This window comes from Dyella subtropica, assembly GCF_026283965.1.
Lineage (GTDB): Bacteria > Pseudomonadota > Gammaproteobacteria > Xanthomonadales > Rhodanobacteraceae > Dyella_D > Dyella_D subtropica.
Genome location: NZ_JAPDPD010000001.1, coordinates 230,465 through 288,135 on the forward strand (window position 1 = coordinate 230,465; position 57,671 = coordinate 288,135).

At 61.3% G+C, this 57,671-nt stretch carries 47 protein-coding genes, 1 tRNA gene and 2 pseudogenes (2 of these 50 running past the window's edge); 23 read left to right on the top strand and 27 right to left on the bottom strand.

Annotation, left to right across the window (positions count from 1 at the left end; translation table 11 throughout):
• Positions 1-534: the start of an MFS transporter gene (locus tag OUZ45_RS00960; RefSeq protein WP_266168000.1), read on the bottom strand. It extends 699 nt beyond the left edge of the window; 534 of the gene's 1,233 nt are visible here — the first part of the coding sequence; the start codon lies at positions 532-534; its stop codon lies off the left edge, out of view.
• A 124-nt stretch (positions 535-658) separates the two neighbouring features.
• Here OUZ45_RS00960 and OUZ45_RS00965 point away from each other — a divergent pair, with 124 nt between their 5' ends.
• Positions 659-1,465 carry an AraC family transcriptional regulator gene (locus OUZ45_RS00965; protein ID WP_266168001.1) on the top strand — a complete coding sequence of 269 codons (807 nt, stop codon included), beginning with the start codon at positions 659-661 and terminating at the stop codon, positions 1,463-1,465.
• A 24-nt stretch (positions 1,466-1,489) separates the two neighbouring features.
• Here OUZ45_RS00965 and OUZ45_RS00970 read toward each other — a convergent pair whose 3' ends face one another.
• Positions 1,490-1,843 (bottom strand): L-rhamnose mutarotase, encoded by a 354-nt coding sequence (locus OUZ45_RS00970; RefSeq protein WP_266168002.1) that lies wholly within the window; start codon positions 1,841-1,843, stop codon positions 1,490-1,492.
• Between the two features lie 2 nt (positions 1,844-1,845).
• The gene (gene fucP, locus OUZ45_RS00975) at positions 1,846-3,147 is read right to left on the bottom strand and encodes an L-fucose:H+ symporter permease (protein ID WP_266168335.1); all 1,302 of its coding nucleotides are present in this window, start codon (positions 3,145-3,147) and stop codon (positions 1,846-1,848) included.
• A 192-nt stretch (positions 3,148-3,339) separates the two neighbouring features.
• Here fucP and OUZ45_RS00980 point away from each other — a divergent pair, with 192 nt between their 5' ends.
• Positions 3,340-4,116, top strand: a complete 777-nt coding sequence (locus tag OUZ45_RS00980; protein WP_266168003.1) for an IclR family transcriptional regulator — start codon at positions 3,340-3,342, stop codon at positions 4,114-4,116.
• Between the two features lie 33 nt (positions 4,117-4,149).
• On the opposite strand, the gene fusA is transcribed toward OUZ45_RS00980, so the two are convergent.
• The 4 genes from fusA to OUZ45_RS01000 form a co-directional block, all read right to left on the bottom strand.
• Positions 4,150-6,279, bottom strand: a complete 2,130-nt coding sequence (fusA, locus tag OUZ45_RS00985; RefSeq protein WP_266168004.1) for an elongation factor G — start codon at positions 6,277-6,279, stop codon at positions 4,150-4,152.
• A 523-nt stretch (positions 6,280-6,802) separates the two neighbouring features.
• Complete coding sequence (locus tag OUZ45_RS00990) at positions 6,803-7,432, bottom strand: response regulator transcription factor (RefSeq protein WP_266168005.1); 630 nt, start codon at positions 7,430-7,432, stop codon at positions 6,803-6,805.
• Positions 7,433-7,531: 99 nt separating this feature from the next.
• Positions 7,532-8,170: a response regulator gene (locus OUZ45_RS00995; RefSeq protein WP_266168006.1), complete on the bottom strand. Its 639-nt coding sequence runs from the start codon at positions 8,168-8,170 to the stop codon at positions 7,532-7,534.
• A 208-nt stretch (positions 8,171-8,378) separates the two neighbouring features.
• Positions 8,379-10,382 carry a PAS domain-containing sensor histidine kinase gene (locus OUZ45_RS01000; RefSeq protein WP_266168007.1) on the bottom strand — a complete coding sequence of 668 codons (2,004 nt, stop codon included), beginning with the start codon at positions 10,380-10,382 and terminating at the stop codon, positions 8,379-8,381.
• 531 nt (positions 10,383-10,913) lie between these two features.
• On the opposite strand from OUZ45_RS01000, the gene OUZ45_RS01005 reads away from it, so the two are divergent.
• The 14 genes from OUZ45_RS01005 to OUZ45_RS01070 all read left to right on the top strand — a co-directional run bounded on the left by OUZ45_RS01005 (position 10,914) and on the right by OUZ45_RS01070 (position 25,647).
• A tRNA-Thr gene (locus tag OUZ45_RS01005) sits at positions 10,914-10,989 on the top strand.
• Between the two features lie 272 nt (positions 10,990-11,261).
• Positions 11,262-12,281: a hypothetical protein gene (locus OUZ45_RS01010; protein WP_266168008.1), complete on the top strand. Its 1,020-nt coding sequence runs from the start codon at positions 11,262-11,264 to the stop codon at positions 12,279-12,281.
• 325 nt (positions 12,282-12,606) lie between these two features.
• Positions 12,607-15,585 carry a TrlF family AAA-like ATPase gene (locus OUZ45_RS01015; protein WP_266168010.1) on the top strand — a complete coding sequence of 993 codons (2,979 nt, stop codon included), beginning with the start codon at positions 12,607-12,609 and terminating at the stop codon, positions 15,583-15,585.
• Positions 15,586-15,600: 15 nt separating this feature from the next.
• A complete protein-coding gene (locus OUZ45_RS01020) occupies positions 15,601-16,050 on the top strand; it encodes a hypothetical protein (protein ID WP_266168012.1) in 450 nt (149 codons plus the stop codon).
• A gap of 767 nt (positions 16,051-16,817) precedes the next feature.
• Positions 16,818-17,801, top strand: coding sequence for a replication initiator protein A (locus OUZ45_RS01025; RefSeq protein WP_266168014.1), 984 nt, complete (start codon positions 16,818-16,820; stop codon positions 17,799-17,801).
• A gap of 284 nt (positions 17,802-18,085) precedes the next feature.
• Complete coding sequence (locus OUZ45_RS01030; protein ID WP_266168015.1) at positions 18,086-18,355, top strand: type II toxin-antitoxin system ParD family antitoxin; 270 nt, start codon at positions 18,086-18,088, stop codon at positions 18,353-18,355.
• Between the two features lie 689 nt (positions 18,356-19,044).
• The gene (locus OUZ45_RS01035) at positions 19,045-19,473 is read left to right on the top strand and encodes a hypothetical protein (protein WP_266168016.1); all 429 of its coding nucleotides are present in this window, start codon (positions 19,045-19,047) and stop codon (positions 19,471-19,473) included.
• A 323-nt stretch (positions 19,474-19,796) separates the two neighbouring features.
• A complete protein-coding gene (locus OUZ45_RS01040) occupies positions 19,797-19,982 on the top strand; it encodes a hypothetical protein (protein WP_266168017.1) in 186 nt (61 codons plus the stop codon).
• A 406-nt stretch (positions 19,983-20,388) separates the two neighbouring features.
• Complete coding sequence (trbL, locus tag OUZ45_RS01045; protein ID WP_266168018.1) at positions 20,389-22,044, top strand: P-type conjugative transfer protein TrbL; 1,656 nt, start codon at positions 20,389-20,391, stop codon at positions 22,042-22,044.
• Between the two features lie 68 nt (positions 22,045-22,112).
• Positions 22,113-22,247 (top strand): hypothetical protein, encoded by a 135-nt coding sequence (locus tag OUZ45_RS01050; RefSeq protein WP_266168019.1) that lies wholly within the window; start codon positions 22,113-22,115, stop codon positions 22,245-22,247.
• Positions 22,248-22,644: 397 nt separating this feature from the next.
• Positions 22,645-23,247 carry a hypothetical protein gene (locus OUZ45_RS01055; protein WP_266168021.1) on the top strand — a complete coding sequence of 201 codons (603 nt, stop codon included), beginning with the start codon at positions 22,645-22,647 and terminating at the stop codon, positions 23,245-23,247.
• 260 nt (positions 23,248-23,507) lie between these two features.
• Complete coding sequence (locus tag OUZ45_RS01060) at positions 23,508-23,642, top strand: hypothetical protein (protein ID WP_255557973.1); 135 nt, start codon at positions 23,508-23,510, stop codon at positions 23,640-23,642.
• A gap of 115 nt (positions 23,643-23,757) precedes the next feature.
• A complete protein-coding gene (locus OUZ45_RS01065) occupies positions 23,758-24,501 on the top strand; it encodes a hypothetical protein (protein WP_266168022.1) in 744 nt (247 codons plus the stop codon).
• Between the two features lie 150 nt (positions 24,502-24,651).
• A complete protein-coding gene (locus OUZ45_RS01070) occupies positions 24,652-25,647 on the top strand; it encodes a hypothetical protein (RefSeq protein WP_266168023.1) in 996 nt (331 codons plus the stop codon).
• Between the two features lie 45 nt (positions 25,648-25,692).
• On the opposite strand, the gene OUZ45_RS01075 is transcribed toward OUZ45_RS01070, so the two are convergent.
• The 7 genes from OUZ45_RS01075 to murJ all read right to left on the bottom strand — a co-directional run bounded on the left by OUZ45_RS01075 (position 25,693) and on the right by murJ (position 34,418).
• The gene (locus OUZ45_RS01075) at positions 25,693-25,893 is read right to left on the bottom strand and encodes a hypothetical protein (protein WP_266168024.1); all 201 of its coding nucleotides are present in this window, start codon (positions 25,891-25,893) and stop codon (positions 25,693-25,695) included.
• A gap of 28 nt (positions 25,894-25,921) precedes the next feature.
• Positions 25,922-27,034: a site-specific integrase gene (locus tag OUZ45_RS01080; RefSeq protein ID WP_266168025.1), complete on the bottom strand. Its 1,113-nt coding sequence runs from the start codon at positions 27,032-27,034 to the stop codon at positions 25,922-25,924.
• Positions 27,035-27,235: 201 nt separating this feature from the next.
• Positions 27,236-28,198, bottom strand: a complete 963-nt coding sequence (gene ispH / locus OUZ45_RS01085) for a 4-hydroxy-3-methylbut-2-enyl diphosphate reductase (RefSeq protein ID WP_266168026.1) — start codon at positions 28,196-28,198, stop codon at positions 27,236-27,238.
• Between the two features lie 73 nt (positions 28,199-28,271).
• A complete protein-coding gene (gene lspA, locus OUZ45_RS01090; RefSeq protein WP_266168027.1) occupies positions 28,272-28,772 on the bottom strand; it encodes a signal peptidase II in 501 nt (166 codons plus the stop codon).
• Between the two features lie 61 nt (positions 28,773-28,833).
• Positions 28,834-31,695: an isoleucine--tRNA ligase gene (gene ileS, locus OUZ45_RS01095; RefSeq protein WP_266168336.1), complete on the bottom strand. Its 2,862-nt coding sequence runs from the start codon at positions 31,693-31,695 to the stop codon at positions 28,834-28,836.
• Positions 31,696-31,810: 115 nt separating this feature from the next.
• The gene (locus OUZ45_RS01100; protein WP_266168028.1) at positions 31,811-32,764 is read right to left on the bottom strand and encodes a bifunctional riboflavin kinase/FAD synthetase; all 954 of its coding nucleotides are present in this window, start codon (positions 32,762-32,764) and stop codon (positions 31,811-31,813) included.
• A gap of 46 nt (positions 32,765-32,810) precedes the next feature.
• Positions 32,811-34,418: a murein biosynthesis integral membrane protein MurJ gene (gene murJ, locus OUZ45_RS01105; protein ID WP_266168029.1), complete on the bottom strand. Its 1,608-nt coding sequence runs from the start codon at positions 34,416-34,418 to the stop codon at positions 32,811-32,813.
• A gap of 268 nt (positions 34,419-34,686) precedes the next feature.
• On the opposite strand from murJ, the gene rpsT reads away from it, so the two are divergent.
• Entirely contained in the window at positions 34,687-34,950 is a 264-nt protein-coding gene (gene rpsT / locus OUZ45_RS01110) for a 30S ribosomal protein S20 (RefSeq protein ID WP_266168030.1), read from the top strand.
• Positions 34,951-35,236: 286 nt separating this feature from the next.
• Here rpsT and OUZ45_RS01115 read toward each other — a convergent pair.
• From OUZ45_RS01115 to OUZ45_RS01145, 7 genes and pseudogenes are all read right to left on the bottom strand, one after another.
• Positions 35,237-38,629 (bottom strand): annotated as a pseudogene (locus OUZ45_RS01115) (ATP-binding protein); the annotation flags it as partial.
• Between the two features lie 232 nt (positions 38,630-38,861).
• Entirely contained in the window at positions 38,862-39,536 is a 675-nt protein-coding gene (locus OUZ45_RS01120) for a DUF4194 domain-containing protein (RefSeq protein WP_266168031.1), read from the bottom strand.
• Positions 39,523-40,992, bottom strand: a complete 1,470-nt coding sequence (locus OUZ45_RS01125) for a DUF3375 domain-containing protein (RefSeq protein ID WP_266168032.1) — start codon at positions 40,990-40,992, stop codon at positions 39,523-39,525. Before OUZ45_RS01125 ends, OUZ45_RS01120 begins: the two co-directional genes overlap by 14 nt.
• 49 nt (positions 40,993-41,041) lie before the next feature.
• Positions 41,042-42,121 carry an Obg family GTPase CgtA gene (cgtA, locus tag OUZ45_RS01130; protein ID WP_266168033.1) on the bottom strand — a complete coding sequence of 360 codons (1,080 nt, stop codon included), beginning with the start codon at positions 42,119-42,121 and terminating at the stop codon, positions 41,042-41,044.
• A gap of 109 nt (positions 42,122-42,230) precedes the next feature.
• The gene (gene rpmA, locus OUZ45_RS01135) at positions 42,231-42,488 is read right to left on the bottom strand and encodes a 50S ribosomal protein L27 (RefSeq protein ID WP_019465502.1); all 258 of its coding nucleotides are present in this window, start codon (positions 42,486-42,488) and stop codon (positions 42,231-42,233) included.
• Positions 42,489-42,508: 20 nt separating this feature from the next.
• Positions 42,509-42,823 carry a 50S ribosomal protein L21 gene (gene rplU, locus OUZ45_RS01140; RefSeq protein WP_266168034.1) on the bottom strand — a complete coding sequence of 105 codons (315 nt, stop codon included), beginning with the start codon at positions 42,821-42,823 and terminating at the stop codon, positions 42,509-42,511.
• 117 nt (positions 42,824-42,940) lie between these two features.
• A complete protein-coding gene (locus OUZ45_RS01145) occupies positions 42,941-43,690 on the bottom strand; it encodes a DUF2059 domain-containing protein (RefSeq protein WP_266168035.1) in 750 nt (249 codons plus the stop codon).
• A gap of 156 nt (positions 43,691-43,846) precedes the next feature.
• On the opposite strand from OUZ45_RS01145, the gene uvrA reads away from it, so the two are divergent.
• The 5 genes from uvrA (at position 43,847) to OUZ45_RS01170 (ending at position 50,740) form a co-directional block, all read left to right on the top strand.
• The gene (uvrA, locus tag OUZ45_RS01150; RefSeq protein ID WP_266168036.1) at positions 43,847-46,738 is read left to right on the top strand and encodes an excinuclease ABC subunit UvrA; all 2,892 of its coding nucleotides are present in this window, start codon (positions 43,847-43,849) and stop codon (positions 46,736-46,738) included.
• On the top strand, positions 46,735-47,229 hold the full coding sequence (locus tag OUZ45_RS01155) for an acyl-CoA thioesterase (RefSeq protein WP_425601653.1): 495 nt from the start codon (positions 46,735-46,737) through the stop codon (positions 47,227-47,229). The genes uvrA and OUZ45_RS01155 overlap by 4 nt, the downstream gene beginning before the upstream one ends.
• A 54-nt stretch (positions 47,230-47,283) precedes the next feature.
• A complete protein-coding gene (locus OUZ45_RS01160; protein ID WP_266168037.1) occupies positions 47,284-48,297 on the top strand; it encodes an asparaginase in 1,014 nt (337 codons plus the stop codon).
• A 136-nt stretch (positions 48,298-48,433) separates the two neighbouring features.
• Complete coding sequence (locus OUZ45_RS01165; RefSeq protein ID WP_266168038.1) at positions 48,434-49,897, top strand: DUF4139 domain-containing protein; 1,464 nt, start codon at positions 48,434-48,436, stop codon at positions 49,895-49,897.
• Positions 49,898-49,987: 90 nt separating this feature from the next.
• Positions 49,988-50,740, top strand: coding sequence for an enoyl-CoA hydratase/isomerase family protein (locus tag OUZ45_RS01170; protein WP_266168039.1), 753 nt, complete (start codon positions 49,988-49,990; stop codon positions 50,738-50,740).
• A 55-nt stretch (positions 50,741-50,795) separates the two neighbouring features.
• Here the strand turns inward: OUZ45_RS01170 and OUZ45_RS01175 are convergent, their stop codons facing one another.
• From OUZ45_RS01175 to bamJ, 3 genes and pseudogenes are all read right to left on the bottom strand, one after another.
• Complete coding sequence (locus OUZ45_RS01175; protein WP_266168040.1) at positions 50,796-51,656, bottom strand: sulfurtransferase; 861 nt, start codon at positions 51,654-51,656, stop codon at positions 50,796-50,798.
• Positions 51,653-52,446: pseudogene (locus OUZ45_RS01180) on the bottom strand (NUDIX hydrolase). Before OUZ45_RS01180 ends, OUZ45_RS01175 begins: the two are co-directional and overlap by 4 nt.
• Before the next feature lie 48 nt (positions 52,447-52,494).
• Positions 52,495-53,214, bottom strand: a complete 720-nt coding sequence (gene bamJ, locus OUZ45_RS01190) for a BamJ family beta-barrel-assembly machinery protein (RefSeq protein ID WP_266168043.1) — start codon at positions 53,212-53,214, stop codon at positions 52,495-52,497.
• 159 nt (positions 53,215-53,373) lie between these two features.
• Here bamJ and OUZ45_RS01195 point away from each other — a divergent pair, with 159 nt between their 5' ends.
• Positions 53,374-54,156 carry an enoyl-CoA hydratase-related protein gene (locus tag OUZ45_RS01195; RefSeq protein WP_266168044.1) on the top strand — a complete coding sequence of 261 codons (783 nt, stop codon included), beginning with the start codon at positions 53,374-53,376 and terminating at the stop codon, positions 54,154-54,156.
• A 97-nt stretch (positions 54,157-54,253) separates the two neighbouring features.
• Here OUZ45_RS01195 and OUZ45_RS01200 read toward each other — a convergent pair whose 3' ends face one another.
• The 3 genes from OUZ45_RS01200 to OUZ45_RS01210 form a co-directional block, all read right to left on the bottom strand.
• A complete protein-coding gene (locus tag OUZ45_RS01200; protein ID WP_266168045.1) occupies positions 54,254-55,168 on the bottom strand; it encodes a DUF1684 domain-containing protein in 915 nt (304 codons plus the stop codon).
• A 69-nt stretch (positions 55,169-55,237) separates the two neighbouring features.
• A complete protein-coding gene (mutL, locus tag OUZ45_RS01205; protein WP_266168046.1) occupies positions 55,238-57,067 on the bottom strand; it encodes a DNA mismatch repair endonuclease MutL in 1,830 nt (609 codons plus the stop codon).
• An 86-nt stretch (positions 57,068-57,153) separates the two neighbouring features.
• On the bottom strand, positions 57,154-57,671 hold the 3' end of the coding sequence (locus OUZ45_RS01210) for an N-acetylmuramoyl-L-alanine amidase (RefSeq protein ID WP_266168047.1). It continues 1,072 nt past the right edge of the window; only the last 518 of its 1,590 coding nucleotides appear in the window; its start codon lies off the right edge, out of view; it ends in the stop codon at positions 57,154-57,156.

A 57,671-nucleotide genomic window follows, 5' to 3' on the forward strand; every position in this document is an offset into this window, starting at 1 on the left:
GCCCCGTCCGTTCGGCACGATGATCCAGGCTGCCAGCAACGGCCCCAGCGAAGCGCCCGTGTTGCCGCCCACCTGGAACAACGACTGCGCCATGCCATGCCGGCCACCCGATGCCATGCGCGCTACGCGTGACGATTCGGGATGGAACACCGAGGAACCCGTGCCGACCAGTGCAGCGGCCAGCAGCAGCACCGGAAAGTTCGGCGCCGTCGCCAGCAACAACAGCCCACACAATGTGAAACCCATACCGATGGGCAAGGAGTAAGGCATCGGCTTGCGATCGGTGACCATGCCCACCACCGGCTGCAACAGCGAGGCGGTGATCTGGTAAGTCAGTGTGATCAGACCGACCTGCGCGAAGTTCAGATGAAAGCTGGCACTGAGGATCGGGTAGATCGCCAGAATCAGCGACTGAATCATGTCGTTCAGCAGATGCGAAAAGCTGATCGCACCCAGGATGCCGAACTCCGTAACGTGCTCCTGCCGGCTGGACGACGAAGGCGACAACGAGACTTCTTCAACGCGGGTTTGCATGGGGTACCTGAGGGGACGAGGAAGCGAATCCGTGGCCATTGCCACGACAAGGTAGGCACCTTAAATTGATGCCTGTCGGCCCGTATGCGCCACTGGGTCAATCATTATTGAATTTGGGCCAAACATGCGCCAAACCCAGGTCACTCAGTACGAAGACACGCCCCGCGACGTCGTCGCCACCGGCAACGAGTTCCCCGCACACTTCGTCCTGCCTGCCCACGCCCACAAGCGCAACCAGTTGCTGTATGCCGCCAAGGGTGTGGTCAAGGTGATCACGCCCGAGGGCAGCTGGGTGGTGCCTCCCCGCCGGGCACTGTGGATTCCTATCGGCGTGATGCACGAAGTACACATGGATGGTGCGGTAAGCACACGCAGCGCTTATATCCGGCGCGAAGCCGCCGAAGCGGCAAACCTCTCCACGCATTGCCAGGTCATTTCCGTATCGCCCCTGCTTCACGAACTGCTGCAGGAAGCCGTCGACCTCCCCGCCGAGTACGAACTCGACGGACGCGACGGACGCGTGATGGCATTGCTGCTCGATGAAATCCGCGCCATGCCCACACTCGCCCTCAACACACCACTGCCGAGCGAGCCGCGACTGCGCCGCCTATGCCGCGCAATGCTCGACGCGCCCGCCCTGGAAATCGACATCGATGCCATGGCCGACAAAGCCGGCATGAGCCGGCGCAGCTTCACCCGCATCTTCCGCTACGAAACCGGCATGAGCTTCGCCGCCTGGCGCCAACAGGCCTGTCTGCTGGCAGCGCTCACCCGCCTCGGTCGTGGAGAGTCCATCACGCAGGTGGCGATCGAGTTGGGGTATGGAAGTACCAGCGCGTTTACGGCAGCGTTCCGGCGAGTGCTCGGTGCGCCACCGAGTCGCTACCTCGCAGGGGATCAGCACATCCGGGAGAAAACTGCGCCGATTTGAATTGAACAGGCTCTAACACAAGCCTCAGCGCGGCTTGCATTCCGCCAGCGAGAAGATCCGGCTCATCGGCATCCATTTCTGCCCGGGCTTGGCCCACGGCAGCGGCTGCTGGAAGGTGTTCATGAGCGCCTCCCAAGCCTGCACGCGTGGGTTGGCGGCATCGGCGGCCTGTTTGGCCGCACCGTCAAAATCGTCCGGCACATCCATCATCAGCACCAATCGATTGCCGGTGCGGAAAATGTCCATGCCAGTGACGCCAGCAGTGTGTATCGAGGCAACGATTTCCGGCCAGATATGTTCGGGTTGATGCCAGCGCTCGTATTCGGCGATCGAGACGGGATCGTCCTTCAGGTCCAGAGCGAAGTACAGGCGAGGCATGCTCAGTGCCCCACGGCGGCGTTAGCCTGCTGGCGATGGGCGAATAGCCATATCACGGCGAAGCTCAGTGCCGGCACCACCATGGCCTTGGCGATACCGGCTGCGTCGGACACGGCGCCCATCGCAGCAGTGAGCACTGCGCCGCCGATGATGGTCATCACGAGCATCGCGGAGCCGAGTTTGCGCTCGTCGTCGCCACGCCCCTCCACGCCAAGCGCGAAGATGGTGGGATACATCACCGACATGAAGAAGCTACACGCCACCAGCGCGCAGGCACCTGCGTTGCCGGGAAGCAGGATGGCGAACCCGGTGAGTGCGATGTTGATCGCGGAGAACGTCGCCAGGAGACGTCGCGGTGCGAAGTACTTCATCAGCGCACCGCCCGCGAAGCGTCCGCACATGAAGCACACCAGCGATGCCGTCAGGAAGTTGGCTGCCGCCTTGGCGGGCGTACCCGGCATGGCGGCCTGCACGTAGCGAATCAGGTAACTCCAAACACCGACCTGCGCGCCTACGTAGAAGAACTGCGCCAGCAAGGCCCAGGTGAAGCGACGGTCACGCAGCAAGCGCTTCAATACGCCGTCGCTCGCCGCCGGGGTCGCGTCGTCCACAACGTGCGCCGACGGAAAGCGCGTCAGCAGGATCAGCAGCCCCCAGCTCAGCACCACCACGCCGATCACCAGGTAAGGCAGCTGCACCGCGCCGGTCTCCTGCGCCAGGTAGGCAGCCCTGCCCGCTTCGCTCATCGCGGCCAGTTGCGCAGAAGAATGCTCGACGTCCGAGAAGATGAAATGCTGCCCGACCAGGATGCCGGTTATCGATCCGAGTGGATTGAAAGCCTGGGCAAGGTTGAGTCGCTGGGTCGCCGTCTCGCGCGGCCCCAACAGGGTGACAAAGGGATTGGCCGACGTCTCGAGAAAAGCCAAACCACTGGCGATTACGAACAACGCGAACAGAAAGAACCCATACGTACGCAGCTCCGCCGCCGGCCAGAACAACAGCGCACCGATACCGTAGAGCGCAAGCCCAAACACCACCGCACTCTTGTAACCGAAGCGCCGCATATACATGCCCGCCGGCATCGCCACCAGGAAGTACCCAAGATAGAACGCGCTCTGCACCAGTCCAGCGCGAAAATCGTTGAGGACGAAAGCCTTCTTGAACTGGGCGATCAAGACGTCGTTGAGGTTGTTGGCGATACCCCACAGAAAGAACAGGCTGACGATAAGCACCAGGGGAAATACCGACTGCCGAGCCACCTGACCTGCCCGCATCGACACGGGCAACTCGTGCTCTGTTGTCATATTCAAATCACGGCTCCTGGTAGCACGTCGGGCATGGGACAAGGCTCATCCGGATGTGCAAATATGAACAGCATATTCACCCGCAGCACAAGCCGCATCGCAGCATCGGCGCTGCCTGCCCTCCGGAAGGCGCGTGGCGCTGCGCGTTTCACTTAAGGCAAGCTTGAACTTCAACTGGGACCCACTGAGACCATGCCCAAGACACCACCGAAGTACCGTGCCCCCGCACTGGACAAAGGCCTGGACATCCTTGAGCTGCTCGCCGCCTCGGACACACCGCTCACCATCGCCGAAGTCTCTGAAGGCGTAGGCCGATCTCGCGGGGAAATCTTCCGCATGTTGCAGGTGCTGGAAGAGCGCGACTACATCACACGCAGCGAGGGCGACACGGGATACCTGATCACGTCCCGGCTGTTTCGGCTTGGCATGGAGCAGCCGCCGCTCAAGAGCGCGGTCGAGGCTGCCTTGCCGGTGATGCATCGCCTGGCCAGCACGGTGGAGCAGTCATGCCATCTGGTGGTGCCTTCCCGCGAGCAGATCGTGGTGATCGCCCGCATCGATCCACCCAGCGAGATCGGCCTGGTGGTGCGTATCGGACATCGTCGCCCGATGTCTCAGGCGACTTCGGGCCACGTGCTGTTGGCGTTCCAGAGCGACGAAGTCCGCAACCTCTGGCTGGATATGATCGCCAGCCATGAATCCGATCTCGACCGCAAAAAACTTCTGAAGCTGGTGAGTCAGGTGCATGCCCGCGGCTATGCCAGCGCGCCCAGCCATATCGTCGATGGCGTCACCGACGTTTCCGCACCGGTGATGCAGCACGGCCACGCGGTCTGCGCGCTCACCATCCCCTTCATCGAGCGTCGAGCGTCACCGATCACGATGAAACACACGCTGGCAGAACTGCGGCAGGCAGCGAGCGACATCTCCGACTCGCTCCAGTACGGCGCCCCCGTGCGCAAGGACTGACCCCGCGTTACAGCGCGGGGCCAGTCCATCGCATTACTTCGCTTCTTTTTCCATCAGCTTGTCGACCAGGTTAGCCGGCACTTCCTCGTAATGGTCGAACTCCATGGTGAAGGTGCCGCGGCCGCGGGTGGCCGAGCGCAGGAAGTTGATGTAGCCGAACATTTCGGCCAGCGGCACGAAGCCCTGAACAAAGGCCTGCGCACCCTTCTGACCCTGATCGCTGACCGTGCCGCGACGGCGGTTGATGTCGCCGATCACGTCGCCCAGATAATCGGCCTCCGTCACCACTTCCAACCGCATGACCGGCTCCAGCAGCTTGGGCTTGCTCATGCGGTGCGCTTCGCGGAAGCACTGGCGGCTGGCGATTTCGAAGGCCAGCGCGGAGGAGTCCACGTCGTGGAATTTGCCGTCGACCAGGCGCGCCTTGAAGTCCAGCACTTCGTAGCCTGCCACCTGCCCTTCGCGCGACTCCACCATCACGGCGTGCTCCACCGCCGGTATGTATTCGCGCGGCACGCGACCACCAACGATTTCGTCAGAGAACACCACGCCGCTACCCGACTCGCCTGGCTCGAAGATCATCGACACTTCGGCGAACTGACCCGAACCGCCGGACTGCTTCTTGTGCGTGTAGGTGTGCTCGACCCGGTTGCCGAAGGCCTCACGGAAGCTGACCTTGGGCTTGCCCATGTTGGCGTCGACACCCAGCTCGGTGCGCATGCGATCGATGGTCACTTCCAGATGCAGCTCGCCCATGCCTTTAAGCACGGTCTGCCCGGTTTCCTTGTCCACTTCCATACGCAACGACGGATCGGCCTTCACCATTTTGTAGAGCGCGGTGGAAAGCTTGTCGACGTCGTGACGGCTCTTTGGCTCCACCGACACGCTGATCACCGGGTCGGGGAAGCGCATGCGTTCAAGCAGCGCCGGATGCGCCGGGTCGGAGAGTGAATCGCCAGTCTCGGTCTCCTTCATCGACACGAACGCGCAGATGTCGCCGGCACGCACCTCTTCGATGTCCTTGGTGGCGTTGGCCTGCACTTCCACGATGCGGCCCACGCGCTCTTTCCTGCCTCGCGTGACGTTGAGCAAGGTGTCGCCCTTCTTGATCACGCCCGAATAGATACGGCAGAACGTGAGCGTGCCGAACTGATCGTTGATGACCTTGAACGCCAGTGCGCGGGCCGGCGCCTCGTCCACCACGCCCTGATTGCCCACCACGTGACCGTCTTCGTCCACCATCGCGATACCGCCGTTCTCACCCGGGAACGGCAGGTAGTCGATCACGCCGTCCAGCAGCTGCTGCACGCCCTTGTTGCGATAGGACGAGCCGCAGAATACCGGCATCAGCTTGCCGGATACGCAGCCCTTGCGGATGCACTTCTTGAGTGTCTCCGGGTCGAACTCGCCGGTATCGATCAGCTTCTCAAAGGCGGCATCGTCCAGCGCCAGCGCGCGCTCGAGGGTTTCCTCGCGCAGCTTGGCCAGATTGGCCACCCACTCCTGATCCGCCGTGGTGGAGAAATTCACCCGGCTGGCGATGTCGGCCAGCGGCACGACGTCCCACGCGCTGTCTTTGTCGTCGCCCTTCCAGAGGTAGCCGACACCAGCGATCAGATCGGCCATGCCGACGAACTCATCACTGCTACCCAGCGGCACCTGGCACAGCAGCGCGTTGGCGCCCAGACGCTCGCGGATTCCCTTCACGCAATGCGCGAAGTTGGCGCCGATGCGGTCCATCTTGTTGACGTAGCACAGGCGTGGCACGTTGTACTGGTCGGCCAGGCGCCAGTTGGTTTCGGTCTGCGGCTCCACACCGGCCACGCCGTCGAACACCACCACGGCGCCATCGAGCACGCGCAAGCTGCGATTCACCTCGATGGTGAAGTCGACGTGCCCAGGGGTATCGATCAGATTGACCTGGTGGCCCTTCCACTCGGTCGACACGGCCGCCGACTGGATGGTGATGCCACGCTTGCGTTCCTGCTCCAGGTAGTCCGTGGTGGTGGAGCCCTTGCCTTCCTTGGTGTCGTGGACGTCCACGATCTGATGCTTTTTGCCGGTGTAGTAAAGAATGCGCTCGGTGGTCGTGGTCTTGCCCGCATCGATGTGGGCAATGATGCCGATGTTGCGGTAGAGCGAAAGCGGTTTCTGACGCGCCATGAGCTGGTTCCGAAGAAGCGTGAGTGAGGGGCTCCATGATTGGGGCGGCACTCGGAAAAATCTAGCCGGAGATCGCTCAGAGACACGGGGCCTGGAGACTCTGACGGCCCACTGACGCTCGTCGGTGGCACGCACGGCAGATAAGCCTCCCGTGCTTCATCAGTGATGCGCAGCGTGGCAGCAAATACCGAGCCGACCGAAGGGCTCGCTGTCACATCGCCGTCAAGTACGAATGACTCGTTGGCACGCGTCAAACCGCGAGTTTCTCGCGGCCCAGCTAGCGATGCCGCAATTTCCTTCGAATCCACCCACCCCGCCTCTGTTGAAGCGCAAACGGTGACGCCTCTGCGTCCAGCGGATGGCCTATGACCGACGCACTGCATATACGCTGCGCGCCGGAGATTCGTTGCGAAGGGCGCTTATGCGAACTGCCGGTCGTTCGGCGTGCGTCGTCTTCCGGCGGGCAGGAACTGCTTTTCCATACCGTTTGGATGGCGGCCCCATGCCCGCCGAACGGCCGCACTCAGGTAATGATCCGGTTGCTACGGGCCAGTTCGATCAAGTCGCGGATATTGGCCAGGCCGAGCTTGTCCATCACGTTTCGTTTGTGCGCGCTAACGGTCTTGTTGCTGATCATCATGTGATGCGCAATGTCGATATTGGACATACCCAGGGCCAGGCAGCGAAATACTTCGAACTCACGCTTGCCCAACCTGCTGAGCGGGCCATCCTGCCCCGCCACGATCGCGCTGGAGGCTGCCGCCATGACATCTTTGCCGAAATAGATTTTGCCGCGCACCGCCAACTGCGCTGCAGTGACAATATCGTCCATGGCAGCGCTCTTATGTACGAAACCGTCCGCCCCGGCGCGAAAGGCACGCACTCCGGCGACCACTTCATCTGCCGCAGAAATCATCAGGATGGCTATCGATTCGCCGCTTTGTCTCAGGCGGTGAATCACTTCGACACCGCCCAGCAGCGGAATATCAAGATCAATGACCAAAAGATCCGGGCGCAAGTCCCGCGCCGCGGCCAGCCCCGAGGAGCCATTGATGCATTCGGCAAGTACTTGGAACTCACCAGATCTTTCGAGCAAGGAGCGAACTACCTCATTGATCATGGGGTGATCATCTACGACTACGGCGGTAAACATGACGCATGTATCCATATGGTGACGTCGAAAGCCAGCGTTTCCCCTGTCACAAGCGCAGCTGGCGCCTTTAGGGCAAAAGAAACGATGCGCAAGGGCCGCTTAGTAACCGACCTCCATCGCATAGGCATAAATTTCCATGTCGGAGCGGAGGCCGAGCTTCTTCATGGCATCGGTTTTCTGCTTGCTGACCGTCTTAACGCTGCGATCCAGCTTGCGTGCGATCTCGGTCACGCTCATACCTGCAACGAGCAGTCGGATCACCTCGCCTTCGCGATCGGTCAACTTGGTCACGGAGTGATTACCGAAGCGCGCCAGCCGCCCTTCGAAGGTTGCACTCACAAAGACATGCCCCATCATGGCGAGACGCACAGCGGTATGAACTTCCGCCAAGGCTGTGGTCTTGTCCACGATGGCCTTCACACCGGTGACCATTAAAGCCTGCAGCAGACCAACATTCCTGAGCATGGTCAGCACGACGATCGGAAGGTTGGGATGCGCCGAGCGCAGGCGCTCAATCAAGCGGATGCCATCTGGCGAACTATCGCTAGGCATGACGTAGTCGGTAACCACGACATCGCACTCGACTCGCTCCACCAGCGAGAGCAACTCCACCGGGCAGGAGGCTTCGCCAACTACCTGGATATCGCTGCCGTGGAGGAGGGCCATAATGCCCTTGCGGATGATGGGATGGTCATCGGCAAGAATGATTCGGATAGTCTGGTCAGCCTGTGCGTTCATGGAAGCAATCTCTTTTCGGTGCGCTTGAAGGAGCCCGGCGTGCATGACGACAGCGAAGCTGCGTGATGATCGGTGGGAGTGTGGTGCGGACCGAACGTCGCCGGCCTCGCTCGCTCGGGCAAGAGTCGAATTCTCTACTCCGCACCAAGCATCGTTCCATACGAATGTTCTGATAATTCTGTCGACACGCCGGAAACGCGGGTGATATTCAATGTGCCTGCTTCAGCGCTACCGTGAATCCACTCAAATACGATTCCAGCTCTCTCGCGTGAACCAGCACATCCGACGCTTGCGTATCTGACTCAATCGACGATGCCACTTCGGCCAACTGATTGGCTCCGAAAAAAGCCGCCATACCGCGTAGGGAGTGCGCAACTTCACGCAACTTGTCCGTGTCCAGCACCGTCAGCGCCTCGTTCAATTTACCCAGCTCAGCCTCGGCCAGATGGGTATAGTTCTTCAGTACAGCAGTGACGTCGTCGCCATAGACCCTGGCCAGACTGGCCTGCACTTGAGCGATGTCGGAGGTGGCGTCACCGGTTCGGGCGATATCGTCAGGGCATGCCGGCAACTGAACCGAAGTGCCGGTAATCCAGCGATGCAACGTGTCGGCGAGCGTACCCAGTCGCAGAGGCTTGGCCATCACGTCATCCATGCCCGACGCCAAGCAGTTATTCACCTGCTCCGCCATGACGCTGGCTGTCAACGCAATAATGGGAAGGCGGCTGTCGGTCTCACCAGCACGTATGCGCTGCGTCAATTCGAAGCCGTCCATCTTCGGCATGTAGCAATCCGTGATGAGCAAGGCGTACTGCTTGTTCGCAAGGGCAGCAAGAGCCGCCTCGCCGTCATTCACCAGATCGCAAGGCCATCCGAGAGCCGCCAACTGGTGCCGTAGGACGTCACGGACGAGAGAATGATCTTCGGCCACCAGAATCCATGGTCGGTCGGCATTTACTTGCCCGATCGCCTCGGTTGCGGAATGGCGTTCCGCCACTGCAAATCGTCCACGCACGATGGCGCGGCTACCTCCCTCTGGCTCGCTTTCCACACGGAGGGATAAATCCATCAGTCCGCACAGACGGTGTGCGACCGCCAACCAAAGCTCCTCGCTATCGCAGTCCTGACCATTCGATGACGTGCACTGCGCGATTGGATCAAACCGACTTGTCCAATGTGCCGCAGCGATGCCGACGTTCGTATTGGAAACGCTGATTTCGATGTCCTGCCACTCTTCCGCCTCGTCAAGCACTCGCCCATCGACATGCACGCGACCCTCGGGAGTGAACTTGATCGTTTGGCGAATCAGACTGGCAAGAACCTGCCGCAGACGCACGTCATCGCCGCTCAAGCTTTTGGCCACCCGACGCTCGACGCGTACATCGATCTGCAGTCCTTTGCTGGATGCCTGCGACAGAAGCATCGATGCGGTGGCGTCAATGGCAAGGCGCAGGTCGAAAGGCAGCCAGACGATCGACAACTTGCCCGTTTCGATCTTCGAGAGATCCAGAATGTCGTCGATGATCCGCAGCAGGGACCGGGAAGATTCACCGGCCGTTTGCAGCAGGGTGCGCTGGCGCTCACTCAGCCCCGAATGATCGAGAAGCTCCAACGTTCCGAGCATCCCATTCATTGGCGTGCGTATCTCATGGCTCATCATCGCCAGAAAATTCGCGCCGGTTGTCGTGGACTCTGCCTTTTCGCGCCGCTCGATCGTGTCGACAAGCACGCCAAGCAAGGCGCCATGACCATCAGACAGCTCCAGCGGCTCCAGGCGCGCGTGGTAACAACGCCGGTCGCCTCCCGCAACGGGAAGGATCAGTTCACGCTGTTCAGCAACATGGCTACGCAGCACCCGCAGATCCGCCCGGTGAACCTGATCGCAATCGATGTCGATGTGTCGGGTTTGTAGCAGGCTGCGTCCCAGCAGCTGCATCCGTTGAACACCGAATTGAATTTCGTAGGAGTGATTGACGGCAAGATAGGCACCCTGCGCGTCCTTGCAAAAGATCGGATACGGAACTGCATCCAACATGGCTTGATGGAACTCGCATCGCGTTTGCAGCTGCGACGCAAGCGCGCGCAAGGCTCGCCAACGGCTACGTACGATCCACGTCGCCGCCATCGCTGCGAGCAGCAGGGCAACCAAGCCCGCATAGGTCGGCACCTGCCAATCGAAGCCGTTGCTGCTGGCATCGATCGACTCCGCCATTCTGGCTTCGTGCCATAGGTTCGAACTATCCGCGGCGAGAACATGCCCTGTTATAGAACTAGCGGCAACCTGACCGTGCGCACTGCCCAGGCAGCCGAGCAACAGACCCAGCCCTATCCGCCGCCTGGGCCATGAGGTGAGTCGACCCGACCCAGAAGCCACGATACCCATGCCATCACCCCGCGTTCTCGGTCGATTTGACCCCACCAGAGGGGCCGCATCAGCCGGCGGGGTACGTGCCCGCACACTGATGACTTGTCACGCCAACGGCGCGGCCTCCTGGGTGGCGGTGGGATGTCCAACAGTCCTACGCACGCCGTATCCCCAGGCGGACGCATTTTCGGATTGGATATGTCCGGCTAACTATGGGACTGGTCCGAAAGGCAATTAGATATTTCTGCAGATTTGCAGCACCCACTCCTAGATGACATCGACCGACCAAGCCCTAGCCCAACCAGTCCACAAGCATCCGCCCGGATACCGCCGCACCTTGCGCCGAAAGCAGCCGACACGTAGAATCCGCGGCTCTTTGCCGGAATAGCTCAGTTGGTAGAGCGGCGCATTCGTAATGCGTAGGTCGCAGGTTCGACTCCTGTTTCCGGCACCAGTTTTACCAATTAAAACAGCGCATTACACGTTGCAGTGTGATGCGCTGTTTTGCTTTGGATGGAAGGATTTCGCAGTCGCGTTGTGACAAATTTGTGCCACGTCACGCCTTGCTCCGTTCTTGCCATGCCCTGATGTGCAATCCATTGCCACAACGGGCCTCCGGAGCACCATCGGCGTGCCAAGTCAGGAACTGGTCGAGTGGAACTGGTACCCCTGGCAGCGGATCAACTTAAGGTACCTCAGCCGATAAGCGGGTTTGGAATCACCGACATGACGGCCCACTACCTCTACCGGCACGACACTCTCCCCTCGCTCCGAAGACAGGCAGGTGACCCGTGGCTCCGCGCGCGGCGACTGCGGAAGCAGCCAGCAACCTTTCCGCACTGGCAGTTGGGCGAGGCGCTGGCGCAGGCCAGGCCCGGCGACGGCGTCTTCCAGTTGTCAATGTGGCGGTCGCTCCAAGGGGCGCTGCCCGATCTCATATTGCAGCACTTGCTCGCCAGGCAGCCTAATAACACGATCGGCGCGCCACTGATGCTGCAGCGGATTCGCGCTGATCATCCGATGTTCCTGGCCTACCAGCGCGGCGATGACGAACACCTGCCGGGCAAGGCGTGGCTGTTCTGGAACACGGCACCATGCAGCGATGCACAGGACTGGTCGACTGACGGCGTTCACCATGACGATATCGAGGTGTTCCATCCGGGCGGGCACTGGGCGCCATTCGACCAAGTGGTCACGACGCACGACGCCCCGTTGACGCCAGCACCAGGCTGGACCCGATTGCCGCTTGAACCCGCCTACGCCGGCGAACCAGACCGGGTGGTCGACGTACGCTGGGTGGACCACCCGTCGCTGGGCCGCTGCGTATTCGCCCGTATCCCCGTGTGGAGCCCCGGGGTATGGCCAGCTGACTGGTACACCCTGCAACTCCTAGGGCGGACGCTCTTGATCGCATTTCCTGAGCTCATTCTCTCAGGCCAGGCGATCGTTGCGCTTGAGCGAACCGGCTACACCATGACCTACGACATCACCATTTCTAGGACAGCGGCAACCCGCGCATCGTGGTTCGCGCGCGTCTTTCGCGGAGCCACCGACCAACCCGCCTCAGCGACGTTCCGGGATGCCGAACTCCTGTCACAGGAGAAAGCCAGTGTCACGAGCGTCTACGCGGCGGCAGGTCTCGACTGCGCATCGCTCAGCACGTCGGCTTTCGTGTACGGCCGCGAAGCCATGGCAACTCTCGAGGCGGAAGCCGCGGCGGAACTCGCTCGAATGGAGAACGCCTAGCCCATGCTCCTTGACCCATTAATCATCAAGGTGATTGGGCACTGCTCCGCTGCGCACCTCTATACCGCACAGAAATATCGGGACATCAGGCCAGGGGGCGGCTGCACACTGTTCACCGATCACCGCATTTACCCCCCTTGACCCGAGCGCTGCCACTTTCGCGGCAAGTTCTTGCTCAGCATTTTTCAGCCAACCGCATGGGGTTCCCGATAGGCTCGCGCTGGGGACGCCCAAAGACGACAAGGAAGGCTGTGTGACCATTGCCTCCAAAGGCCGTAGGTTCACATACCATAGCTAAGCAGTTAGGCCAACGGACGGGGGATAAATGATCAGTCGTGGTTCGGAATGGCACCGATGGGAGCCGCATATCCATGCGCCCGGCACAGTCCTCAACAACCAGTTTGGCGCCACCGATCCATGGGGTGCCTACCTAACGACACTTGAAGGTTCAACACCAACAATCGAGGCGATCGCAGTCACCGACTACTATGTCACGGACAGCTACGAAGAAGTTCTTAAGCACAAGGCCGCTGGCCGACTTCCCAATGTACGCCTGCTCTTCCCCAACATAGAGCTACGTCTAGACGTTGCGGCAAAATCTGGCTTTGTCAACATTCACCTGTTGGTCAGTCCAGAAGATCCCGATCACATCGCAGAAGTCACGCGCATCCTCAAGCGCCTGCAGTTTCACGCTTATAACGACCGATTCGACTGCACGCGCGACGAATTGATCAAAATCGGAAAGCGCGCCGATCCGGCGATCGTCGATGACGGCGCAGCCCTTAGGCATGGTGCAACGCAATTCAAAGTTAATTTTGACCAATTGCGTAAAGTCATTTATGAAAGCGAATGGGCAAAGGAAAACATCCTTATCGCCGTCGCTGGCGGAGCCGGGGATGGCACTTCAGGCTTGAGGCAGGCCGCTGACGCCACCATGCGTCAGGAGATTGAGAAGTTCGCCCATATCATCTTTTCGAGCAGCCCTGCCCAGCGGGAGTTCTGGCTCGGCCAGCGACCCGGCGTATCCGTCGAAGAGCTGCGCGCCCGATATGACGGCTGCAAGCCCTGCCTTCACGGCAGCGATTCCCATGACCAAAAGTCAGTTGGACAGCCCGTCGGTATGCGGTTTTCTTGGATCAAGGGCGCTCTGGAATTCGATGCCCTCCGCCAGGCGTGCATCGATCCCGAGGGCCGCGCATATATCGGCGAGGAGCCCCCTCAGTCGGCGATGCCATCACAAGTCATCTCGCACGTAAAGATGACTGATGCAGAATGGGCGACCACGACCGACATCCCACTGAATCCGGGCCTCGTGGCAATCATTGGCGCACGCGGCTCAGGCAAAACCGCCTTGGCCGACGTGATCGCGGCAGGCTGCGATGCGATCCCACCCTCGGGGTGGTATGCAGACGAGCACATTAGTCCTTCCTTTCTTGCTCGAGCACGCAAGCTAATTGGCGACGCGGCAACGACACTCACATGGGCTGGTGGCGCAACTGTCACGCGCGCGCTCAATGGCAGCGATGCCGGCGGACACATGTCTTTTCCGCGGGCGCGCTATCTGTCCCAGCAGTTCGTCGAGGAGTTGTGTTCGTCGAAAGGTGTCACGGACGGCCTCGTTGATGAGATCGAGAGGGTAATTTTCGAGTCGCATGCCCCAGATGATCGCGACGGAGCGATTGACTTTGCTGAGCTGCGCGACCAGCAGACTGCAAGGTTTAGGCGCGCCCGCGAGCGAGAAACCGACGCGATCGGCGACATCTCCGATCGCATTAGCACAGAGTTTGAGAAGGAGGCTCTCGTCGCGACGCTTACGGCGCAGGTGAATCAGAAGAAGAAGCTAGTCGCCGACTACAACGCGGATCTCGCCAAGCTCGTGGTCAAGGGAACTGAAGCACAGGTTGCCCGGCACACCCAGCTCAGTGAAGCAGCACAAAAGCTCAGAGGCAGAATCCAGACCTTTGGCAATCGACGTCGCTCATTCGTCGCCTTGCAAGACGAGGTCCAGAGCATGCGAGCAACTCGCGCTCCGGAGATACTCCGCCAAACCCAGGCGCGCCACTCCAACAGCGGCATGGATGCTAGCCAATGGGACGCGTTTCTCTTGATCTACAAGGGAGACGTAGACAAGAGCCTATCCGCGTACATCGCATGGGCAGATCAGCAAATCGCCAGTCTCAACGGCACGCCCTCACCCCCCGGAGATCCGAACGTTCCATTGATCGCCGACAACATCGATCTAGCCACACTTCCGCTCGCACCGATTGCAGCGGAAATGGCAAGACTTGAAGCACTTTTTGGCGCCGATAAGCTTGTTCGCGATCAATACTCGGCACTTGTCGGTCGCATTGCCCAGGAGAGTTCTGCGCTGCAATCTCTTGAAGTGCGGCTTACGGACGCACAGGGGGCGGCAGCTCGCAGACGGGACCTTCAGAACGAGCGCGATGACACTTATGGCCGGATCTTCGACGCGATCATCAATGAGCAGAACGCTCTTGAGAACCTTTATGTGCCATTGATGGAGCGTCTCGCGGCATCATCAGGCACCCTCAATAGGCTCCGCTTCTCGGTTCGCCGGATCGCCGATGTCGAAAAATGGGGCACATTCGCTGAGGAAGAACTCCTCGACAGGCGGAAAGCCGGACCGTTTTACGGTCGCGGCTCGCTGATTTCGGAGGCAACGCAGGCGCTCAAATCAGCGTGGGAGAGTGGCTCGGCAGTGGACGTTCAATCCGCGATGACAGCCTTTATGGCTAAATACCTCAAGGATATTCTGTCTCATGCGCCATACGCCCCAACACAACAGGCGGAATTTCGCGCCTGGTCCAAGCAGTTTGCACACTGGCTCTTTAGCACCGATCACATAACAGTGCGCTATGAGATCTCTTATGACGGTCTCGACATCCGAAAGCTTTCGCCCGGCACGCGGGGCATCGTACTTTTGTTGCTCTATCTTGCCCTCGATGATTCGGACGATCGTCCGCTGATCATCGATCAGCCAGAGGAGAATCTCGATCCGAAGTCCGTATTCGACGAGTTGGTTGCGCTATTCATTGCGGCCAAGGCCAAGCGCCAAGTCATCATGGTCACTCATAACGCCAACCTCGTCATAAACACGGACGCTGATCAGATCATCGTGGCCGAGTCTGGCCCACACCCGTCTGGTGGTCTTCCTGCCATTAGCTACGTGGCTGGCGGACTGGAAAGCGCTGCAATTCGGAAGGCCGTCTGTGACATTCTCGAGGGCGGTGAAACTGCCTTCCGTGAGCGAGCACGACGACTTCGCGTTCGTCTCGATCGATGAGGTCAAGCCAGAGCCATGTTGCCGCACAGCAAAGACGCAATAGTTATCCCCAGCGCCGACGCCGAGGTTTTGTGCCGCTTTGCCAACAGACTGATTGGCCTGCTGGCAGAAACCCGGTCTCAGTTGATTGCACAGGATGCGATGCTTCGCGAGACAGCCGTCGATGGCGACAGCGCATATTGGCTGCAACTCAACGACCAGCATCTTCAATCGTGGGATTTCCATCTTACGGATATCAAGCTTGAGCAAGCAATTAAGCGCGCAGCTTTAGATTCAGGGTTTCTCGCCCTGGCCGGCTACGCGGAGTTGACTATTGAGTCCCGAGATCACCGTGATATCGCGGCATCAGATTTGGTAGAGAAATGTGACGCCGAATTGAAACGCGAAGAAGCGCTGCGGGAAGCCGAACGCATACGGAGGCGTCTCGAAAAAAGAGCCGCCAAATTGGCCAAGCAGAAGTCGTGACTCGGTGTCGGTCAACTGCATGACAATGCTAAAAACTGCTGATACCCTAAGGTCAATGCGCTGAAGGTCTCGTTGCTTTGAGCTGCTGAAATCGTACTGAGCTCGCCCCTCAACGATGGATTCAGAGCAACAGCCTGTTCAGTGGCCACCCGTCGAAAAGCGGAAGTAGACGGTCGGTAAGAAAGGATGCCGCGAGGCAATCGCCTGAAGAGCAAGTCGAACTGTCCGCCGGTCAGGATGAGGCCGGAGAAATGGAACAGTTCGCCAGGAGAGCAGGGAAACTTGGGGCAGAACCCCGTCATCAATGCACCCACCCGAGGATTGGCTAGTCCGACGGGTTATTGGCTCGAATGCCAGGGCGTTATGACTGCCGCGCACTCATCCGCCCGTGCCTGATCTATTGGGCACGGACGGAGAGGTTACGCCCCATGCAAGCCCTTCTTACCGTTGAGCAGCTTTCCCAATATATCCACAAGTCCGTGGCCAGCATCCGCTGCGACGCGACACGAAAACCTCATTCCCTTCCTCCAATCTGCCGCTTGCCAAGCACCAAACGGTTGCTCTGGCGTATGGAAGATGTAGAGCGCTGGCTAGCCGACCACGTCGATGCCCTCGGCCATTCTGGCGTTGTGGATGACACGAGCAACAAGCGGCCGCGGCGAGGACGCCCAACCAAGGCTGAGCAGGTTGCACGGTCGCGAAACCAGCGCCGCAAGCCTAGCGGCGACTATCCCAATCCTCCTAAAGCCACAACCAAGGTGTGAGCCATGCAAGCCTTCATCGTCGAGCCGACACCATCGGTGTCGGCTGGCGAGGCTTGTCATGCGTCCGTATCCACGCATTCACGCCTTGCGCCAGACAAACACAAGCAATGCGATTTCTTCGTCGCAGACATTCTTGATGCTTCGCTAAAGGACGACGTAGCAAGTATGGAGCACCCACTGTTCGCTTTGCGCGCTGGCGACCGTCGCATACGCATATACGAGCGAAAAGGAATCAGGGTGACCGTTAAGCCCGGCGTCGATGGCTGCGCGACAATTCATGATAAAGACCTATGGATCTACTGCATCAGCCAGTTGGTCGAGGCAAAAAACCGTGGCCGCGAGATTGCACGCACAGTTCGTTTCACTGCCTACGATTTCTTGCACACGACCAACCGCGACACCAGCGGCCGCGCCTATGTCCGCCTGGGAGAGATGCTTGCACGACTCACTGGCACGCGCATAGAAACGAACATCGAGACGTCGGGCAAACGCGAACGCGGGTTCTTCGGACTGGTCGATTCCGCCAGGATCATCGAACGTGATGATGATGAACGCATGGTCGCTGTAGAGGTGACATTACCCGACTGGCTGTTTCGATCAGTTGATGCCATGCGCGTCCTGACCCTCAGTCGCGACTACTTCCGGCTGCGGAGACCCTTGGACCGCCGCATCTACGAACTAGCCCGCAAGCACTGTGGCAACCAGTCAAGCTGGAAGGCCAGCGTCGCCACATTGCACGAAAAGAGTGGTAGTGCCGCCCCTCTCAGGAACTTCCGTATCGATATGCGTCATTTGGCCGACTCTGGTGAGCTACCCGACTACCGCATGGCATTTGACGCTAAGGCTGATGCTGTGACGTTCTACGCCAATGGACCTAAGGGCTACCGTGCCGAGATCGAGGCCATGATGAATGGCTTACCTTACTCGTCTGCCAGGGCCCGCACAAAGGCCCATACACGGAAATCCGGGAGGGCCAAGCGCATCTAAAAGCACGTGCCTGGAGGTTGTGGAAAAGCTTGTCTCGTGTGTGAATTGCCTCGTGCTTTCAGGTGCACGGCCTTGTGGATTGGCATGTGCATTTAGATGCACCCCAATTCGTGCTTTTAGGTGCACAACCACGTCGATAGCCCTTGCTACCACTAGTTTCTAGAAACCGTAACGCGCGCGCGCGATATAACTTCTATATAAAAGATCTTAACGCTCCGGATGGGGGTCAGCCGGGATACGTGTAAAACTGCCCTTTGAAACCGAATTGCTTCGGAGCCCGTGCCATGGCCGTCAGTCAGAAACTCAGCATCTCGCTGCCCGAAGAACAAGCCAAGTTTGTCGAAAAGCTGGTTGGCTCGGGCCAGTACGCCAGTGCCAGCGCGGTAATCAGCGACGGCCTACGCGCGTTGCAGGCACGCGATGCGGCCATGGAGAAATGGCTGCGTGAGGAAGTCATGCCGGCGTACCACGAGCTGGTCGCCGATCCGTCGAAGGGCATAACCGTCGCGCAGATGCGTGCCGAACTCATGCGTCGTCGTCGGCCGCGAACGTAAGTCACCGATGGTGATGCTTCATACGGTCATCGTGTCTCGTCGCGTGACCGATAAGATCGCGGATCAAGCCGACTACATGGCCCCGCAGGCGTCCCCTGCCGTGTTCGACGCCTATGGATCGCCTGGCCGCTTATATCGCGGACCTCGACACGTTCCCTTGAGCGTAGCCACCCGCGGCACGACCTCCTGTCGGGTCTGCGGATTGTCGGCTTCCAGGGCTTGGTGAATCTCGCCCTCGCGGTGCAGCGCCACCGTGTCACGGCAAAACTTCCTTCTACGACGTCGAATTTTTTTCGCCGCTTGCGGCGAGGCGGAAAAAGTCGGCAGCACGAAGTTTGCCGTTAACGGCAAACTTCCCTACCTCGGGATCAACGGTTCCCCACATCGACTTTGCCGTTAACGGCAAAGTTCGCTGCACGCCATCGAGCAGATTGCTTCCCCAGACTTTGCCGTTAACGGAAAAGTTGGCACTCAACCATCCTATAAAAAAATCTATCAGGTGGATCGGCGCACATTTTTCTCATCGCCCTCTTTTAGCTAAGACTCACGCGAACAGACCAAAGCAATAGTGGAACATAAAGGGTGTCGGACATTTATCCTCCATTACAATATTAGTTACTGTTTTGACGGATATTAACCGTCGGACACGTCAATGCTGATTGTCCGACAACGTCCGACAGGGGAATTTGATGCCATTCAAGCTAAGCGTTCGCATTCCTGATTATCTAAGCCATCAACTGGAGGATGCGGTTGATGAGAGAGGAGTAATTGGAGCTAGGACAGACATCGTCTGTGAGGCGCTAGCTCAGTACTTCAAAGCCAATGCCGAGCGGGACTCTCGTGACGAGATGGAGGCCCGTATAGCTGCCACCCTCACTCGCGTACTGAAGGATGTGATGCAGGGTCGCAATGAAGTCCAGCTCCTAACAGCCATGTTCGACTGCTATCTCCGAAGCTACTTCATGCACACGCCACCGGTTCCGCGAGAGGCCGTAGACGCATCGGCAGCCTCTGCGGCCGATCGATACGATCGGCTCATTCGTCAGATCCCGGAAATGATGCAAGGGGGAGGCGGCGCCCTTACGGAGTTCCAACAGGCGCTCCACTCCCGTTCCTGATGCATCCGACTTTGCCGTTAACGGCAAACATTCCGTACTTCGACCCGAAAGAACCCTTGTCGGTAACCGTGCCGTTAACGGCACACTTCCAGCACTTCGACTCGACAGGGTGCCGCTGCCAACTTTGCCGTTAACGGCAAAGTTCACCTGGATGGATTTACTGGCCAAGCACATCGACCCACAAAACCCCACGGACTGCGGGCACATATCCATTAAAAAGTCGACAAAGATCGTTGCAGAAAATGACTTATTGAAGCAATATCCATCGTTGTGTCGCATTACCTCGACACGACATTTCCCAAGCCACGCAATGGAGGTGTTTTGTGGATATCGAAATCAGTGATCCGAACACGATCTTGTTGATTAACGACTACATTCGCTATTTGAAGCAGGTCGACGGAATCAAAGGATCCGCAGACCAAGTGGCAGAATCCATGCTTCTTGGCTTCATTGACGAACACACACAGTTTCGCAACTGGAGGAGAACGCGGAACCAAGCGCCAATGTAATTGCGACAGTAACTTGAATGATGTTACGTTCCCTGCCGAAGATTAGTTTTTGACAGCCTGGCGCTAGGCAGCGCCAAGCGGTGGCCCGCAGACCCGTTTATGGGGAAGGCGTAGATCGGTGGAACGAGCCAGTTCTCTCTGCTCAAACAAGAGCAGTGACTCGCTCTCCATAGAAGGCCACCCTCATGAAATCCAAAGCTTTAGCTCTCATCATTGGCTTTACGCTAACTGGCTTGTTCGGATGCTCATCGCCGTCTCAACAAGCTCCAGAGCAAAAGAATCCGCTATCGGATTTCCACGCGCCGCCCAAGCAATCATCGAAATATAAGTCCAACGAATCGAGCTTCGACGTGTTGCGCCACGCTACACGTCCAGCCCCGGCAACTTCCGCACCGGAGGTGGCCCGATGATTACCAGATTGTTTCCCAAGGTGCTGCATGCCCTGTTAGCAGCGATGCTCGCATTCAGCACTGGCATAGGCGCCGCGTGGGCACAAGACGCCGGCAACTCTGCACCACCGGGCTTGCCTACAGCGACTGGCGTGCCCGATGTGAATAACTTCTTTGATGGAATCACAACGCAGTACGTGGGTGAATCAACAAAGTGGATCGATGGCATTACCGGGGTCGCTAGTCGGCTACTTGGCTGGCTGTCGATCATCGGCTTTGCGCTCGCCTTGCTGATGAACTATCTCAAGAACGCCGATAATTTTGCGTCCCTGCCAGCGATCATCGTCCGGCAGCTCATGGTGATCTCGTTCTTCTTCTGGGCAGTGAAGAACGCGCCACACGTGTTCGACATGATCACGAGTTACTTTCAAGAGGTCGGCCAAGCAGCTACGCAGACCAAACCACCAACTGCTTCGACGGTTGCGGCGGTCGGCATGGATTGTATGTTCCATATCCTTGAGTCCGTTGGAAAACTGAGTTGGGCGCAAGTACCCACCGTTGGCTTGGTTTCGTTGCTGGTAGCACTTGCCTTGGTTCTTTGCTTTGTCGCTGCTGCGGCGATTCAGATGATCACGATCATCGAGGCCGCGATCATCATGGCGATCTCTCCGGCGATGCTAGCGTTCGGTGCGCTGTCGTATACACGCGACTTTGCAACGAAATCGCTGATGTTCGGCATTACGGTTGGCGTCAAGCTCCTCGTGCTGCACCTGGTCATTGCCATCGGCATGCACTTCGCTGAGCAGTGGTCGGATCTGCTGACGTATACGAAAGTTGGCCAGAACTTCTTCCCAAACTCCTTCTTCATTCTGGGCGGTGCCGCTGTATTCGCTTTGCTCTGTTGGAAGGTGCCGGCGCTGGCCAGCTCCATCGTGAGCGGAAGCCTCAATCTCGGTGCTGGTGATTTGCTTGGATTGGCAGCTGCGGGTGGCGCAGCTGCGGCTGCAGGTGCCGCGTTGGGTGGTGCCGCCGGTGCCGCAGCAGGGAGCACCCTCAAGGGCGCCACGCAGGCTGTCGTTGCTGGCCAGGGTCTCGCAACCGCGCAGGGCATGACGGGCTGGAGGGGCTTGGGCGCAGGCCTCGGTCATGCGATGCGGGCGGCCGGCGCGGAAGCAGGCCAAGGCATGCGCGCCAAGGTCGGTTTGGATAAGCGATCGGATCATGCAGTCGACCGTTTCGGCAAAGATGTCGGCAATCTCGGCACGCGCGCAGCGAATCGCCTGGATGCACAGGCGCAGGGAGTGCGTGAGGCTGGCGCCGGTGCCGCTTCGCCAATCGTCGGTACTACTCCGGGCTTCAACGGCGTTGGTGATCCCGTCGGCGGGGTATCGGGTGGTCAGCCCAATCCAACCGCGCCGCCTCCGGCGGGAAACAACAGTTCTCCACAGGGTGCGCCATTGGGACCGCAGTCGGGCTTGGACCCGTCAGCGACGTCTACGACAACGCCGGTATCTGTGGCTGACATCAGGCCATTACCGCTAAGCAGTCACCAGCACGCCGACGCCGGTGTCGGGCAGATCCAAGACGCAATCAGACGCGTCAAGCCACCGCAGTTACCACATGACGGTGGCTCTATCGATGCGCCAGGTCTATCGCTTCATCACGACGAGTGACGAATACATTGTGATTTTGGTCGAAAAGGGCGGCTCTTTTGCCGCCTTTTTTTTGCACCGGCGGTGTCATGCAGATTCCGGTGGTGCGCCTGCCGGTTCTGGAGGAGAGCGGTGTTGCGGATATGACCAATGCCCCCGCGGCGGGCCTTAGCGAACCCTGGATTTCAGCGCGCGCCTACGTGAAGGAACTGGCGAAGCGCTGATGCTGGTTTCATGGAATCTGAAGCTCATGGAACTCACAGATTTTGCGCGGACGGCTAGGGAGTGCCCCCTTTGGAAACCCCTGGAGCACGAGGAGAACGAAGAGTACCAAGAGAACTGGAGCACACGAGCACAAGATATTTTATTTAAATGATTGATTATTAAAATTTATTCGCGTTATTGTGTGCGGAATCATGCGTGCTCAGTTTATCGTGGTGCTTTGATTTGTTGACGTCCTAGGGGTCTCAGGCATACGTTCCGTATGGCGAAGCCACCTGTTCTAGTGTGCGCCGAAACGGGTGGCGGCGAATCGGTACTGAATGCGACAGTGATGCCCAACGAAGGCACGGCGGTCAGCAAATGGTCAACCTCAGGCAAAACCGGGCACGGCAAGCGGGCATGGCGGAACGCGCCGCTGCCCTCATGCAGCTCCATTTTCCGCACATCCCCGAAGCATGGCTTTGGCGGCGCAAGGCAACGTTCGGCTTTACCACCGTTCCCCGAACGTTGCCCATTGCGATGGAAGCCATCGACCATCAGTCCAAGGGCCAGCCAGCAGGCCATACCCTCTTTTGCCTCTGGGCACGGTCCCCCGATGGTCCATTGGTGGTCATCGAGAACCCCGCGACGTTTGCGGCCGAGGCGGGCTTTACGGGTGCTCGTGCGACGGATACCTGGCGGCGGCGCATGAAGTGTTTGCGGGACCACCAGTTCCTGCTCTCAAAGGCCGGGCCTTCAGGTGACTTCCATTACGTGCTGCTGTTGAATCCCAACGCGGCTGTCGAGTGGATGCGCGGCAACAAGATGGTTCAAGACGGGCTCTACGGTCGCTTTCGGGATCGGGTCGCGGAAGTTGGGGCAAGCGCCGAACTCGATACCCTTTGGGCCCATTGGGCTGCGGAGCGGGCAGCCCAGGTCGCCGCACAACAGGCTGCGGCAGCTGCGGGCGAAGGAAACGCGAGCGTGCCTCCTCCGCCTGTCGAAAACGAACAGGCCACTTGATAAGGACGGAGGTGACCATGCGTATGACATTAGTCGTCGGCATCCAGTGCTTGCCTACCCGCTGGATGCCGTAAAAAAAGAAGGCCCCTGGTCAGCCCCGTTTTCGAGGCCGGACTGACCAAAGGCCATGGTGGGCACCCAACTCGGGTGCACTGACCAAGAGATAACCCTCGGCCAGAGGGCTATCTATAGCACGTGGTCGGCATGCGCCCAAATCCTTTACTGAATGACCGGCTCACATGGCCGAAGGGAACGAACGTATGACGACCAGTAAGAAAGATGCCACCAAGGCGAGCAAGTTGCTCAGCAGCCCCAAGACCAGCAAGACCGTGAAGTCGGTCGCTGGCTCGGACCTGGCGCAAGCGAAGCACAAGGGTGGGTCGAAAAAGAAGTAAGCGGAAACGGTGTCAGCCCCGGAGCAAGACGGGGCTGACATCCGTCGACATTCATCTCGTTGGGCATCGAGATGAACATGTTGAATGTCTGGGATGACAGCTCGGGGGAATGGAAATGACGATTTTTGAGGATACGGTTTCTATCGTTCGCGAGGCCGAGCACCTTGTTATTGGCACTCGCTTTAAGACTCGATGGCGGCACGTGGAATCCGCGTTGGACACCATCGTGCATGCACCTTGGTTTGTCCTTGTTGGTGTTCAAGAGCGCCTCGCGACGTTCGTTCTCGCGCTGTTCCTGGTGCCCGTCTGGTGGTGCCTTATTGCGGCTCTGATGTGGGCGACTGGCGGTGGCTCTGCCGTAAGCCTTCACCCTTCACAGGGTTGGGTTGTCGCTGGGTTGATGGCGACCGGCTCGGTTCTCTTTCGCCTTCCAAGTCGCTCCACGCGCTTGGGGATTCGCCCGCCGCAGGTTGCAGCACTGGCTGCGCACATCAAATCCATTGCACCCGATGAAGCGACCATGAAGTTGCTTCAAGCGGGTGTCGCGACGTTGGATGCCGCCGCTACGCAGCGTATTACGCGCATCCAATGGCTCTTGGGGCTGTGTTGGGCAGGGCTTGCCTGGGCTACATCGCACTGGGTGTTCGCGTCCGGGATCTCCGACATCACGCGGCGGGAGGCAACGACCGATATCTTTGGCGGGTTGCTTGTTTTTCTTTTCTTCGGCGTCGGTGCCGTTTCCTACGAAGGGACCGTGCGCATCGTGAAGCAGACCATCGATTTCGCGTTTCTCGAAGCAAGCGACGGTCGGCGCAGCGAACAAAGCGTGGTTAGTGGAAGGGTGGATTTCTTGGATTGAAGCCCGACTACTGGGTACGCCAAAGCGCACGCTGGCAGAAGAACGGGGGAAGCGTTTGAGAAAGCAATCGCAGCGCCACAAAACTTGCATCCCAATCGACGAGCTTTTGTAAATGGCTGGCAAGCATCACGAGGCGCAATGGGGGCAAGCATGAAACGGATCAGCGCGGGACAAGGAGCAGCTCGCTACACGCTCTACTTACCTGTGCGCTTTCACCAGTTGGCGCTTCCCATCGATATGCGCCAACTTGCCGGAAACTTGAGTGCCAAACTCGGAGTCGACGTGGCAGCCACTCAAGGCGAAGGTTGGGAGCAGCTGCGCATCGGTCCCTTCGATAGCGAAGCAGGGGCAAAAGAGGCCTTCCTAAAATCCACGCGTTATTTGGCCACCCTGTGCGTCGATCGCCTGTACCCCTTGTTCTTCCATATGGAACAGCAGCCTCTGGATCAGTCGGGTGCGGAGGTACTAATAGACGGCGATGGCCGGCGCATCGATGCCTTCGCATTCCTCTACATGCCTTGCATCGTCCCTGAGCATCAAAACGTTTGGGACAGCGGGGCCTTTGTCGGTCAATGGCATCCTCAGATGACCGATGAACAATTGGCCGACACGCTGGGTAAGGCTGCCGCCATTGCGGAACCCTTGCAGGGCAGGCTGGCAGTCGCGATTCAGACCTACATCGCTGCCGCAGCAATACCCTTTTGGACGGCTCAATACGTTGGCTTCGTGACGTGCCTAGAGGCGCTGTGTGAAGAGGAGCCATTGCCATCGGCGCAGCTCCAGGCACTGTCCGACATTGGGGAGGCAATCGAATCTGCGAAGCTTCGAGAAATGGGAGGTGCTCATGCTGCCATGGTCGACAGCGTGATCATGCACATTAAAAAACAGCGCACGATTTCCATTCAGAACCAGATCAAGAATCTGGTGAAGTCTCACGAGATCAGCATTGCTGAGCACCTTGGATCGTCGCACCCTTGGTCAAAGAACCTGGCGGCCGGCGCCAAAAAAATGTACTACATCCGCAGTCGGATCGTGCACGACGGTACTTGGGGCATTCCGGACGAGGATGTGAGTCAAGCGCGCGAATTTGCCATCGCTGTCGTCAAGGGCGTGCTTTTGGACAAGCTTGCGAACATCGCCCCGTAGTTCACGATCTACTGCATGCCTCGGGCGAAATCCATCGTATGCTGACTAACCGACAGGATCTATTGGCTTAAGTACCTTGCGGCTGCCGTTTGGCGCTTCTTCGATGAGGTAGCCATCTTCAATGTAATGGATGTTCAGGCCGTTGGCCTTTGCCCGCCGCACCGCTTCCGCCGCCGCACGCTCCCCAGCTGCCACAATCGCCGGAGTGTGGGCGAGGAGAGAATCAACATTCTTCGACTGTGTCATGCTGACCTCATGATGTCGTTAGAAGCACTTACCCCAGCCGCTTCGCTAGATCTGCTGCGTCCGGATGGTAGTACCGCAGAAGCATTCGTGTGTCACGGTGACCAGTAATCTTTGCTAGCTCGTGGAGCTGAAAGCGCGAAGCGAGGCGAGAAGTAGCTTCATGCCTAAGATCGTGAAATCGCAAGTCTCTCAGGAAATTGGGCTTTAGTTCGCGTCCGTGTTCCTCGCATTCCAGTTCGTATGCTTTTCGAGCCCGCTGTAAGGCACGCTCGAAAGCCTGTGTGATGCCGTCTGGATGGACAGCAAAGACCGGCCCCCTTAGCGAGGAGGGCATGGCCAGCGTCTTGCGCCGCCGTGCATCGCCCCCTTGATTCGGCAGCAACACAGCAAACGCATCCAGGGCCGCTTGCGACAGCGGCACATCGCGGCTGTTGCCATTCTTCGTTTCAGGCAAATGTGCCACACGCCGGTCCAGGTCGACGTGCTCCCAACGCAGGGTGGCAATTTCGCCACGCCTCATCGCCGTTTCAACAGCCAGCGTGATGATGGTGGGCAGCATGCGCGACTCGCTGGCCTCGATGATGCGCGAAAGTTCGTCTTGCGCTCGTTCAAGGCGTCGCGCGTTGGTTTTCGGCGTCACGATGCGGCGCGTGCGCGCGTTGTTGGGCGTAGGTTTGCGCACAAGCTCGACGGGGTTGGATAGGCTCTCCATGCCCCACTCCTTTCGCGCGGTATTGAACAGATGTGACAGACGCGCCAAGCGCCGCAACACTGTGGCCGGAGCCAGTCCATCGGCCAGCCAGGCGTCGCGCTGCTGCGCAAGATCGCCGCTTCGGATGGTCGCCACTGTGCGTTTCGCCAAGGGCGTCTGCCGCCAAAGGTTGAGCACAGACCGTTCTCTAATGGCTCCCTTCAATGCCGGCATCACTTCCGCTTCGTAGCGGTCCAGAAGCCCGCCTAGCGTGGTGCTCTCTGCTTCGCTGCGATCGAGCCACACCCCACGGTTCATCTCTGACTCGATCATGGCGGCCCAGGCTTCGGCCTCGGCTTTGGTTTCGAAGGTATTGCTCTGGGGTGGCCACCCACGTTTGCGCACCTGTACTTGCCACGAATACCGACCTCGACGCCGAAAAGTTGCCATGCCTGAAGCCCTTGCCATGGATGTGACAAAAGTGTGCCATCAATTCTAGTTAAATAGATAACTGTTTGAATAATATAAGTACTATAACGCATTCGTAATGCGTAGGTCGCAGGTTCGACTCCTGTTTCCGGCACCAGCCATACCGAAAAAAGCCCGCAGCGATGCGGGCTTTTTTCTTGGTAAATCCGCTGGATACGGTCGTCAGAGACCGGCGGGGGTATTGCTCCCGGCGATGCGCAGCTCCTTCGGCAGGGCGAAGGTGATGGTTTCGGCTTCACCGTCCAGCTCGCGAACCTCACCGGCGCCCCAGGACTGCAGGCGGGCAATCACGTCGCGCACCAGCTTTTCCGGAGCGGAGGCGCCAGCGGTAAGGCCGATATGTTCGACGCCTTCCAGCCAACTGCGCTCGATATGCTCGGCACCGTCGATCAGGAACGAGCGCACGCCCTGCTTCTCGGCCAGCTCGCGCAAGCGGTTGGAGTTGGAACTGTTGACGGAGCCGACCACCAGCATCAGGTCCACCGCATCGGCCAGCCGACGCACGGCGTCCTGACGGTTCTGCGTGGCGTAGCAGATGTCGTCCTTGCGCGGCCCATCGATGTCGGGGAATGTCTCGCGCAGTGCGGCAATGATCGCCTTGGTGTCATCGACCGACAGTGTGGTCTGAGTGACGTAGGAAAGCGCATGCGGGAATTTCGGTTGCAACGTCGCGACGCATTCCACCGATTCGACCAGCAGGATTTCGCCTTGGTTGGCCGGATTCCACTGCCCCATGGTGCCTTCGACCTCCGGATGCCCCGCATGGCCTATCAACACCACGCTGCGGCCGGTACGCCCCAGGCGTGCGACTTCCATATGCACCTTGGTCACCAGCGGACAGGTAGCGTCGAACACATTGAGGCCACGGCGATCGGCCTCTTCGCGCACGGCCTTGGACACACCATGCGCGCTGAAGATCACGGTGGAGCCGTCCGGCACTTCGTTCAGCTCCTCGACGAATACCGCACCGCCGGCACGCAGCTTGTCGACCACATAGCGGTTATGCACCACTTCGTGCCGCACATAGATCGGCGCACCGTACGATTCGAGCGCACGCTCGACAATGGCGATGGCGCGGTCGACGCCGGCGCAAAATCCGCGGGGGTTGGCTAGCAGGATGTCCAAAAGATGCCTCGGCTGTCGAATGCCCGGTCGGGCTGCGCCGGTGCCGATGCCGGCACGGTGCTGAACATCCCAATTATCGCACGGCGTCAGTCTGCTTGCCGGCGAACAGACCGAACACGATCAACAGCACCGCACCCACCGAAATGGCGCAATCGGCGACGTTGAACACCGGATAATGCCAATCGCGGTAATAGACCTGAATGAAATCGGTCACCTGGGCTGCATGCAGCCGGTCGATCAGGTTGCCCAGCGCGCCGCCGACGATCAGCCCGAGAGGCAGCGCTGTGCGCCAGTCGCGACCCTCGGTGCGATTGAGCCAGACCACCAGCACGGCGCTGATCACCACGGCCAGCAGCACGAAAAACCAACGCTGCCAACCCGCGCCATCGGCGAGGAAACTGAAGGCGGCACCGGTGTTGAACGCCAGGGTCCAGTTGAGGAAGCCCGGGATCACGGGATGCGGCAAGCCCGCTGGCTGAAGCGCATCCAGCGCCCAGAATTTGCTGGCCTGGTCGAGCACAATGACGATGGCGGAAAGCCAGAGCCAGCGGAGTGCGTTGGATTGGTTGCTCATGATGTCCTGTTGCCATAGCCGCCCTTCAATCGCGGCTCTCCAGAGATCTCAGCACTGGTCATCAGAACCGGCGCCGATCCTCACCCGCCCCATCCACATTGCTGATGCAGCGGCCACACAATTCCGGGTGATTGGCGTGGTGGCCCACGTCGTCGCGACGATGCCAGCAGCGCACGCACTTGGCGGCGCTGGTGACCGTAGCCGACACCCACACGTCGCCGCCCTCCAGCTCGGACAGCACCGCCGTTTCCGGCTGCCCACCGGCCACATCCAGGCGTACGTCGGAAGTAATGAAGAAGAAGCGCAGCTCATCCGCAGCCGGCGCATAGCGTGCCACCACAACCGGGTCGGCATGGATCACCAGCTTCGCTTCCAGCGAGGCGCCGATCTGCTCAGCCTTGCGCATGCCTTCGAGCACACGCGAAGCGGTGTCGCGAATGGCCAATAGGTCGGACCAGTAACGTCGCTGCTCCGGCGAGCCCTGTGTCGGCGCAAGGCCTTCGTACCAGGTTTCGAACAGTACGCTCTCGCCACGCTCGCCCGGCAGCGCCTGCCAGATTTCCTCGGCGGTGAAGCTCAGCACCGGCGCCAGCCAGCGCACCAGCGCCTCGGCAATGCGGTACATCGCACTCTGCGCGCTGCGCCGACCGCGGCTGTCGGTCTGCATGGTGTAGAGGCGGTCTTTGGTGATGTCGAGATACAACGCACCCAGTTCATTGGTGCAGTAGTTCTGCACGCGCTGCACGATCTCCGGGAAGTCGTAGCGGTCGTACGCGGCCGCCACGGCCTGCTGCACGTCATACGCTTGCTGCACAGCCCACTGGTCCAGCGGCAAGCACGCTTCCACCGGCAACAAATGCTTCGTCGGATCGAAGCCTTCGAGGTTGCCCAGCAGGAAGCGCGCCGTATTGCGGATGCGTCGGTACATATCCGAGACGCGCTTGAGGATCTCGTCCGACAGCGACATTTCGTTGCGGTAGTCGGTGGAGCAAATCCACAGGCGCAGGATGTCGGCGCCCAAGGTCTTCATGATGTCCTGTGGCTCGATGCCATTGCCCAGCGACTTGGACATCTTGCGACCCTGCGCATCCACGGTGAAGCCGTGGGTTAGCACGTCGCCGTACGGCGCTTGGCCGTGGATAGCGGCCGACGTGAGCAGCGAGGACTGGAACCAGCCGCGGTGCTGATCCGAACCTTCCAGGTACATCACCTTGTACGACTTGGCATCACCCTGCTGCAGCTCCGGACGCTGGCCGAGCACGCCGTAGTGGGTGACGCCGGAGTCGAACCACACGTCCAGCACGTCGGTGACTTTCTCGTAGTCGTTCGCCTGGTCGCCGAGCAGTTCGGCCGGGTCGAGTGCATACCACGCATCGATACTGCCCTGCTCCACCCGCTTCGCCACCTGCTCCAGCAACGCGACGGAATCCGGATGCGGCTCCTGCGTCGCCTTGTGCACGAACAGGGCGATCGGAACGCCCCAGGTGCGCTGGCGCGAGATGCACCAGTCCGGACGATCGCCGACCATGCCGGCAATGCGCTCCTCACCCCAGCCCGGCACCCAGCGCACGCTCTTGATCGAGGCCAGCGCGGTCTCGCGCAATTTGGCCTGCTCCATGCTGATGAACCACTGCGGCGTGGCGCGGAAGATCACCGGCGTTTTATGGCGCCAGCAGTTGGGGTAGCTGTGCTCGATCTTCGCGTGGGCCAGCAATACACCACGACCACGCAGCACCTCGACGATGGCGTCGTTGGCCTTCCACACGTGCATCCCGGCCAACTGCAAGCCATCAGCCGCCGGTGTGTCGGCACGATAGGTGCCGCGCGATTCAACGAAATTGAGTGTACCGATGCCGTAGCGGCGACCCACCACGAAATCTTCCACGCCGTGATCAGGCGAGGTATGCACGGCGCCGGTGCCGTCCTCAGCCGAGACATGCTCGCCGAGCAACACCGGCACTTCGCGCGGATAGAACGGGTGTTGCAGCAGCACGCCTTCCAGCGCTTGTCCGCTGACGTGGCCAAGCACGAGCGCATGTTCGATACCGTAGCGCTGTATGGCCTTCTCGACCAGCGCAGTGGCGATCACCAGCAGCATGCGACGCCCATGGCGCGGCGCCGCCTCAACCAGGGCGTATTCCAGTTCCGCGCCCAGCGCGACCGCCTGGCTCTCCGGCAGCGTCCACGGCGTGGTGGTCCAGATCGGCACGGCGACGATGGCGTCGCCGGCATCCACGCCGAACTTGGCGGCCAACGCTTTGGCATCCACCGCGTCATAAGCCACATCGACGGCCGGCGACACCTTGTCGCCGTATTCGATCTCCGCTTCGGCCAGCGCCGAGCCGCAGTCGAAGCACCAGTACACCGGCTTGGCGCCACGCACTACGTGCCCGTTGGCGACGATGCGCGCCAATGCGCGCAGCATGTCGGCCTCGAACTTGTAGTCCAGGGTGCGGTAGGGACGCTCCCAGTCGCCCAGCACGCCCAGACGCTTGAAATCGGTCCGCTGCAGATCGATCTGCTGCTGCGCGTACTCGCGGCACTTCTGGCGGAAGGCCACGGCGTCGAGCTTGTCGCCCGCCTTTCCGTGCTTCTTCTCCACCGCGATTTCGATCGGCAGGCCGTGGCAGTCCCAGCCCGGCACGTAGGGCGCGCGGAAGCCGGCCATCAGGCGAGACTTCACCACAACGTCCTTGAGCACCTTGTTCACCGCATGCCCGAGATGGATCACACCGTTGGCATACGGCGGGCCATCGTGCAGCACGAACACCTTGTCGCGATGCGCCGTGCGCTGCTGGATCTGCGCATAGCGGCCAACCTTTTCCCATGCCGCCAGCCAGCCCGGCTCGCGCTTGGGTAGATCGCCGCGCATCGGGAAGTCCGTTTGCGGCAGGTTGATGGTGTTCTTGTAGTCCTGGGTCATTGCTCGGGTGCCGTCGGGGTTGCGTGGCGCGGCCATCAGGCCGTCACCGTCTTGAATTCTGCCGGCGCGGGCAGCGCGCCGGGCGAAAGCTGGAACGTTACCGGATTCTGCTGCGTCACGCCTCGGCTAGGCGTGGGTTCATGCCGAGCACCTCGCGCGCCATGCGGGCATCGCGGTTCATCTGCTCGGTCAGGGCTTCCAGCCCGTCGAACTTCATCTCGTCCCGCAGCTTGGCGACAAACTCCACTGCCATGCGCTGGCCGTAGAGATCGCCTTCGAAGTCGAACAAATAGACTTCCAGCAGCGGCTCGGCCACCTCGTTCACGGTCGGACGAATGCCCAGGCTCGCCACACCGGGCCAACTGCACTCGCCCTCACCCAGCCCTACCCGCACGGCGAAGATGCCGTGTACCGGGCTCACTCGTTCGCGCAAATGGATATTAGCGGTGGGAAAGCCCAGCGTGCGGCCGAGCTGGTTGCCGTATTCGACTTTTCCCTCCATCACGAAGGGACGGCCAAGCAGTGGCGCCGCGCCGGCGAATTCGCCAGCCGCCAACAGCATGCGGACGCGGCTGGCTGACACGCGGGCGCCGTCGAGCAGCACCGGCGGCATAGTGCGCGCCACGAAACCATGGCTGGCGCCCATGGCCTCCAGCAAGGCGACATCGCCGCCCCGCTTGTGACCGAAGCGGAAATCGCCACCCACCCACACTTCACGAGCAGCCAGCCGCTCCACCAGCACGTGCCGCACAAAGTCCTCGGCGGGCATGGACGTGAGTGCCGTATCAAAACGGAGCAGCAGCGTCTGCTCGATACCTGCAACCCCGAAACCCCGAAGCTTCTCACGCACGCTGGACAGCCGCGGTACCGGCTCCTTGGAAAAGAAGGCGCGCGGCAGCGGCTCGAAGCTCACCACGACCGGCGTGCAACCCAGCGCCTGCGCGCGTTCGCGCACCTGCGTCAGCAGTGCCTGGTGACCACGATGCAGGCCGTCGAACGCGCCGACAGCCACCACGCTACCGCCGGGTGCCAGGCACGGGCCGGCGATATCCCTGGAAAGTCTCATCATCGCGCGAGTATAGCGGCTGACTTGTCGTTCCCGCCGCGACCGCGGGTCATACGCCGCGCAGTTCGCGCAGGCGGAAACCGGTAGCGAACAGGGTCGCCAGATAGGCTGCCCCACCTGCTGCCACCAGCACGGCTAAATGCCAGCCACGGGTCCACTTGGAAACCTCGGTCCAGTCCGGCCACAGCCACAACCCCAGCAACAGCACCGCGATCATCACCGCGCAAGACAACCCGAGTCGCAGCAGATGGCGCGCCCAACCCGGCTGACGCTGATACACGCCCGCCTTTTTCAGCCAATGCCAGAGCAACGCTAGATTGATATAGCTGGCCAATGCACTGGCAATGCCCAGAGCCATATGCAGCCCCGGCACTTTGGCGAGCCCGGCCAGCCACGACCCCTGCTTCAGCTCGGCGGGCGCCCACAGCTCGAACAACAGCACCAGAAAAATCAGGTTCAACACCATGTTCGATACCAGCGACGCCACGCCCGCGCGCACCGGCGTCCGCGTGTCTTGCCGTGCATAGAACGCGGGCAACACCACTTTCACCAGCGCAAAAGCCGGCAGGCCGAAGCTCAGAGCGGAGATCGACAAGGTGGCCATGTGCGTATCGAACGGCGTGAAATGACCGTGCTGGAACAACGTCGCCACCAACGGCTCAGCCAACAGCATCAGGCCGAACATGGCCGGCACCGCGATCAGCAGCGTCGTGCGCAGACCCCAATCCAGCGCCTTGGAGAAGCCCACACTGTCCGTCGCCACGTGGTGCCGCGATAGCGAAGGCAAGATCACCGTACCCAGCGCCACGCCGAATACGCCTAGCGGCAGTTCCAGGAAGCGATCTGCCTGCGACAACCAGCTCTGCGAACCGGTGAACAGCAACGAGGCAATCACCGTATCCAGCAACAGGTTGATCTGCGCCACCGACGAACCGAACAAGGTCGGCACCATCAACGTCATGATCCGGCGCACATCCGGATGGCTCCAGCCCCAGCGCGGCAACGTCAGCAAGTCGAGCCGGCTCAACGCAGGCAGCTGGAACAGCAACTGCAGAATGCCCGCCGCCATGATCGCCCAGCCCATCGCCATGATCGGCGTGTGCATGCGCGGCGCCAGCCACAAGGCACCCGCGATCATGCACAGGTTGAGGATGACCGGGGTCAGCGCCGGCAGGCCGAACCGATGAAAGCTATTGAGCGCACCGCCGGATAAGGCAGTCAGCGAAACAAACAACAGAAACGGAAAGGTCAGCCGCAGCAGCCCCACGGTCAGCTCGAACTTATCCGGCATCTCGATCGCGCCCGGCGAGAACAGCGTGGTGACCTGCGGCGCAAAAATCACGCCCAACGCAGTAACCAGCAGCAACACCCCGCCCAGCGTGCCCGACACGCGCGACATCAAATCCTTCAGTTCCGCGTGGCTGCGCTTTTCCTTGACCTCGGTGAACACGGGCACGAAGGCGGTGGAAAACGAACCTTCGGCAAACAGCCTGCGCATGAAATTGGGGATGCGGAATGCCACCCAGAACGCATCGGTGGCCGCATTGGCGCCGAAGGCTGCGTTGATCGACATATCCCGGACCAAACCGAGGACGCGCGAAATCATGGTCATGCTGCTGAACGAGAGCAGCCCTCGGAACATGCTGGGGGACTTCATGCGCGCGCCGAAACCTTCTTCTATGGCCGGATAGGACGGTGGAGGCCAAACGGCCCGTTCCACAAAGCGCGTAGTTTGACAGCCGCCAAAGGCAACATGACAGCGCTGTCATGGCACAATGGCGCACTTTCGGTGGAAGCCAACAGCTCGTACCAACCCCCAGGGTCGGCCCAGCATGGCTCCAAACGCGGCTAAGCTGTTGACGCAACGGCGCATTGGCTGCATAATCACCGCCTTTTTCCAACCCCAGCGATTTCGGAGTTCTACCTTGGCCAACATCAAGTCCGCGAAGAAGCGCGCGCGCCAGTCTGAGCAGCGCCGCCTGCGCAACGTCAGTGCCCGCTCCATGGTGCGCACCGCCCTCAAGAAGGTCGTCAAGGCCATTGAGGCCAAGGACAAGGCTGCCGCTGTCGAAGCTTTTGCCACCGCTCAGCCGGTGATGGATCGCTACGCCGCGCGCGGCCTGATCCACAAGAACAAGGCCGCTCGCCACAAGAGCCGCCTCAACGCGAAGATCCGCGAGCTGGCGTAAGCCAGCTTCTTTACGCGATTCGGGTTGGCGAAAAGGCCGGCGAAAGCCGGCCTTTTTGTTTGCTTCCGACCCTCGTGAATCCCATGTAGGAGCCCACCCTGTGGGCGAAAGGCACCGATAGACGCCCTCTTAGTCGGCTGAAGCCAAACGCGTCCACGGGCACCTTTCACTCGAACCATCCATGGCCCTCGCCCGTGGAGCGGCTATCGCCGTGCAACCCGGCAGTCCTGCCGGCTTGTCGCGTACAGGGTGCGCTCCTACAGATTCAGATGTTCGTTCCCTGCTCCCGTGCCCGCTCCGGCAGGGCCAGTCGCTTCTCGGCATCGTCATACTCGATCAGCAATACACCCGAGTCGTGGCGACCGTTGATGTCCACGAAGCAGGCGCCACCGATGAATGGCTCCAGCGTCATGACTGATTTCAGCGGCGTGGCCACCACCATCTGGAAGCCAAAATTATCGAAGATGTTCATGGCTAGCGCGGTGAACTCGTTGTCGGCCTTGTCAAAGGCCTCGTCGAGCACCACGGCGGCGTAGCGCGGGAGATGCCCATCTTCACCGCCCAGCTGGTAACGCAGGGCTGCAGCGAGACAGGTCGTCGCCAGTTTCTGTCGCTGACCGCCGGATTTGCCGGCACCGCTGCGATAGACCTCCACTTGCCGGCGCGTATCGACCTCAACCTCCACGCCGACAAACTCCACGTGCAGGCGAACATCCAGCACCTGCTCGCGCCAGCGCCGATGTTCCGGATCCTGCGCGCCCAGTCGCTCCACCAGCTGCCGCAACACGGCGAACTGCGTCTCGGCGCGCTCGCGGTCGTCGGTTTGATGCTGCATCAGCACGTCACGCAGCTGCCCCTGGAAATCACGCACTTCCTGCAAGCCACGATCGGTCACTTCGATCTGTAAGAGCGTGCCCCGGTTGAACGGCACGCGCTCCAGGCTTTCATTGACCTCTTCCATGCGCTGACCAATGGACTTGCGTGCCTCGGTCATATGTTTCTGCAGAACCAGCAGATCCTGCTTGCTCTGGCTCTGTAGCAGCTCAAAGAACCGTGCTTCGTGCTTAGGAAGCCCATCCAGCTCGAGTCGACGCAAACGCGCCAGAAAAGCTTCTGCGGAATCCAGGCGCGGCGTGAAGTCACCACTGTCCTGCGGCCATCGCCGACAGAAGCTGCGGAAGCACTCCTCGATCGCCTGCACCAGACCACTGTCCTCTGCCGCCTGTCCGTTCAGAACGTCGTGCAGGGAACGTTCGAGCGTACGGAACTGACTGTCGATGTTTTCCAGCGACAGCGCTGGCTGCGCAGGAAGCCGCGAATGCAGCCCCTCAGCCTGCACAGGCGTGAGTGAAGCCGCACCGGCCCGCGCTGCGCAAGCGTCGCGCTGTGCACCGATGCCGCGCCGCTCGCGCTCCACGGCGATACGCTCAGCAGCGACATCCTCATAAGCCTTGGCCGCATGCAAGCGCTGGGAGCGCTCCATATCCAGCTGACGGGCCAACTCCTGCAGATTGGCGTCGCCCTCGCTCAGCTGCCGGAGCTGCGCTTCGATGTCACCTAGGCGCTGCAGCTTGGGTGCCACGTCAATCTCTTCCCATTCGACGCCCATCAGCGTCGCCGCCGCCACCCGGCGGTCACCGTCGCGCTCGCGCTGCGTCTTCAGCGCCGTCAGTGCGTCACCACTACGGGCGATGGCCTGGGCCAGCTCACCGCCCTCTTTCTCGAACAGCCCCAGCTTGTCGCGGCTATCGAAGCCAAGGATCCAATGACGGCGATCGTCCACGGCGCGACGGTCGTCCTTCTCGTATCGATCGCCGGGGTGCTTGACCTGACCTTCCCGCGTGATCGCCCGGTCGGCCTGGCGCAGAGCCGCTGCCGTATCCACGCAGGCGTAATCGAAGCGCCGTGCCAGCTCTGCCTGGAGCCATTCGCCGTGAGCGTGATCGCGAACGTCCAGACGATGCACCAGCGACCTCGACTCCGGCTTTCGCTTGCCGAAAGCTTCCACGCGATTGACGCGGTAATACACCAGCTTGCCGCCCAGATGGGTCTTGTTGACCCAGGCCGCCACTTCACCGTACTGGTGCTCGTCCACCAGCAGGGAGAGCGCGAAGCCGTGCAGCACACGCTCGATGGCGCCCCGCCATGCCACATGCTCGTCCTTCACTTGCAACAGCTCGCCCACGAAAGGCACAGCGTTTTCGGACCAGCCCAGCTCCTGGCACAAGCGGGCACGCATGGCTTGAACCGGTGCCGGAATATTCGACGGATGACGCTTGAGCGCATCGATCTCCGCGCGCACGGCAGCAAAACGCTGTGCAGCTTGGCCGCTGTCGCGTTTGACCGTGTCCATCTTCTCTTCAAGCGCCGTCGTCTGCTCGCGCGCGCCATCGATCAGTTCGCGAGCCTGCCCCACTAACTCGGCGAAACCGCGCGCATTCGAAGACAACGACCAACCGAGTTCGTTGCAGGCCGATTCGAGCTTGCCTCGACGTCGCAGGCGTTCGTCGCGCTCACGCACTATCTGTTCGCGCTCGCGCTCCAACTGATCGACGGCATCGCCACCCTGTTCACGCCGCTGCCGCTCCAAGTCGACCAATCGTTGATCGTGGTTCTCTAATAACTGCTTACGTTGCGTCGCCTCGCCCTCGAGAGCCTGCGTCTGTACCTGTAACTCGGCCATACGGCCGTCGAGCAGCATGAGCCGTCGCTGCTCCCGGAATAGGTCCACGCCCTGTTGCTGCTCGCGCAATGCGCTGATTTCACGGCGCAGCTTCTGCAAGTCATCGTACGCATGGCGCGCCGGAGCCAGGACACCGACCTGCTCGCGCGCAACGACCACCGCCTTATGGGCCGCATCCAGCTCGCTGAAGTCAGTCACCAGACGATCGGCCGCGGTAAACGTCTCGGGCTCGTCCAGCATGAAGCTGCGTAGGAAATGGTTGAGGTCGCCAAGATTCTTGGCGGACTGCGTCTTGTGCAGCAGCTTCAGCGCCATCTCATTCTGGATACCCAACAGGCGGCGGAAACGCTCGGCATAACCGGCGAATGCATCAAAGTGATGCACTTCATCGCCCAGGCGTGCCCGGAGCCGGCGCAGATCGAGATCGAAACCCTCCAGGTCGCGGGCTACGTCGAAGGGACGCTCGGTGACCATGTAGTGCCTGCGCACATCCGCCGCGGCCGAGCCGTTGCCGCTGATCCAGAACAACCGGATCAAGGAAACCGTCGCGCCAAGCGCATTGCGGTATTCCAGTGCCAGCGCGGACCAGGTCGTGCCCTTGCGCAGGTATTGCGTGGCGATCTCGCCGGAATCGCTGTCGTGCTGGTCCGCCCACGCGCCGCGCACGTAGGAAGCCAGATTGCGGTCGCGGCCGCTGCGATCGGCCTCGCGCGCCGCCGCATTGAAGTCCACCTGGCTCGGCGGAACCAACAGCGCGGACATGGCATCGAGCAGGGTGGATTTACCCGAACCCGAACGTCCCACGAACAGGAAGCCTCGCTCGGCAATAGGAATATCGACAAGACCGGTAAACGTGCCCCAATTAAACACCTGGAGGCGACGCATGCGGAACTGCTCGTCCCGCGGACCGGGCAGATCGGACAGAAACAGCGAAGGGGCGACGGGGCGCGCCGTTTTGGCGACCTTGCTCGGCCTAGCTGGCTGGGGCGCTTCCACAACGGCGGCCACATGCACCGGCTTCGCTGCATCTTCTGCCCGTGCCGCCTTGGCGGAAGTCGTCACCTTGGTGGACTTTGGCGCCTTCGCAGAGGCGGGCTTTTTACTTGTCTTTGCAAGCTTTGCGGATTTGGACGCCGATGACTTTGCAGCCTTGCCAGCATCCAATGAATCTACGGGCTTTGTCTTTTTGTCACGCGCGCCTTTCGCCACCTTCTTTGCGGCCTTGCTCTTAACGTTCATCCAAAACCTCCTCGACCACTGCTTCCGCGCCGCGCAGCTCGCGATACACCTGTGTCAGCGCATGGACGTCTTCAGCGGAGAACAACAGCTTCAACGTAGGCGACACCTCGAGGCGATCTTCGCTGCCGCGCAAGCGCTCAAGCACGTGGTTGTCTTTCATCTTGCCGATGGCAGCCGACACTCGCTTGGCAAAACCCGCGCGATCGGTAGATAGGTTTTTCTCGTAGACCGAAAGCGCATCCACCAAAGCCCCCTCTTCCACGACGGCACGAAGCCCCTGCGCCTCGGCCTCGACAAGCTGCTGACGCAGATGAAGCAGGAGCACCGTGTCGATGAATGTCATTGGCGAGGAACGCAACAGCACTGGCGTATCCAGCTCGCCGGTATCGGACTGGCGCACGAAGGCCACGCCGGCCTCGCGGTCGATCACCAGCTCAAGAAACAGTTCGCACAGCTGCGATCGGAGCGTTGTTTCATAGCGAAGCAACACCGGCCACAGCGCTCCATGGCGCCCGGCATCCACGCTTGGCCCCGCGAGCAATTGGCAAAGAGCGCGGCGCGCATCCAGAGGCAGTACTCCGGTATCCCCTTCGAACAGCGCGCCCGTAGCGGTCGCAGCGGTTTCGTAGGGCGTGCCCGGCATCTCGTCTTCAAGCAAGTTCATGGCGTTTCTCTTTAAGGAACCACACGAGGGGAATGCGCGCATGGCGCCACTGGCCGTCACCACCTTGCCAGGTGACCTCTTCCAGCTCGCCTTCGGCCACTACGCCGTGACGAGTTGCCAGAGACAGGAAGCCGATGATGCTGCCCAGGCCCTGTTCGGCAGGACGCTGGTTGAGCACCTGGCTGATGGACAGTTGCTCGTGATCTTCAAGCAGTTCGTGCACATCGCGACGCAGGCCGCGGAAGTTGATCTCGGATTGCGCGACGAGTTCGCCCACGCTGTCCAGAGAAATAGCCGCACCACTGCTGCGATCGATACGCCCATCTACGCGGGTGTGGCGAGGATCGTGCAGTCGCCATTGCGAGAGAGAGCGCAATCGGCTGCTGGTAAGCGGCAGGACAAAGGGCGTGCGCTGATGGGCGCTCACTTCATCGCGCAGCTGCAGGGCTTCGGCTTGCGCCTGCTTGAGCAACTGATTTAGGCGGCGCTGCTCAAGATAGCCACGGCTTTGCACAAAACCACGCAGGCTGCGCGCGAAATGCTGCATCACATCGTGCACCTGGCTGCCCCGCTCCAGCATCACGCCGGTAAAGCCGCGCAGCATTTGTCGCTCATCACGTTGCAAGCGCCGGGCAAAGCCGCGCGATAGCACGGTTTCCATCGCAGCATCCAATTGAGTGCTTTGCTCGACGTTATTGAGGAGCTTCCAGAACGCATGGAAGCTGCGGCCTGCTTCGCTGTCGCCAATGACGTCTACGCCTTCGAACAAACGGTCGAGCAATTCACCGCGATGTCCTTCGTCGTCGATGATGCGCTCACGGAATTCGCGATTGAGGCGTTCGAAGTCGTCGCGCACGCGACGGAAGTCTTCGGCAAGATCATCAGCCAGCTGGATGATTTCGCGCGTACGCTCCAGTGCGCGCTGACCTCCCATCGCATCCACCTTGCCGGCCTTGACGCGCGCAATCTCCGCATCCAGGCGATCACGTTCGGCTTGGAGCGCTTCGAGACGAGCCGCAGGATCGGATTCGGTTTGCTCAGCCAGTTGCACCAGTTGCTGGATGACCAGCGACAGACGGCTTTCCGTAGCGGCATGACGCGGCGCATTCAATCCCGCGATGAATCGGACAGCCTGGGCGGCCTGAGCGGACAGCTCGTACTCTTCCTCGCTTGCGCCCTCGGGAAGACGGCGCTCGAGATAGCCTTGCGACAACCAGTGCGCCACATAGGCGGGTGCGGTACGCGGCAGCTCCCGAGGTAAGTCGGATGCGTTGATCGCATCGAGATGATGCTGCAGCCGCTCATGCAGGACGGAGGCAGAGAGTCGCCGTTCGCCGTCCTGCAGCAGTGCTTGCAGCAGACCTATCAGTTCAGGGGCGTGATCGGCGGCCAGTAGCCGCCACAGGGCTTGATCGCGCAGCCGGCGATAGCCGGCAATGCGGGCTTGCAACTTCATGCGAGAGTGTTGCTCCAGCAGGTACCGGGGAAAGGTGGTCGACGCGATGTCAGTCGCGCGGTATTTCCCCACGCAGGCGCACATCGCCCGGCAACATGTCGGTGCGACCTTCGTGTGCCACGTGCTGCGATTCGAAGAAGCGCTGCACGTGCTGGCACACCGTCAAGGTGTTGTCGCGCGCAATCGCCGAAACCAGGAACCAGGGCTGAGTCCAGCCAAGGCGCTTGACGATCTCCTCGGCCACACCCTGGCGCTCGTCCTCCGGCAGCACGTCGGACTTGTTCAGCACCAGCCAGCGCGGGCGTTCCAGCAATTCCGGATCGAATTTCAGCAATTCCTGCTCGATGGCGTGCACTTGCCCGACCACGTCCGAGTCGTCGATCGGCGCGATGTCCACCAGATGCAGCAACAAGCGCGTACGTGAGACGTGACGCAGGAACTGGATGCCCAGGCCGTGGCCTTCGGCCGCACCCTCGATCAGGCCCGGGATGTCGGCGATCACAAAGCTCTGGTCGGTGCCCAGGCTGACCACGCCCAGATTCGGGTGCAGCGTGGTGAACGGATAGTCGGCCACACGAGGCGTGGCGGCGGATACAGCACGAATGAAGGTGGACTTGCCCGCATTGGGGAACCCGAGCAGACCGACGTCAGCCAGCAGCTTCAGTTCCAGCTTCAGCTCGCGCACTTCACCAGGCGTGCCTGGCGTCGATTTGCGCGGCGCGCGATTCACCGAACTCTTGAAATGGATATTGCCCAGACCACCCTTGCCGCCCTGCGCCACCAGCAGGCGCTGACCGTGCACGGTGAGGTCGCCGATGATCTCGTCGGTGTCGACATTGGTGATCACGGTGCCGATCGGCACGCGGACTTCGGTGTCCTCGCCACCCTTGCCGTACATGTCGCTGCCCATGCCGTTCTGGCCACGCTGCGCCTTGAAGGCTCGCTGGTGACGGAAATCGATCAGCGTGTTGAGGCCCTCGTCGGCCACCAGCCACACGGAGCCACCGCTGCCGCCGTCGCCGCCGTCGGGGCCGCCGAAGGGAATGAATTTTTCGCGACGGAAGCTGATGCATCCGTTGCCGCCGTCACCGGCAAGAACCTTGATGATGGCTTCGTCGACAAATTTCATGATGGGTCCGGCGAACTGCTATGAGGGATTGGATCAGGATAGCCGACGGCTTCCCGACAAACGAAAAGCCCCGCCGAAGCGGGGCCTTCGCTGCCGCATCGCGAAGGGATTAACCCTTGACGACGCTGACGAACTTGCGATTGTTCTCGCCGCGGGTCTTGAATTCGACGGTGCCGTCGACCAGCGCGAACAGGGTGTGGTCACGACCCAGACCCACGCCGGTACCGGCATGGAACTTGGTGCCACGCTGACGCACGATGATGTTGCCGGCCTCGATGGCCTGGCCGCCGTACACCTTCACGCCGAGGTACTTCGGGTTCGAGTCGCGACCGTTGCGGGACGAACCTACGCCTTTTTTATGTGCCATGACTATTTACTCCGGCTGTCTCAGGCGTTGATGCCCGTGATCTCGACTTCGGTGAAGTGCTGACGATGTCCCTGCTGCTTCTTGTGGTGCTTGCGGCGGCGGAACTTGATGATGCGGACCTTATCGGCGCGGCCGTGCTTACGCACAGTGGCGCTGACGGTGGCACCGGCCACGGTCGGGGCACCGACGGTGATCGACTCACCAGCGCCGACCAGCAGCACTTCGTCGAACTTTACGGCGGCGCCCTCTTCGGCGTTCAGCAGTTCCACGCGCAGGACGTCGCCCTGCTGCACTCGGTACTGCTTGCCACCGGTCTTGATGACTGCATAACTCATGGGATGATCCCTTCTGTCGTTATTCTCTTGGGTTTCGCTACAACCCTTTCAGGAGCAGCGAACTGGGGATTATAGCGAGCCGACGGAGCACTGGTCAATTCCTGACCACTCTATCTCTTATGACGACGTCGTCGCAGGTTTAGCGGGCGTCGCGGTGGTATCGGCGGCCTTGGGTTTAACCGGGGTCTTGGCTGTGGTCTTCGAGCCGCTCTTGGCTTTGGCGGCTGTTTTGGCCTTGGGCTTGGCTTTCGATTTGGCCTTGGTTCCGGTCGCCGCCTTTTTGGTTACTGGCTTGGCCGCCGCCTCATCCTGGGCTTCATCCTCGTCGTCGGAGCCCGCCGCAGCGCCGCTCGCCATGCCGGTAGCCGCCGCCCCGGCAGCAACAGCACCCGCCTTGCCGATGGCCGGGCAGCGCCCATTGGCGTCAAGGCTACCCGCCTGCTTCAGCTCGGCGATCATCTGATCGCTGCGCTCATGACTCCATTGCAGGCCGGCCTGGTTGGCCTCGCCCATGGTCGCGGGCATTTCTGCAATCACTTTTTGACCCAGCGAGGAGCGGTAGAACTTCAGCATCCCCTCGATCTCATCGGACGTGAAATGGCGCTGGTAGACGGGCACCAGACGGCCGATGAATTGCTGGGTGCGATTGGCGTCCATGTAGTTCTGCCAATAGCTGGCCGGCACGCAAGGCATCGACTGCTGCATGACACCCACCGCCTGGGTGTTCATTTGGCTGAGCATCTTGCCCACCCCCACCACTTCCATCAGCTGGCGCACCTGCTCTTCGCTGGGCTGGCTCGCGGCGGCCACGGGCCCCACACAGACCACCAGCGCCAGGGCGGCGCCCCATCTCGTCCACTTACGCATTCGTTGTGTCTCACGGCATCGGCCGCGAACGGCCAAAAGGCGTATTAAGCCACAGACGGTCGTTAAGACCCTGAAGCCGGAATTTTCCGTAGGGCCCGGCAATAACTGACCTGATTAGTTTGGTATAGTGCAGTTTTTCCCTCATCCCCGGGCGTCATGGACACCATCCGCATACGCGGCGCACGCACGCACAACCTCAAGAACATCGACCTGGACCTGCCCCGCGACCGGCTGATCGTGATCACCGGCCTGTCCGGCTCCGGCAAATCCTCGCTGGCCTTCGACACTATCTATGCCGAGGGCCAGCGCCGCTATGTGGAATCGCTGTCGGCCTACGCGCGGCAGTTCCTCTCCATGATGGAGAAGCCGGACGTCGACCACATCGAGGGTCTGTCCCCGGCGATTTCGATCGAGCAGAAGTCCACCTCACACAACCCGCGCTCCACCGTGGGCACTATTACCGAGGTCTACGACTACCTGCGCCTGCTCTTCGCCCGTGTCGGTACGCCGCGATGCCCGGACCACGGCATTCCTTTGGAAGCCCAGACGGTCAGCCAGATGGTGGATGCCACGCTGGCCATGGACCCGGAAAAGCGTTTCATGCTGCTGGCTCCGGTGATCCGCGAGCGTAAGGGCGAGCATGTACAGATCTTCGAGCAGCTGCGCGCCCAAGGCTTCGTGCGCGCTCGTGTGGACGGCACCGTCTACGACCTGGATGCCGCGCCGCCACTGACACTGCGCCAGAAGCACACCATCGAAGCGGTGATCGATCGCTTCCGTCCACGCGACGACATCAAACAGCGCCTGGCCGAATCGTTCGAGACCGCACTGCGCCTGGGCGACGGCCTGGTCATCGTGGTCGATATGGATGACCCGAAAGCACCCGAGCAGTTGCTTTCTTCGCGCTACTCCTGCCCGGTCTGCGATTACTCGTTGCCGGAACTCGAACCGCGCCTGTTCTCCTTCAACTCGCCGGTGGGCGCGTGCCCGACCTGCGACGGCCTGGGTGTGACCCAAGTATTCGACGCCTCGCGCGTGGTGGGGCATCCGGAACTGCCGTTATCCGGTGGCGCAGTACGCGGCTGGGATCGCCGCAATGCGCATTACTTCCAGTTGATCCTGTCGCTGGCGGCGCATTACGGCTTCGACGTCGACGCGCCCTGGCAGAAACTGCCCGGCAACGTGCAAAAGGCCGTGCTGTACGGCAGCGGCAATGAAAAGATCCAGTTCCGATATCTCACTGAGCGCGGCGGCAAGGTCACGCGCGAGCACAGCTTCGAAGGCATCCTTCCGAATCTGGAGCGCCGCTACAAGGAAACCGAATCGCCCGCTGTACGCGAGGAACTGGCGAAGTACATCAGCGATCAGCCCTGCCCGGACTGCCACGGCCAGCGCCTGAACCGCTCGGCGCGCAACGTGTTCGTCGCCGACCACGCCCTGCCCTCGCTCACCTCGCGCTCGATCGACGATGCGCTGGCCTTCTTCGAAGCGCTGACGCTCAGCGGCTGGCGCGGCGAGATCGCGGTGAAGATCGTCAAAGAAATCCGCGAGCGCCTGAGCTTCCTCAGCGACGTGGGCCTCAACTACCTCACGCTCGACCGCCAAGCCGATTCGCTCTCCGGCGGTGAAGCGCAGCGCATTCGCCTGGCCTCGCAGATCGGCGCCGGCCTGGTCGGCGTGATGTACGTGCTGGACGAACCTTCCATTGGTTTGCATCAGCGCGACAACGAACGCTTGCTCGGCACGCTCACCCGCCTGCGCGATCTCGGCAACACGGTGATCGTGGTGGAGCATGACGAAGATGCGATCCGCCTCGCCGATCATGTATTGGATATCGGCCCCGGTGCCGGCGTGCACGGCGGCGAGATCGTGGCGCAGGGCACGCTCAAGGACATTCTCGCTTCCAAGCGTTCGGTGACCGGCCAGTTCCTCTCCGGCGCGCGTGCTATCGAAGTGCCGACGGAGCGTCGCGAGCAGCAGGACAAAGAGTCGTGGCTGCATCTTCGCGGTGCCAGCGGCAACAACCTGAAGAACGTCGACCTGGCGATTCCGGCCGGCCTGTTCACCTGCGTCACCGGCGTGTCCGGCTCGGGCAAGTCGACGCTGATCAACGACACCCTGTTCCGCCTCGCCGCTGCCGAGCTCAACGGTGCCAGCGAGCAACCGGCGCCGCATAAATCGGTGGAAGGTCTGGAGCTGTTCGACAAGGTCGTCGACATCGATCAGTCGCCGATCGGCCGCACGCCGCGGTCGAATCCAGCCACCTATACCGGCCTGTTCACGCCGCTGCGCGAACTGTTCGCGCAAGTACCGGAGTCGCGTTCGCGCGGCTACACCGCCGGCCGTTTCAGCTTCAATGTCCGCGGCGGTCGCTGCGAAGCCTGCGAAGGCGACGGCATGATCAAGGTGGAGATGCATTTCCTGCCAGACGTGTACGTGCCTTGCGACGTCTGCCACGGCAAGCGCTACAACCGCGAAACGTTGGAGATCACTTACAAGGGCCACACCATCGCCGACGTGCTCAACATGACGGTGGAGGATGCAAACAAGCTGTTCGAGAACGTACCGACCATTGCGCGCAAGCTCGAAACCCTGCGAGCCGTGGGCCTGGACTACATCAAGCTCGGCCAGAGCGCGACCACGCTCTCGGGCGGCGAAGCCCAGCGTGTGAAGCTCTCCAAGGAGCTGTCCAAGCGCGACACCGGCCGCACCCTGTACATCCTCGACGAGCCCACCACCGGCCTGCATTTCCACGACATCGAGCAGTTGCTCGACGTGCTGCATCAGCTGGTGGACCAGGGCAACACCGTGGTGGTGATCGAGCACAACCTGGACGTGATCAAGACCGCCGACTGGATCGTCGACCTTGGCCCCGAAGGCGGCGCTGGTGGCGGCCGCATTCTGGTCACCGGCACGCCGGAAACCGTCGCGACCACACCCGGCTCGCACACGGGCCATTTCCTCGCATCGCATCTCAAGATCGCGCCGGCCAAGGCCGCCAAGAACAACGGCCGGGAAAAGCCCGCCGCACGGAAAAAGACGGCATGAGTTCCAGCACCGCCGACAAGCCCGCACCAACCCGCCGTCGCAAGGCCGCTGCCGCACCAGCGACACCGGCCGCTGCGCCGGCCACGGAAGCACATCCGCTATTCGTCGCTTCCATGGACGTGCGCTGGCGTGACCTGGATGCGTTCAATCACGTCAACAATTCCAACTTCCTCACCTATCTGGAAGAAGCGCGCCTGCAGTGGCTCAGACACGTGCCGGGCCCATGGTTCGACGAACAATCGATGCCGGTACTCGCTGCCAGTGAGATCAACTACCGCTTGCCGATCGAGTGGCCCGCGCAGCTGCATATCGAACTCAGCTGCGAACGACTGGGCAACAGCTCCATGACCATCGGCCATCGCATCGTCGATGCGGAACATGCCGATCGTCTGTACAGCGACGGTCGCGTAGTGGTGGTGTGGATGAACCCAAACACGGGTACGCCGGTACCATTGCCGCAAGCCATCCGCGACGCCGCCGAAACCGTTTGACCCCAAGCGCCACCCATACCGGTGGCGGCGCACACGCCAGGAGATGGAAACCCCATGGTGAAGACTTCTCCGCGACCGAAAGTCGCCGTCATCGGCTGCGGCGGCACCATCGCGTCGCTGGGCACCTCCAGCCTGGACTTGATGGACTATCCCGAGCACGGGACCAAGCTCAGCGTCGAACAGATTCTGGAACGCGTGCCGGAAGCGAGCACGGTAGCGGAGCTGGTCGCCGTGCCCTTCCGCTCCGTGGGAAGCAACAACCTCACCGCGGCGGACTGGTTCGAACTTCGCGCCACGCTACGGCAGCTGTCGCGCGAACAGCCTGACCTGGCTGGCTTTGTGATCCTGCATGGCACGGCCACGTTGGAAGAAACAGCCTTCTTCCTCAACCTGACCCTCGATATGCCGCAGACCACGGTGCTGACCGGCTCGCAGCGCCCCATCAGTGCGGTGGGTTCCGATGCACCGATGAACCTGATCAGCGCGATCCGCGTCGCTGCCGATGCTTCGTCACGCGAGCGTGGCGTGCTGGTGGTCTTCAACGATGGGATTCACGCCGCGCGCGACGTGATCAAGGTCTCTACCCTGCGGCTCGACACGTTCCGCTCGATGGACTTCGGCGTACTGGGCACAGTCGATCCCGACGGCATTCACTACTACCGCAGCGCCGGCCAGCGGCATGCACCGCTCGGCGCGTTCAACACGCTGCCCGACCACACGCAGCTGCCGCGCGTGGACATCGTCTATTCCTACGTAGGCGCCGATGAAACGTTCATCGAAGCCGCCTTGGCCAAAGGTGCGAAGGGCATCGTTTCAGCCGGGCTTGCTCCGGGCCTGTCGACTCGGGCGGAAAAGCAGGCCCTGGAAACGGCCATCGGCCACGGTATCGCCGTTGTGCAATGCACTCGCGCGCCGTTGGGCCGCGTTGCGCATCGACAGTATCTGCGCGATGCAGGCTTGATCTCCGGCGAAGACTTCAGCCCACAGAAAGCCCGGATCTTGCTGGCACTCGGCCTTACGCAAACCAACCAGGTCGAGAAACTGCGAGGCTATTTCCAGACGCATTAGATCCCGATGTGGCATCCAAGCCAGCAGGCTGGAACGGCGCTCGGCCATTTCGGGGTTAGCTCTTGCCATGGCCCGGATGCCAAGCCTTCATACGAGATGCGTAAGATCGGCAGCGACCCATGAAAGGAGTTCGCCCGTGCGCCATATTTCCTTGAGTACCCTTGCCATCGCTTGCGCTGCCGCCATCGCCACCACCACGGCTGGCGCTACACCCTCCAGCGACCGCACCGAACTGACGGTGTACCGCAGCGACCATGCCTCCCTGTTCAACGCTGGCGATGGCGCCCATGTGAATGCCGGTTATGCCGTGGCACGCGAGCCGCGCCGCCTGGAACTGAAATCCGGCGTGCAGGACCTCAGCCTTGGCGGCTTGCCCGCCTATCTCGACACCGAAGCGCTCGCGCTTAGTGTGGAAGGCGATGCGGCGAAAGTGTTGTCGCAACGACTGCGATTGGGTCAGGGCCAGGATGCCGCGCTGGGCAGTCTGGTTGGGCAACCCATTGAAGTGATCGGCAACAGCGGCCAGCCGCTAGCCAGCGGTACCTTACTGCGTGCGGGCAATGGCTTGCTGGTCAGCGACGCCGCCGGCAACACCAGCCTGATTCGCGAGTACGCCGCCGTGCGCGCTCGCGGCAACTTCAATACGGGCTCCAGTCTTGAAATGCGTGTGGACGCAGGTCGCGCCGGCACGGCGAAAGCCACCTTGAGCTACCCCACGGCGGGATTGGGCTGGCGTGCGGCCTATGTTGGAACACTGTCGTCAGGGAATAGCTGCAAGCTGCAATTCGAATCGCGCGCCAGCATTGCCAATCGCAGCGGCCGGGACTGGAGCAACACGCAGTTGATGCTTGTCGCTGGCGAGCCTCAGTTTGCCAAGGCTTCCGCACCGCGCCCGATGATGGCGGGTGTTGCTTACCGCGCCAAGGCAGACAGCGCTGAGATGCCGCAGCAATCCACCCTGGCCGACTACCGCACTTACACCCTGCCCGGCGCGGTCGACCTGCCTGACGGCAGCGTCAGCCAAGTGCCGCTGTATGCCACCCGCAGCATCGATTGCGAACGCACGCTGGTGTATGAAACCGGCGGCAACTGGCTGCCGCCGCAGCCCATGATCAACCGCGATTTCAACCAAGGCGGCGGCAGCACCATCACCAGCTCGCTGCGCCTGCGTGCTTTCGACAGCCTGCCGGCCGGCTACTTGCGCGTGCTCACCGCCGATCGCAACGGCACGCCGCAGTTCATCGGCGAAGGCCGCATCGCCGATACGCCCAAAGGTAGCGACGCCAACATCACGCTGGGCACGGCGTTCGACTTACGTGCCACGCGCGAGCGCACCGAGTTCAAACTGGACAAGGCTGGCCGATCGATGGACGAAGCCTTCCGCATCACCCTGACCAATGCTGGCGATACCGCCCGCACGGTGACCGTGCGCGAACATCCCAATCGCTGGCGCGAATGGACACTGCTCTCCTCTTCCAGCAAGCCGAGCGAGCAGAAGCCCGACCTACTCGAGTTCCGCATCGACGTGCCGGCAGACGGCAAGGCCACTTTGGACTATGCGGTGCGCTATCGCTGGGGCGAGGCGGAGCAACCGCAATAAGCGGGTGAGAAATGAGTAGCAGGGCGCTGCGCATGCCCGCGAGTTTGGTACGCTCGCGGGCATTCTTTGACCCTCCTACAGGCCGCCGCCATGCTCAACCTCGTCACCCACGATGCGATCACCGAGATCAACCTGGCGCGGCCGCCAGTCAATGCGCTGAATCTGGAACTGCTGCAAGCCATCCAGGGTGCCATCAGCCAAGCGGTGAAAGACGGTGCGCGCGGCATTGTGCTTTCTGGTGCGCCAGGGATGTTCTCCGCGGGTGTGGACGTTCCTGCGCTGATGGGGCAGGACCGCAACGGCGTGCGCGTGTATTGGCGCGAATTCTTCGGCACATGTTCTGCCATTGCGATGTCACCCGTGCCGGTGGTCGCCGCGATCACCGGGCACAGCCCGGCGGGTGGCGCGGTGCTGTCGCTGTTCTGTGATTACCGCGTGATGGCGGAGGGTCCGTTCCGCATCGGTCTCAATGAGGTGCAGGTGGGCCTGATCGTACCAGACTGCATCCAGCTTGCATTGCGCCGTGTCGTGGGCACCTATCGCGCCGAACGCCTATTGATAGCCGGAGCGATGATCGAGTCGCAGCAAGCCCTGGCCTACGGTTTTGTGGATGAGCTGACGGCGGTCGACCAAGTCACCACGCGCGCCTTGCACTGGCTCCATGAGCTGATCGCCCTGCCACCACGCGCAATGCAGACCACCCGCAGCCTCGCCCGCGCCGATCTCACCACCGTCTGGGCCGATCCGGACGCCTTGCCACTCGATCAGTTCGTCGACGCGTTCTTCACCGAGGAAACACAAACCGTGCTGCAACAGCTGGTGGCACGACTCAAGAAGAAGTAAGTCAGGGCAAGCGCCATAGGAGCGCACAGGGTGCGCTCCTATGGCGCTCCCGATCTCAGACCTTCTCGACTGGCCGCGCCGGATCGCTGACCCAGCCGCTCCATGACGGCGCGTACAAACGCGAGCCGCTCAATCCTGCGTATTCCATCGCCAGCAAGTTGTGGCAGGCCGTTACGCCGGAGCCGCACATGTGCACCACCTGCGGTGGCGTGAACGCACCGAGCACGGCGATAAATTCACGGCGCAGTTCATCGGCGGGCTTAAAACGCCCTTGCGCATCCAGGTTGTCGGAGTACGGGCGGTTCGCCGCACCTGGAACATGGCCGCCGACCCGATCGATCGGCTCGACCTCGCCGCGATAGCGCGGTGCGGCACGCGCATCGATCAACAGCTGCCCCGGTTGCTCGAACACTGTCTGGTGATCGGTGATGAATTGCGCAGGGTCGTACCGCAGGGACACGGATGTCGCCGGTCGCTGCACCTCGCCCGCTTCCAGCGGCAAGCCCGCGACCTGCCATGCCTGGATGCCGCCATCGAGCACCGCGGCCTCCCGTACCCCTACCAATCGCAGCAGCCACCATAAACGCGCGGCAGCGAGCGCGCCGCCGGCAGCGTCGTAACACACGACCTGCAGGCCGGGCCGCCAGCCCAAGCGGGACAACACAGCTGAGAACGCCTGCTCCAGCGGCAACGGGTGACGGCCGAGGCCCTCCGCCTGGCGCGACAGATCCGACAAATCGCGATCCAGATGCGCATAGACCGCGCCTGGAATATGTCCCGCACGGTAATCCTGTTCGCCCTTGCCCGTGTCCCCTCCAGCAACCGCCAGCTCGAAACGGCAGTCGACGATCAACACCTCCTGCGCAGGCAAGGCCGCCAGGGCCGTCGCGCTAATCAAGGTCGTATGCAAGCTCATGTCCGCCCCATTCTCTGTAGCAGGTTGAACAACATGGCGGCCGTAGCGCCCCAGATGCGATGGCCGCCGTGCACGAATTCCACCATCTCGCGGCGATGGCCGCGGAATTCCATCGTGTAGCGGCGCATATTGGCGGGATCGAGGAAGAAGCCCAGCGGCACCTCGAACACTTCGGCCACTTCCGCCGGAGCCGGATACAGCTGGGCGCCTGACGCGATGCGCGCTACCACCGGCGTAATGCAGTAACCGCTGATGGTTTCGAAACAATCGAGGAAACCCACCGGTGTCACCAGCGCGCGATCGAGTCCTATCTCTTCCTCGCTTTCGCGCAGCGCAGTAGCGATCGCATCCGCGTCTTCAGGGTCGGTGCGCCCGCCGGGGAAGGCCACCTGGCCGGCATGTGCTTGCAGGTTGTCCGTGCGCACGGTGAGTACCAGCCGCGGCTGAACGCCTTCACGCCAACCCAATAGCACGGCGGCGGGACGGCGCGGCGTGTTGCCTATCAGCTCGGCCATCTCGGTGTGGTTCCAGCCCGGCCCTTCCGGTGGCGCCGATAAGGGGCGTACGGCTGATAGCAGTGCGGACAGCGGATCGTTCATCACGACACCTTGCGCGCCGGCAGGACCTCTCGCATGTAGCGCAAACGCTCAGCGTCGTTCATGCCACGCCAACGGGCGATCTCATCGCCAGTGCGCAAGCAACCGATGCAATAGCCGCGCCCGTCCAGCCGGCAGATGCCGATGCAGGGACTCAAGGGTGCGACGGGGACGGGGGCGGAATCGTTCGTCATCAACCCGACATGCTAGCCCAACCGATGCGGCTGGGCAGCAGTACTAGGTCACTGCTTGATCTCAAGCAACTCGATCTCGAACACCAGCGCCTCGTTGGGGCCGATGCGCGGCAGGTCGCCGCGTTCGCCATAAGCCAGTGCCGGTGGAATCACCACGCGCCACCGGTCGCCGGTATGCATGCGCTGGATCACGTCCTGCCAACCGGGAATGACCTTGTTGTTGACGATGAAGCTGACCGGCGAGCCGTGCGCCCACGAGCTGTCGAACTCGGTGCCATCGATCAGCATGGCGCGGAAGTTCACCGTCACCGTGCTGTTGACGCTGGGTTGGTCCTTGCCGTCACCCTGCTTGAGCACTTGGTACTGGATGCCGGAGGGCAGCTGCACCACGCCCGGCTTCTGTCGATTGCGGGACATATAGTCCGCACTCTTGGATGCGTTGGCGGACGCCACGCGCTGGAACTCGTCTACCGCCTTGTCGTGCATATGCTTGTCGAGCCGGCGCAGCTGCTCATGCATGTCCTGCATGGGCACGGCCGGGCGACGCTTGGTGTAGGCGTCCTGGATCGCGCGCTGTATGGTGGCAAGGTCCACGTCAGGATCGCCGTTGGCGAACTGGCTACCTATCTGGTAGCCGATCGCGTAGGACAGCTTGCTCTTGTCCAGCTTGTTTGCCTGCGCATCGGACGTCGTGTCGCGACTCTGCGCATGTGCAGCCGCCGTACCAAGCAGCATCATGCCCAGGGCCAACCAACGCAGTCGTGTCATGCCTTTCCTCCATCGCGGTGCGCGAGCCGGGACATCCTAAGGGGTTTGCCGGGATCGTGCATTGATGCCGACCGCACCGGCGTACCGTGGCTGAGATCGCCGGGAGCCACAAAGGTTCCCGCTGGTACCATGCACCCTTTGATTCCGCTGGAACCTGTCATGGCTTATCGCAACTTGGACATCGGCAACCGCGGCGCGGTGCGCACCATCACGGTGAACCGCCCGGACAAGCTCAACGCATTGAATCGCGACACCCTCAACGAACTCACCCTGGCCTTCGCCCAGGCCGCGCAGGACGACGCCGTGCGCGTGGTCGTACTGGCCGGCGCGGGGGAGAAGGCCTTCGTGGCCGGTGCCGATATCAGCGAAATGAATGGCTACACACCGGTGCAGGCCCAGGGCTTTTCTCGCGCCGGTCAACGCCTGATGAGTTCGATCGAGCGCCTGGGCAAGCCGGTGATCGCACGCATCCAGGGCTTCGCCCTTGGCGGCGGCATGGAGCTGGCAATGGCCTGCCATCTGCGGGTGGCCAGCGAGAAAGCCAAATTCGGCCAGCCGGAAATCAACCTCGGCCTGATTCCAGGCTTTGGCGGCACCCAGCGCCTGCTGCGCCTGGCCGGCCGCAGTGCCGCACTTGAGCTGTGCCTTACCGGCGCGACGATCAGCGCCCAACGGGCCTATGAGCTGGGTGTAGTCACTCGCGTGACCGCCCCCGAAGCGCTAGACGACACCGTCAATGCGCTGGCCGATCAACTGGCCGCCGCCGCACCGCTGGCCGCTGCAGGCATCCTCGATGCTGTGTTGCAAGGCGGCGAGACCACCATCGACCAGGGCCTGGAGTTCGAAACCCAGGCCTTCGCCCTCGCCTTCTCCACTGAGGACATGCGCGAAGGCACCACGGCGTTTCTGGAGAAGCGCAAGGCGGAGTTCAAAGGGCGCTGAAGGTAGCGCGAGAAAACAGTAGTGAGGAGTGAGAAAAGAGAGAAAGCGCGGCCGCGCCCCTCTCGCCTCTCACTCCTCACCTCTCTCCACTGTTCTGTCAGTGCTCGCCGCGATACTTCTTTTCGCCCGCGGTGATGGCCACATCCAGCCGGTTTTCCGGCGGCGCAAGTGGGCAGGTGGCAAACCCGGTAAAGGCACAAGGCGGGTTATAGGCCTTGTTGAAGTCGAGCACGACCTTGCCGTCCTTGGGCAACGCCGCATACAGGAAACGCGCGGCGCCATAGGTTTCCTTGCCCGAGGTGCGATCGGCCAACACGAAGAACAGCTCGCCGCCCGGCTCTTCCTGATACGGCAGCAACTCGAACGTATGGCCGTTGCGCTTGAACACGGCTTTGCCCGGCACGTCGACCTTGTCGATAGTGCCGATCACCGAGCCGATCTCCAGTTTGTGCGGCGGATCGAACGGCACCCAGTCGGCCACGATGCGCCACGACGGATCGACCGCGAAATAGTCGATGCCGAGGAAGTGCGCACGCGTTTCCGCGGCGCTGTCCTTCACGCGCAGGCCTTTGCGACCGTCACGGTCGATCACGTAGAAGTTGGCGGTACCGAAGGCGACCGTGGTCGGCGTGGATTCGCCGGCATGTTGATCATCGACCAGTACAGCCTCGCTCACGGATTTGCCGTCGATGGTTGCGCCACTGTCGGCGGCCAACGCGATATGCATCGCGCCATCCTTGTCCAGATGGACCACGCCCAAGTGGGCTGGACCGGCTTTGAGCACGATGTCGTTATCGGCGGCACTACCCACGCGATTGTCGCCTTCGTGCAGCCATTCCAACCCAATCAGGCTCAGCCAACCCGTTGGCGAAGTGAGATTGGCGGTGCGCTTGTCGCGCCACTGCTGAATTTCGTGCGGATAGTCGCCAGGCGTGGCGGCGTGGACGGTTTCGGCTTGCACAGTGATAACTCCAAGACTCAAGGCAACAACAAGAGCGGCGCGATGCAACATGGCATGGACCCGTCGGAGACTGAAGTCGAGTATGGCCGTCTATTTGTCGCTATCGCAAGGGCAGGTCACTTAGCGCCCGCGCAGGAACAATTTGTCCAGCTCACCCAGACTCAGCTGGGTCCAGGTCGGACGACCGTGATTGCACTGACCGGAGCGCTCCGTGGCTTCCATCTCGCGCAGCAAGGCATTCATCTCAGGCACGGTGAGGCGTCTGCCGGCACGCACCGAACCATGGCAAGCCATGGTCGACAGCAGCTCGTTCTCCAGCTCCTGCAGGCGGCGTGAGCTGCCGTGCAGCGCCAGTTCGGCCAGTACGTCGCGGCATAGCTGGCCCACATCCGCGCCTTCCAGCAAAGCGGGAATCCGGCGTACCACCACGCCTGAGGGGCCACTACGCGACAACTCCAGCCCCCATTCGGCCAGCGCATCGGCATGCTCTTCCGCCGCGGCGGCTTCCTTCGCGCTCACCGCCACGTTCAAGGGCACCAGCATCATCTGCGAACGGAGGTTGCTGCAGGCGCGGCCAGCCTTGAGCTTTTCGTAAGTGATGCGCTCGTGGGCTGCGTGCATATCCACCAGCACCAGGCCATGCGCATTCTCGGCCAGGATGTAGATGCTCTTGAGCTGGGCGATGGCGAACCCCAGCGGCGGCGCTTCGTCGTCCTGCGCCGGAGGCATGGCCGAGTTGGCGGCGTAGATCGGCTCCGATACCTGGCGTGGCTCGCCACCAAGCAGTGCCGCGTAATCAGCGAGCGGCTCGTCACGCACGCCCAGGCTGAGACGACTTTGACTGAACTTTCCCGACCATGCAGGCGTCGAGGTCGGCGCCGTGCCAGCGTAGGTCAGCATGGATGGCGCGGGCGCTACGGCCTCATGCGTCGGCAAACCCACTTGCCCTGCCCGCGTCTGCGCCAAGGCCTCGTGCAGTGTGCGGAACAGGAAGTCATGTACTAACCGCTGCTCGCGAAAACGTACCTCGTGCTTGGCCGGATGCACGTTCACGTCGACACCGGCGGGGTCCAGCTCGAGATAGAGCACGAAGACCGCATGTCGACCGTGAAACAGCACATCGGCATAAGCCTGGCGAACGGCATGCGCCACGATACGATCGCGTACCAGACGGCCGTTGACGTAGAAATACTGCGAATCCGCCTGCGAACGGGAGGCCGTGGGCAAGCCAACCCATCCCGATAGATGCAGGCCCGCCACGGCGTGATCGATACGCAGGCTTTGCGTCGGAAAATCGTCGCCCAGCACTTCCGCTACGCGCTGCAATGCCGCGGCTTCGTCCCTTGCCGCTTTGAGCATGCGCACCGGCTTGCCGTTGTGGCTGAGGCGAAACTCCACCGAGCGGCGCGCCAGCGCCAGCGACTTCAACAGATCATCGATATGAGCGAACTCGGTGCGTTCGGCGCGGAGAAATTTGCGCCGCGCCGGCACGTTATAAAACAGATCGCGCACTTCGACGCTGGTGCCTTGCGGATGTTGCGCCGGACGCGCGGCCTGCATCTTGCCGCCATCCACTTCGATGCGGAATGCGGTGTCTTGCTCACGGGCGCGCGACGTGAGCGCGAAGCGCGCCACCGACGACACCGAGGCCAGCGCCTCGCCACGAAACCCCATGCTGGCGACATGCTCCAGATCGTCGAAGCTGCCGATCTTGCTGGTGGCATGCGAAGCCACCGCCAGCTCCAATTCGTCCTGCGCGATACCACCGCCATCGTCGCGTACGCGGATCAATCGCGAGCCACCCTGCTCGATATCCACTTCGATGCGGGTGGCGCCGGCATCCAGGCTGTTCTCAACCAGCTCCTTGACCACGGAAGAAGGTCGTTCAATCACCTCACCGGCGGCAATCTGGTTGATGAGTTCGGGGGAAAGCGGACGAATGGTGGGCATCGCGCAAGCTTAAAGCCTGTCACCGGGCGGCGAAAGCAGAAGCGCCGCCCTCACGGCGGCGCTCGCAGAACCCAAAGAGACGACGATTAACTCGCCGGGATAGTCAGCACCATGCCGGCGTGGACCGCATCGGCATTGATCCGATTGGCCGTCTTGAGTGCATCCACGCTCACGCCGTATTGGCGGGCGATGCTGCGCAGGCTCTCACCACGGGTCACCCGGTGCAGATCGCGCACATCGGCGTCGGCGCGAGCCGAGCTGTCCGTCGATGCCTTGGGCGATGAAGTCATTGCCTGCGCTACCGCCTTGCTCGCCGCAGCCGAGGTCGTGTCGCTGTCATCGTCGTTCTTTGTCGACGCCACCATGGTGCCGTTGCGGCGCGCCGCCTGGGCAGCGAACCAGGTACCCGGCGGCGGCGTGGATTCGAAGTAATTGCGCACACCGCCCATCACCGCCTCGGCGAGGCGCGCCTGATGTGTCGGATCCTTCAGCTTGCTCTCCTCGGTCGGATTGCTGATGAAGGCGGTCTCGACCAGGATCGAAGGTACGTCCGGCGAGCGCAGCACCACGAAGTTGGCGCGCTCGACATAGCCGCGATGCGTGG

What these genes read in the sequence shown, in the direction of transcription:
- uvrA (WP_266168036.1), top strand. Translation starts at nt 43,847, where the DNA reads ATGGACACCATCCGCATACGCGGCGCACGCACGCACAACCTCAAGAAC.
- OUZ45_RS01100 (WP_266168028.1), bottom strand. Translation starts at nt 32,764, where the DNA reads ATGATGAGACTTTCCAGGGATATCGCCGGCCCGTGCCTGGCACCCGGC.
- lspA (WP_266168027.1), bottom strand. Translation starts at nt 28,772, where the DNA reads ATGAGCAACCAATCCAACGCACTCCGCTGGCTCTGGCTTTCCGCCATC.
- OUZ45_RS01200 (WP_266168045.1), bottom strand. Translation starts at nt 55,168, where the DNA reads ATGTTGCATCGCGCCGCTCTTGTTGTTGCCTTGAGTCTTGGAGTTATC.
- OUZ45_RS01020 (WP_266168012.1), top strand. Translation starts at nt 15,601, where the DNA reads ATGTTGCCGCACAGCAAAGACGCAATAGTTATCCCCAGCGCCGACGCC.
- OUZ45_RS00965 (WP_266168001.1), top strand. Translation starts at nt 659, where the DNA reads ATGCGCCAAACCCAGGTCACTCAGTACGAAGACACGCCCCGCGACGTC.
- mutL (WP_266168046.1), bottom strand. Translation starts at nt 57,067, where the DNA reads ATGCCCACCATTCGTCCGCTTTCCCCCGAACTCATCAACCAGATTGCC.
- OUZ45_RS01000 (WP_266168007.1), bottom strand. Translation starts at nt 10,382, where the DNA reads ATGGCGGAGTCGATCGATGCCAGCAGCAACGGCTTCGATTGGCAGGTG.
- OUZ45_RS01175 (WP_266168040.1), bottom strand. Translation starts at nt 51,656, where the DNA reads ATGAGCTTGCATACGACCTTGATTAGCGCGACGGCCCTGGCGGCCTTG.
- ileS (WP_266168336.1), bottom strand. Translation starts at nt 31,695, where the DNA reads ATGACCCAGGACTACAAGAACACCATCAACCTGCCGCAAACGGACTTC.
- OUZ45_RS01125 (WP_266168032.1), bottom strand. Translation starts at nt 40,992, where the DNA reads ATGAAGTTGCAAGCCCGCATTGCCGGCTATCGCCGGCTGCGCGATCAA.
- rpmA (WP_019465502.1), bottom strand. Translation starts at nt 42,488, where the DNA reads ATGGCACATAAAAAAGGCGTAGGTTCGTCCCGCAACGGTCGCGACTCG.
- fusA (WP_266168004.1), bottom strand. Translation starts at nt 6,279, where the DNA reads ATGGCGCGTCAGAAACCGCTTTCGCTCTACCGCAACATCGGCATCATT.
- OUZ45_RS01050 (WP_266168019.1), top strand. Translation starts at nt 22,113, where the DNA reads ATGCAGATTCCGGTGGTGCGCCTGCCGGTTCTGGAGGAGAGCGGTGTT.
- trbL (WP_266168018.1), top strand. Translation starts at nt 20,389, where the DNA reads ATGATTACCAGATTGTTTCCCAAGGTGCTGCATGCCCTGTTAGCAGCG.
- OUZ45_RS01015 (WP_266168010.1), top strand. Translation starts at nt 12,607, where the DNA reads ATGATCAGTCGTGGTTCGGAATGGCACCGATGGGAGCCGCATATCCAT.
- OUZ45_RS01035 (WP_266168016.1), top strand. Translation starts at nt 19,045, where the DNA reads ATGCCATTCAAGCTAAGCGTTCGCATTCCTGATTATCTAAGCCATCAA.
- OUZ45_RS01195 (WP_266168044.1), top strand. Translation starts at nt 53,374, where the DNA reads ATGGCTTATCGCAACTTGGACATCGGCAACCGCGGCGCGGTGCGCACC.
- cgtA (WP_266168033.1), bottom strand. Translation starts at nt 42,121, where the DNA reads ATGAAATTTGTCGACGAAGCCATCATCAAGGTTCTTGCCGGTGACGGC.
- murJ (WP_266168029.1), bottom strand. Translation starts at nt 34,418, where the DNA reads ATGAAGTCCCCCAGCATGTTCCGAGGGCTGCTCTCGTTCAGCAGCATG.
- OUZ45_RS01010 (WP_266168008.1), top strand. Translation starts at nt 11,262, where the DNA reads ATGACGGCCCACTACCTCTACCGGCACGACACTCTCCCCTCGCTCCGA.
- OUZ45_RS01080 (WP_266168025.1), bottom strand. Translation starts at nt 27,034, where the DNA reads ATGGCAACTTTTCGGCGTCGAGGTCGGTATTCGTGGCAAGTACAGGTG.
- OUZ45_RS01145 (WP_266168035.1), bottom strand. Translation starts at nt 43,690, where the DNA reads ATGCGTAAGTGGACGAGATGGGGCGCCGCCCTGGCGCTGGTGGTCTGT.
- fucP (WP_266168335.1), bottom strand. Translation starts at nt 3,147, where the DNA reads ATGACAACAGAGCACGAGTTGCCCGTGTCGATGCGGGCAGGTCAGGTG.
- OUZ45_RS00970 (WP_266168002.1), bottom strand. Translation starts at nt 1,843, where the DNA reads ATGCCTCGCCTGTACTTCGCTCTGGACCTGAAGGACGATCCCGTCTCG.
- OUZ45_RS01060 (WP_255557973.1), top strand. Translation starts at nt 23,508, where the DNA reads ATGACGACCAGTAAGAAAGATGCCACCAAGGCGAGCAAGTTGCTCAGC.
- OUZ45_RS00980 (WP_266168003.1), top strand. Translation starts at nt 3,340, where the DNA reads ATGCCCAAGACACCACCGAAGTACCGTGCCCCCGCACTGGACAAAGGC.
- OUZ45_RS01120 (WP_266168031.1), bottom strand. Translation starts at nt 39,536, where the DNA reads ATGAACTTGCTTGAAGACGAGATGCCGGGCACGCCCTACGAAACCGCT.
- OUZ45_RS01160 (WP_266168037.1), top strand. Translation starts at nt 47,284, where the DNA reads ATGGTGAAGACTTCTCCGCGACCGAAAGTCGCCGTCATCGGCTGCGGC.
- OUZ45_RS00990 (WP_266168005.1), bottom strand. Translation starts at nt 7,432, where the DNA reads ATGTTTACCGCCGTAGTCGTAGATGATCACCCCATGATCAATGAGGTA.
- rplU (WP_266168034.1), bottom strand. Translation starts at nt 42,823, where the DNA reads ATGAGTTATGCAGTCATCAAGACCGGTGGCAAGCAGTACCGAGTGCAG.
- OUZ45_RS01070 (WP_266168023.1), top strand. Translation starts at nt 24,652, where the DNA reads ATGAAACGGATCAGCGCGGGACAAGGAGCAGCTCGCTACACGCTCTAC.
- OUZ45_RS01075 (WP_266168024.1), bottom strand. Translation starts at nt 25,893, where the DNA reads ATGACACAGTCGAAGAATGTTGATTCTCTCCTCGCCCACACTCCGGCG.
- bamJ (WP_266168043.1), bottom strand. Translation starts at nt 53,214, where the DNA reads ATGACACGACTGCGTTGGTTGGCCCTGGGCATGATGCTGCTTGGTACG.
- OUZ45_RS01055 (WP_266168021.1), top strand. Translation starts at nt 22,645, where the DNA reads ATGGCGGAACGCGCCGCTGCCCTCATGCAGCTCCATTTTCCGCACATC.
- OUZ45_RS01025 (WP_266168014.1), top strand. Translation starts at nt 16,818, where the DNA reads ATGCAAGCCTTCATCGTCGAGCCGACACCATCGGTGTCGGCTGGCGAG.
- OUZ45_RS01030 (WP_266168015.1), top strand. Translation starts at nt 18,086, where the DNA reads ATGGCCGTCAGTCAGAAACTCAGCATCTCGCTGCCCGAAGAACAAGCC.
- OUZ45_RS01065 (WP_266168022.1), top strand. Translation starts at nt 23,758, where the DNA reads ATGACGATTTTTGAGGATACGGTTTCTATCGTTCGCGAGGCCGAGCAC.
- OUZ45_RS01170 (WP_266168039.1), top strand. Translation starts at nt 49,988, where the DNA reads ATGCTCAACCTCGTCACCCACGATGCGATCACCGAGATCAACCTGGCG.
- OUZ45_RS01155 (WP_425601653.1), top strand. Translation starts at nt 46,735, where the DNA reads ATGAGTTCCAGCACCGCCGACAAGCCCGCACCAACCCGCCGTCGCAAG.
- OUZ45_RS00995 (WP_266168006.1), bottom strand. Translation starts at nt 8,170, where the DNA reads ATGAACGCACAGGCTGACCAGACTATCCGAATCATTCTTGCCGATGAC.